45 protein-coding genes, 4 tRNA genes and 1 pseudogene (1 of these 50 running past the window's edge) are annotated in these 57,671 nt (G+C 47.0%); 36 read left to right on the forward strand and 14 right to left on the reverse strand.

All coding sequences use genetic code 11. The annotated features are described in order from the left end of the window. Window positions 1–397 precede the first annotated feature (397 nt). Window positions 398–3,304 (reverse strand): RNA polymerase-associated protein RapA, encoded by a 2,907-nt coding sequence (gene rapA, locus SHEWPOL2_RS05725; RefSeq protein WP_037414061.1) that lies wholly within the window; start codon window positions 3,302–3,304, stop codon window positions 398–400. A gap of 390 nt (window positions 3,305–3,694) precedes the next feature. On the opposite strand from rapA, the gene SHEWPOL2_RS05730 reads away from it, so the two are divergent. From SHEWPOL2_RS05730 to SHEWPOL2_RS05740, 3 genes are all read left to right on the forward strand, one after another. Continuing rightward, the gene (locus SHEWPOL2_RS05730) at window positions 3,695–5,089 is read left to right on the forward strand and encodes a PhoH family protein (RefSeq protein ID WP_037426948.1); all 1,395 of its coding nucleotides are present in this window, start codon (window positions 3,695–3,697) and stop codon (window positions 5,087–5,089) included. A gap of 219 nt (window positions 5,090–5,308) precedes the next feature. Beyond that, on the forward strand, window positions 5,309–9,019 hold the full coding sequence (locus SHEWPOL2_RS05735; protein WP_037414057.1) for a response regulator: 3,711 nt from the start codon (window positions 5,309–5,311) through the stop codon (window positions 9,017–9,019). An 80-nt stretch (window positions 9,020–9,099) separates the two neighbouring features. Continuing rightward, entirely contained in the window at window positions 9,100–11,502 is a 2,403-nt protein-coding gene (locus tag SHEWPOL2_RS05740) for a zinc-dependent metalloprotease (RefSeq protein ID WP_037426950.1), read from the forward strand. Between the two features lie 45 nt (window positions 11,503–11,547). On the opposite strand, the gene SHEWPOL2_RS05745 is transcribed toward SHEWPOL2_RS05740, so the two are convergent. Then, window positions 11,548–13,356, reverse strand: coding sequence for a protein kinase (locus tag SHEWPOL2_RS05745; RefSeq protein WP_037426953.1), 1,809 nt, complete (start codon window positions 13,354–13,356; stop codon window positions 11,548–11,550). A 241-nt stretch (window positions 13,357–13,597) separates the two neighbouring features. Between SHEWPOL2_RS05745 and SHEWPOL2_RS05750 the strand changes: the two genes are divergently transcribed. Then, window positions 13,598–13,936 carry a hypothetical protein gene (locus tag SHEWPOL2_RS05750; RefSeq protein WP_037414054.1) on the forward strand — a complete coding sequence of 113 codons (339 nt, stop codon included), beginning with the start codon at window positions 13,598–13,600 and terminating at the stop codon, window positions 13,934–13,936. Window positions 13,937–14,043: 107 nt separating this feature from the next. Beyond that, window positions 14,044–14,701, forward strand: a pseudogene (locus SHEWPOL2_RS05755) (thiopurine S-methyltransferase). Between the two features lie 194 nt (window positions 14,702–14,895). Here the strand turns inward: SHEWPOL2_RS05755 and SHEWPOL2_RS05760 are convergent. After that, on the reverse strand, window positions 14,896–15,087 hold the full coding sequence (locus SHEWPOL2_RS05760; RefSeq protein WP_037414050.1) for a bacterioferritin-associated ferredoxin: 192 nt from the start codon (window positions 15,085–15,087) through the stop codon (window positions 14,896–14,898). A gap of 243 nt (window positions 15,088–15,330) precedes the next feature. Here SHEWPOL2_RS05760 and SHEWPOL2_RS05765 point away from each other — a divergent pair, with 243 nt between their 5' ends. After that, window positions 15,331–16,905, forward strand: a complete 1,575-nt coding sequence (locus tag SHEWPOL2_RS05765) for a PAS domain-containing methyl-accepting chemotaxis protein (RefSeq protein WP_037426956.1) — start codon at window positions 15,331–15,333, stop codon at window positions 16,903–16,905. Window positions 16,906–16,989: 84 nt separating this feature from the next. On the opposite strand, the gene SHEWPOL2_RS05770 is transcribed toward SHEWPOL2_RS05765, so the two are convergent. Then, entirely contained in the window at window positions 16,990–17,922 is a 933-nt protein-coding gene (locus tag SHEWPOL2_RS05770; RefSeq protein WP_037426958.1) for a D-2-hydroxyacid dehydrogenase, read from the reverse strand. Window positions 17,923–18,010: 88 nt separating this feature from the next. Here SHEWPOL2_RS05770 and SHEWPOL2_RS05775 point away from each other — a divergent pair, with 88 nt between their 5' ends. Then, window positions 18,011–18,346, forward strand: a complete 336-nt coding sequence (locus tag SHEWPOL2_RS05775; RefSeq protein WP_037414115.1) for a DUF3392 domain-containing protein — start codon at window positions 18,011–18,013, stop codon at window positions 18,344–18,346. Window positions 18,347–18,369: 23 nt separating this feature from the next. On the opposite strand, the gene SHEWPOL2_RS05780 is transcribed toward SHEWPOL2_RS05775, so the two are convergent. The 5 genes from SHEWPOL2_RS05780 to rsgA all read right to left on the reverse strand — a co-directional run bounded on the left by SHEWPOL2_RS05780 (window position 18,370) and on the right by rsgA (window position 25,308). Further along, entirely contained in the window at window positions 18,370–19,092 is a 723-nt protein-coding gene (locus SHEWPOL2_RS05780) for a glycerophosphodiester phosphodiesterase (RefSeq protein WP_037426961.1), read from the reverse strand. 13 nt (window positions 19,093–19,105) lie between these two features. After that, entirely contained in the window at window positions 19,106–22,309 is a 3,204-nt protein-coding gene (locus SHEWPOL2_RS05785) for a mechanosensitive ion channel domain-containing protein (protein ID WP_037427038.1), read from the reverse strand. 68 nt (window positions 22,310–22,377) lie between these two features. Further along, complete coding sequence (locus SHEWPOL2_RS05790; protein WP_037426963.1) at window positions 22,378–23,262, reverse strand: DMT family transporter; 885 nt, start codon at window positions 23,260–23,262, stop codon at window positions 22,378–22,380. 14 nt (window positions 23,263–23,276) lie between these two features. Then, entirely contained in the window at window positions 23,277–24,155 is an 879-nt protein-coding gene (gene asd, locus SHEWPOL2_RS05795) for an archaetidylserine decarboxylase (protein WP_037426966.1), read from the reverse strand. Between the two features lie 88 nt (window positions 24,156–24,243). Beyond that, entirely contained in the window at window positions 24,244–25,308 is a 1,065-nt protein-coding gene (rsgA, locus tag SHEWPOL2_RS05800) for a small ribosomal subunit biogenesis GTPase RsgA (RefSeq protein WP_037426969.1), read from the reverse strand. A gap of 112 nt (window positions 25,309–25,420) precedes the next feature. Here rsgA and orn point away from each other — a divergent pair, with 112 nt between their 5' ends. The 28 genes from orn to SHEWPOL2_RS05940 all read left to right on the forward strand — a co-directional run bounded on the left by orn (window position 25,421) and on the right by SHEWPOL2_RS05940 (window position 52,845). Next, window positions 25,421–25,966, forward strand: coding sequence for an oligoribonuclease (gene orn / locus SHEWPOL2_RS05805; protein ID WP_037426972.1), 546 nt, complete (start codon window positions 25,421–25,423; stop codon window positions 25,964–25,966). 189 nt (window positions 25,967–26,155) lie between these two features. After that, window positions 26,156–26,231: transfer RNA gene (locus SHEWPOL2_RS05810), tRNA-Gly, on the forward strand. A gap of 44 nt (window positions 26,232–26,275) precedes the next feature. After that, window positions 26,276–26,351, forward strand: a tRNA-Gly gene (locus SHEWPOL2_RS05815). Window positions 26,352–26,473: 122 nt separating this feature from the next. Beyond that, window positions 26,474–26,549, forward strand: a tRNA-Gly gene (locus SHEWPOL2_RS05820). Between the two features lie 32 nt (window positions 26,550–26,581). After that, window positions 26,582–26,657 (forward strand) — tRNA-Gly (locus SHEWPOL2_RS05825). Window positions 26,658–27,216: 559 nt separating this feature from the next. Further along, window positions 27,217–27,672 (forward strand): hypothetical protein, encoded by a 456-nt coding sequence (locus tag SHEWPOL2_RS05830; RefSeq protein ID WP_037426974.1) that lies wholly within the window; start codon window positions 27,217–27,219, stop codon window positions 27,670–27,672. Between the two features lie 260 nt (window positions 27,673–27,932). After that, window positions 27,933–29,432 (forward strand): bifunctional ADP-dependent NAD(P)H-hydrate dehydratase/NAD(P)H-hydrate epimerase, encoded by a 1,500-nt coding sequence (locus tag SHEWPOL2_RS05835; protein ID WP_037426978.1) that lies wholly within the window; start codon window positions 27,933–27,935, stop codon window positions 29,430–29,432. 80 nt (window positions 29,433–29,512) lie between these two features. Further along, a complete protein-coding gene (tsaE, locus tag SHEWPOL2_RS05840; RefSeq protein ID WP_037414194.1) occupies window positions 29,513–29,977 on the forward strand; it encodes a tRNA (adenosine(37)-N6)-threonylcarbamoyltransferase complex ATPase subunit type 1 TsaE in 465 nt (154 codons plus the stop codon). Window positions 29,978–29,985: 8 nt separating this feature from the next. After that, window positions 29,986–31,377: an N-acetylmuramoyl-L-alanine amidase gene (locus SHEWPOL2_RS05845; RefSeq protein WP_037426981.1), complete on the forward strand. Its 1,392-nt coding sequence runs from the start codon at window positions 29,986–29,988 to the stop codon at window positions 31,375–31,377. Between the two features lie 14 nt (window positions 31,378–31,391). Further along, window positions 31,392–33,302: a DNA mismatch repair endonuclease MutL gene (mutL, locus tag SHEWPOL2_RS05850; protein WP_037426983.1), complete on the forward strand. Its 1,911-nt coding sequence runs from the start codon at window positions 31,392–31,394 to the stop codon at window positions 33,300–33,302. Window positions 33,303–33,329: 27 nt separating this feature from the next. Next, window positions 33,330–34,220 (forward strand): tRNA (adenosine(37)-N6)-dimethylallyltransferase MiaA, encoded by an 891-nt coding sequence (miaA, locus tag SHEWPOL2_RS05855; protein WP_037426985.1) that lies wholly within the window; start codon window positions 33,330–33,332, stop codon window positions 34,218–34,220. Window positions 34,221–34,312: 92 nt separating this feature from the next. After that, entirely contained in the window at window positions 34,313–34,585 is a 273-nt protein-coding gene (gene hfq, locus SHEWPOL2_RS05860) for an RNA chaperone Hfq (RefSeq protein ID WP_011070934.1), read from the forward strand. Window positions 34,586–34,611: 26 nt separating this feature from the next. After that, a complete protein-coding gene (gene hflX / locus SHEWPOL2_RS05865; RefSeq protein ID WP_037426988.1) occupies window positions 34,612–35,919 on the forward strand; it encodes a ribosome rescue GTPase HflX in 1,308 nt (435 codons plus the stop codon). 36 nt (window positions 35,920–35,955) lie between these two features. Continuing rightward, a complete protein-coding gene (gene hflK / locus SHEWPOL2_RS05870) occupies window positions 35,956–37,101 on the forward strand; it encodes an FtsH protease activity modulator HflK (protein WP_037426991.1) in 1,146 nt (381 codons plus the stop codon). 3 nt (window positions 37,102–37,104) lie between these two features. Continuing rightward, complete coding sequence (gene hflC, locus SHEWPOL2_RS05875; protein ID WP_037414182.1) at window positions 37,105–37,998, forward strand: protease modulator HflC; 894 nt, start codon at window positions 37,105–37,107, stop codon at window positions 37,996–37,998. 371 nt (window positions 37,999–38,369) lie between these two features. After that, window positions 38,370–38,960 (forward strand): ubiquinol-cytochrome c reductase iron-sulfur subunit, encoded by a 591-nt coding sequence (gene petA / locus SHEWPOL2_RS05880; RefSeq protein WP_037414180.1) that lies wholly within the window; start codon window positions 38,370–38,372, stop codon window positions 38,958–38,960. Then, on the forward strand, window positions 38,960–40,174 hold the full coding sequence (locus tag SHEWPOL2_RS05885; protein WP_011715793.1) for a cytochrome bc complex cytochrome b subunit: 1,215 nt from the start codon (window positions 38,960–38,962) through the stop codon (window positions 40,172–40,174). The genes petA and SHEWPOL2_RS05885 overlap by 1 nt, the downstream gene beginning before the upstream one ends. Continuing rightward, window positions 40,174–40,872, forward strand: a complete 699-nt coding sequence (locus tag SHEWPOL2_RS05890; protein ID WP_037426994.1) for a cytochrome c1 — start codon at window positions 40,174–40,176, stop codon at window positions 40,870–40,872. The genes SHEWPOL2_RS05885 and SHEWPOL2_RS05890 overlap by 1 nt, the downstream gene beginning before the upstream one ends. 96 nt (window positions 40,873–40,968) lie before the next feature. Next, the gene (gene sspA / locus SHEWPOL2_RS05895; RefSeq protein WP_037414175.1) at window positions 40,969–41,598 is read left to right on the forward strand and encodes a stringent starvation protein SspA; all 630 of its coding nucleotides are present in this window, start codon (window positions 40,969–40,971) and stop codon (window positions 41,596–41,598) included. Continuing rightward, window positions 41,598–42,035: a ClpXP protease specificity-enhancing factor gene (locus tag SHEWPOL2_RS05900; protein ID WP_037414173.1), complete on the forward strand. Its 438-nt coding sequence runs from the start codon at window positions 41,598–41,600 to the stop codon at window positions 42,033–42,035. Before sspA ends, SHEWPOL2_RS05900 begins: the two co-directional genes overlap by 1 nt. A gap of 154 nt (window positions 42,036–42,189) precedes the next feature. Then, window positions 42,190–42,765 (forward strand): aminodeoxychorismate/anthranilate synthase component II, encoded by a 576-nt coding sequence (locus SHEWPOL2_RS05905; RefSeq protein WP_037426997.1) that lies wholly within the window; start codon window positions 42,190–42,192, stop codon window positions 42,763–42,765. A gap of 175 nt (window positions 42,766–42,940) precedes the next feature. Then, window positions 42,941–45,421, forward strand: coding sequence for a prolyl oligopeptidase family serine peptidase (locus SHEWPOL2_RS05910; protein WP_037427000.1), 2,481 nt, complete (start codon window positions 42,941–42,943; stop codon window positions 45,419–45,421). 199 nt (window positions 45,422–45,620) lie between these two features. Continuing rightward, on the forward strand, window positions 45,621–46,766 hold the full coding sequence (locus tag SHEWPOL2_RS05915; RefSeq protein WP_037427001.1) for an HDOD domain-containing protein: 1,146 nt from the start codon (window positions 45,621–45,623) through the stop codon (window positions 46,764–46,766). Between the two features lie 55 nt (window positions 46,767–46,821). Then, window positions 46,822–47,733: an alpha/beta hydrolase gene (locus SHEWPOL2_RS05920; protein ID WP_037427002.1), complete on the forward strand. Its 912-nt coding sequence runs from the start codon at window positions 46,822–46,824 to the stop codon at window positions 47,731–47,733. Window positions 47,734–48,041: 308 nt separating this feature from the next. Further along, window positions 48,042–49,259: an aspartate aminotransferase family protein gene (locus SHEWPOL2_RS05925; protein ID WP_037414164.1), complete on the forward strand. Its 1,218-nt coding sequence runs from the start codon at window positions 48,042–48,044 to the stop codon at window positions 49,257–49,259. 125 nt (window positions 49,260–49,384) lie between these two features. Then, window positions 49,385–50,404, forward strand: coding sequence for an arginine N-succinyltransferase (gene astA, locus SHEWPOL2_RS05930; RefSeq protein ID WP_037414161.1), 1,020 nt, complete (start codon window positions 49,385–49,387; stop codon window positions 50,402–50,404). Window positions 50,405–50,413: 9 nt separating this feature from the next. Further along, window positions 50,414–51,877: a succinylglutamate-semialdehyde dehydrogenase gene (gene astD, locus SHEWPOL2_RS05935; RefSeq protein WP_037427004.1), complete on the forward strand. Its 1,464-nt coding sequence runs from the start codon at window positions 50,414–50,416 to the stop codon at window positions 51,875–51,877. A 164-nt stretch (window positions 51,878–52,041) separates the two neighbouring features. Continuing rightward, window positions 52,042–52,845, forward strand: a complete 804-nt coding sequence (locus SHEWPOL2_RS05940; RefSeq protein ID WP_037427007.1) for a DUF1338 domain-containing protein — start codon at window positions 52,042–52,044, stop codon at window positions 52,843–52,845. A gap of 144 nt (window positions 52,846–52,989) precedes the next feature. Here the strand turns inward: SHEWPOL2_RS05940 and SHEWPOL2_RS05945 are convergent, their stop codons facing one another. The 4 genes from SHEWPOL2_RS05945 to crp all read right to left on the reverse strand — a co-directional run bounded on the left by SHEWPOL2_RS05945 (window position 52,990) and on the right by crp (window position 56,035). Then, window positions 52,990–54,318, reverse strand: a complete 1,329-nt coding sequence (locus SHEWPOL2_RS05945) for an ATP-binding protein (RefSeq protein ID WP_037427010.1) — start codon at window positions 54,316–54,318, stop codon at window positions 52,990–52,992. Continuing rightward, the gene (locus SHEWPOL2_RS05950; RefSeq protein WP_037414152.1) at window positions 54,315–54,989 is read right to left on the reverse strand and encodes a response regulator transcription factor; all 675 of its coding nucleotides are present in this window, start codon (window positions 54,987–54,989) and stop codon (window positions 54,315–54,317) included. Before SHEWPOL2_RS05950 ends, SHEWPOL2_RS05945 begins: the two co-directional genes overlap by 4 nt. Next, a complete protein-coding gene (locus SHEWPOL2_RS05955) occupies window positions 54,970–55,317 on the reverse strand; it encodes a hypothetical protein (protein WP_037414150.1) in 348 nt (115 codons plus the stop codon). The genes SHEWPOL2_RS05950 and SHEWPOL2_RS05955 overlap by 20 nt, the downstream gene beginning before the upstream one ends. 82 nt (window positions 55,318–55,399) lie before the next feature. After that, the gene (gene crp, locus SHEWPOL2_RS05960) at window positions 55,400–56,035 is read right to left on the reverse strand and encodes a cAMP-activated global transcriptional regulator CRP (protein ID WP_011070954.1); all 636 of its coding nucleotides are present in this window, start codon (window positions 56,033–56,035) and stop codon (window positions 55,400–55,402) included. Between the two features lie 419 nt (window positions 56,036–56,454). Here crp and SHEWPOL2_RS05965 point away from each other — a divergent pair, with 419 nt between their 5' ends. Continuing rightward, the gene (locus SHEWPOL2_RS05965; protein WP_037427013.1) at window positions 56,455–57,234 is read left to right on the forward strand and encodes a tetratricopeptide repeat protein; all 780 of its coding nucleotides are present in this window, start codon (window positions 56,455–56,457) and stop codon (window positions 57,232–57,234) included. A gap of 86 nt (window positions 57,235–57,320) precedes the next feature. Here SHEWPOL2_RS05965 and thpR read toward each other — a convergent pair whose 3' ends face one another. Beyond that, window positions 57,321–57,671 carry the 3' portion of an RNA 2',3'-cyclic phosphodiesterase gene (thpR, locus tag SHEWPOL2_RS05970; RefSeq protein WP_037427016.1) on the reverse strand. The gene runs 207 nt beyond the window's last position, so the window shows 351 of its 558 coding nt (coding positions 208–558); its start codon lies off the right edge, out of view — the gene reads right to left on this strand; the stop codon is at window positions 57,321–57,323.

The raw sequence follows: 57,671 nt of genomic DNA on the forward strand, positions 1-57,671 counted from the left end.
CTGCTCGCTCTTTTAGCGGGCGTCGGTTTGTTGGGATTAGACTGAGCGGCTTCGGCGCTAGGCTCGGGAGTTTGGTTACTGGGATCGGCGGCGAGTAAGCTCGCACTGGCGAGAGCTAAGGTGAGGCTCAATACCGAGGGAATGATACGCGCCATAGAATTGATAACCACCTGTGTAGTCTTATAAATTCAATTAGCTAGAGTATAACCTTAAGCTGCGTAGCAGAAGCAATTTTTGCTTAAGGTCGTGACGGCGACCGCGCAGTGCGGCGCCTGGACAGGCTTATGCGAAAAAAATGTTTATACAACAGAGAAAATAATAACGCCCAGCAATTGGCTGGGCGTTTGTGTTTTAGCTTAAGCGAGCCGGATCAGGCTCAGTTTAATGCCAATCAAGATTAAACATGGCTAACTAGCACCATACGAATCGCATCAAGCTGCAACTGACTCGCATCGAGGTAAGTGGTCAGCTCCCGCATTTGGTTGCGTAGGTATTCTAATTCTTCCTCACGGATATTGGGGTTGACCGCTTTGAGGGACTCTAAACGTTCGAGTTCGCCTGTGAGTTGGCTGGTCATCTTCTCGCGCGCTTGAGCCACTAACTCATTGACGGCCACTTGGGCATACTCTTCGCCTTTAGCAAATAACGGATGCAGAATTGGCTGTGATGCAGTGACTAACTTGCTACCAATATGACGGTTTACCGCGCTTAACTGTTTGTCAAAACTGGTGTAATCGACCTTGGCTGACAGATCGTTGCCATTTTTATCCAGCAGAATACGGATAGGCGTAGGCGGTAGATAACGATAGAGCTGGCTCGATTTAGGCGCCGAGGCATCTGCCATATAAATCAGTTCTAAAAACAGAGTGCCCGCAGGTAATGCCTTGTTTTTTAATATCGCAACACTTGTAGTACCGGTATCCGAGCTGGTGATCAAGTCGAGGCCGGTTTGCACCAGTGGATGCTCTTGGGTGATCAAGGCAATATCATCACGGGAGAGTGCAGTATCACGGTCGAAGGTGACGGTAACGCCATCCTCATGCAGGCCGGGATAAGTCGGGAACATCATATGTTCGCTTGGACGCAGGATAATCGAGTTTTCGCCTTTATCTTCCTGGTCGACACCGATAATGTCCCACAAGCGGATCACTGAGCCAATAAGTTTAGTATCTTGATCGCTTTGGGCTAAACGCTCGACAATCGCCTTGGCTTTATCGCCACCATGGGAGTTGATTTCCAGCAGTTTATCACGGCCTTGCTCCATGGCGTGTTTCAGTTCTTTGTAACGGCTTTGGGTGTGATTGAGCAGATTGGTCAGCTCGTCTTCATCACCGCCTACAAGAACATTTAACAATTCTTCGGCAAATTCACTGAAAAGTATATGGCCGCCAGGGCAGGTAAGCTCGAAGGCATTTAGACCTTGGTGATACCATTGGAGTAAACGCTCCTGCGCCGTATCTTGCAGATAAGGCAAGTGAATTTGGATATCGTTCTTTTGACCAATACGGTCTAAACGGCCGATACGTTGCTCTAATAAATCTGGGTTTAATGGCAGATCGAACAACACTAAGTGGCTGGCAAACTGGAAGTTACGACCCTCTGAGCCGATTTCTGAACAGATTAATGCTTGAGCGCCGCCTTCTTCTTGAGCAAAGTAAGCACCCGCTTTATCGCGCTCGATGATCGACATACCTTCGTGGAACACTGTGGCTTGAATGCCTTCACGGGTACGCAGGGCTTCTTCTAGGCTCAGGGCGGTATCGGCGCCACTGGCGATAATCAGCACTTTCTTGCTGCGGTGCGACTTTAAGAACTCGATTAACCAATCCACGCGAGGATCGAACTTCCACCAACTGGCGCTGTTGTCTTCAAATTCTTGATAGAGTTTTTCAGGGCTTAAGGCTTGTGCCGCTTTCGCTTCTAAGGTTTTACGACCGCCCATCATCTCATTCACGCGTGCAGCGGTAAGATACTGCTCAGGCATCGCATGGGGATAGGCGTTGAAAATACGTTTCGGAAAACCTTTTACCGAGGCGCGGCTGTTGCGGTAAAGTACGCGGCCAGTGCCGTGGCGATCAAGCAGTTCTTGCAGTAATTCGCTGCGGGCAGCTTGTTGTAACTCACTGTCGATGCCTTCGGCTTGAATTAACCGAATGCTCGGCGCTATGTCTTTTTCGCTGAGTAATTCGGTTAAGCTGTTGATAGCGGTATCGGATAATTTGCTTTCGCCCGCTAAAGCTTCGGCGGCGATGGCGACATCTTTGTAGCTGTTTTCTTCAGCAAGGAAGGCGTCGTAGTCATAGAAACGATCTGGGTCGAGTAGGCGCAAGCGCGCAAAATGGCTCTCGTGACCGAGTTGATCCGGTGTTGCGGTCAGTAATAATACGCCCGGTACGACTTCGCTTAAGGCTTCAACCACTTGGTAGGCGCGGCTTGGGGCGTCTTCTGTCCACTCTAAATGGTGCGCTTCATCAACCACTAACAGATCCCAATCGGCATCGAGTGCTTGGTCGAGACGTTTCTTTTTACGCAGTAATTCGAGTGAACAAATCACTAACTGTTCGGTATAGAAAGGGTTGTCATGGTCGGCAAAGGCTTCAACGCAACGGTCTTCATCAAACACGGAGAAGCGCAAGTTAAAGCGGCGCAGCATTTCCACTAACCACTGATGGCGCAGGGTATCCGGCACAATAATCAATACTCGTTCGGCACGGCCTGTCAGCAGTTGTTGGTGGATAATTAACCCTGCTTCGATGGTTTTACCTAAACCCACTTCGTCGGCCAGTAACACCCGCGGCGCATAACGGCGACCCACTTCATGGGCGATCCACATTTGATGGGGGATAAGACCGACGCGTGGCCCTTGTAAGCCGAGTAAATCAGAGGTCGCCAGTTGATTGCGCAGTAACTGGCATTGGTAACGAATGCCGAAACGATCGAGGCGGTCAATCTGACCCGCAAACAGGCGATCCTGCGGTTTGTTAAAACGAATGTTGTGGTTTAACAGGGTCTCACGCAGGCTGGTTTTCTCACCTGTTTCGCTGTGGATTCCGTGGTAGACGACGAGGCCGTCTTTTTCGGTGAGTTCTTCGACCGAGAGACTCCAGCCTTCATGGCTTTCAACCGTATCGCCAGGGTTGTATATGACGCGGGTCAGCGGGGCTTCGTTACGCGAGAACATACGGTTCTCACCAGTCGCAGGGAATAACACTGTGACCATGCGGCCTTCAACTTGTACGACTGTTCCTAAACCAAGCTCTGACTCGGTATCACTTATCCAACGTTGTCCTAAGGCAAACGGCATCTTAAATTCTCATCTCTGGGCGGACTCTAACAAAGGGCGCGTATGTTATATCAATACTAGGGATATTTGAATCGCCCTCTCAACCGTTAGAGACTAATTCTCCACACAGCAGATTACAAATTGAACAGTGAAGAAAATTCTCTGTTGCAGCTCGAGGTTTTGTCATGCTTCTGTCATATCGAGGGACCTACACTGCTTTCGAGTCTCTGATGATTTGGTTGGCATTCATTGAGAATGGTGCCAATATTAGTGTAAGCCGCTAGCTATCTTTATTCGGTAGAGGCTTGAACTTAAAGATCATTCTTAACCTAACGCCAATCAGCAAAGGAGCCATATCCACTCACTGGGAACGAGATATAACATAAAATAATCGAGCACTCTGGAGGCGCCATGGAACAAGACGACAGAAAGTTGTTTGTACTGGATACCAATGTGTTACTACATGAACCTTTGGCGATCTATTCGTTTAAAGAGCACGATGTAGTCATTCCGATGACTGTGCTAGAAGAGCTAGACCAGATTAAAGATCGAAAGAGTGATGTGAGTCGCGATGCGAGAGTTGCCATTCGGGCATTGGAAGATACCCTCGGCGGCGATACAACACCTGAACAAATTATTAATGGCGTCCCTTTGCCAAGTCGAGAAGGGCATGCCGATGCAATAGGCTCACTTTCTATTTTCCCTGACCATCTTGTCGATTTTACCTTAGGTGCCCTGCCGGGGGATGGCAACGATAACCGCATTATCAATACCGCACTACATCTACAAAATCTTCACCATCCACGTACTGTGGTACTCGTCACTAAAGATATCAATATGCGTCTTAAGGCCAAGGGCGCGGGTATTCAATTGGTTGAGGATTATCGAACCGACCAGCTGATCGATGATATTCGTTTTCTCAGCAAGGGCTTTTATCAGTTCGAAGGTAATTTTTGGGAGCATTTAAACAAAGTGTCCACCGAGCGCCACGGTCGGCATACGATTCATGAAGTCCCGCTGAAAGATTTAGACAACGAACCTTTCTACATTAACCAGTATCTGATTGATACCGAATCTGATTTTTGTGGCCGCGTCACCGAGCGTAGCGATACCCATCTGCATATTTTAGATCTGGGCCGCGAGCGCTTAAAAAACCTCGAGGCGTGGGGCGTTAAACCTAAGAATGTTTATCAAGGCATGGCGCTGCAAGCCTTGCTCGATCCCGATATCGATCTGGTGATCTTAACGGGGCCAGCGGGTTGCGGTAAAACCTTACTGGCAATGGCGGCTGCGCTTGAGTTGGTAGTGGAGCGCAATCGCTACGATAAGGTAATTGTGACTCGTAATACGCCAGAAATTGCCGAATCGATAGGTTTTTTACCCGGCACCGAAGAAGAAAAGATGATGCCATGGCTCGCGGCCATTACCGATACCTTAGAAGTGCTGCACAAGAATGATGTCAATCCGACCGGCAGTTTGAACTACATCATGGAGAAGGCGAATATCCAATTTAAGTCGATCAACTTTATGCGCGGCCGCTCGATCCAAAACTCCATTGTGCTTTTGGATGAATGTCAAAACTTAACGGCGTCGCAGATCAAAACCATGATCACTCGGATGGGAGAAGGTACAAAATTGATTTGTTGCGGTAACTTAGCGCAGATCGATTCGAATTATCTCACCGCAGTGACCTCGGGTTTAACCTACATAGTGGAACGTTTTAAAGACTTTGAAGGCAGTGCAAACTTATACCTGAATGGCGTGGTGCGTTCACGCTTAGCTGAATACGCTGAAGAACATCTCTAACCATTAACTAAATTGTTACAAAAGGTCTCACTTGTGAGACCTTTATTTTTAGCCATTTCTATGATTTTTCAGTTAGCTAATCATAGACTTTGCCAGTCTTAATATGGCAATTATTTGATGTGACTCGGGGTTTCTTCCTGCTAATATAAGGACCCATAAATGAACTCCGTAACTTTTGCCACCGATGGCTAAATCAAGTGCTGCAATCAAGGGTAGTGGATGAAATCGAGTGAGCCGGATCTCCAGCTAAAATCGCCGATCCAAAAGAATTATAACCGTGCCGTTTTTTATACTTATATCGGTGTAATTGTCCTGTCGTTGCTGACGGCGTGGATGTTTTTCGATCGCCAGAAAAGCCAGCAGATGGATCAGCGTGAAGAGCAGGTTGAACGCCATGTATTGCAAATTGACTTACTACTGGAGTCTAGCATTCGTGCGGTGAAGAGCTTGCGGGATGTGGCTGTGGATCACCTACGTTTAGGTGAGTTAGTGCGTAAGGATCGCTTACCGCAGTACGGCAAATTTAACGAAAGTGGTCAGTATTTTACCTTAGAGCCTAATTACGCCAAAGGTGGCAAGCCATTCACTAATATGGGGCGGATCACGGGCGCGGGTTCCCTCGATGGTCGCAGTGATAAGTTCTACCAAGAGCTGGAAATGCTGTTCGAGTTATCGCTGTCTTTCCCTGTGGCCAAAGAAGCCGCACCCAAAGCCTCGGCAATTTATTATCTATCGCGCCAGCGGATGATGTCATACTTCCCTTGGACCAATGATGATCAACGTTTTAGAGACGAGTTGCTCAATAAAAAACAATTCCAATACGCGACGCCAGCGATGAACCCGCAACGCAGCGTGTTTTGGAGTGAGGCCTACGTCGACTCCACAGGTAAAGGCTTATTGACCACCTTAGGTGTGCCCGTTTATCTCGACGATGAGTTTATGGGTTCGATAAACCTCGATATGACCTTAGCCTCATTGGCGCGGCAAATTCGGGTGTACTTCAAAATGCCGGGGACGGTGATCCTGCTCGATCAGCAGAATAATATTTTATCCCACAGTGATTTTGATGGCTCTGATATCAATCGGGTGTATCACATCAGCCAGCGCATTCCTTCTGAGCTGCATTCGTTGCCTGAGTCTGAATTATTCGACGCCCACGAAGGCATTATTCGTAACGGTTACTATATCCACTCGGTTGCGCTGCATAATGCGCCTTGGCGCTTGTTATATCTGCAAAATGAAGACGACCTGTTCCAAGATTCGGTCGAAAAACTGCAACTGACCTTTATCCTTGTGGTCATCGCTCTGTCGGTGCTGGTGACCATAGTACACTGGCAAACGCGCCGCTCTTTTGTGAGCCCTGCATCGCGGCTGTTATCCCACTTAGAGGGCTGCTCCCAAGAACCGCGTAAACCACCGGAAAAAATCACCCCTGGTTGGGAGCCTTGGTTCCTATTGGTCAGCCGCATTTTTGAGGAAAACAAGCAATACACTCACCATCTGGCCGAGCAAAATAAACGACTCGATAAACTGGTCGCGCGTCGTACTGAGCGGTTAAAAGATGCTACCGAGCGCCGCGAACGTGAATATGCGTTATTGCGGTCCTTACTCGACTCCATCCCAGAAGCCATTGTCTTTAAAGATAAAGAGGGCAATTACCTCGGCTGTAACAAGGCCGCCGAGCGGATGTTGGGTTACACCGAAAGCGAGATGATCGGTCTGTCGTCGGAGGATTTAACCTCGCCAGAGATGGGCATTCGTATTCGTGCCGAGGATGAGCAGATCCTAAAAGATCGCACGCCGCTGCGTTATCAAGAGAAGGTCGAGTTAGCGGGTAAACCTGTGTTGCTCGACACCCTGAAACTGCCTTTCTATAACCGTCGTGGTGAGCTGCAAGGCTTAATTGCCGTGTGGCGCGATGTGACGCGTGAGTACGAGTCCGCCGAACAGTTACGTCTGTCGGAAGAGCGTTACCACTTAGCGATGGATGCGGTAGAGGACGGTCTATGGGACTGGTATTTGGATTCGGAGCATATTATTTGCAACCCATCCTATTATTCGATGCTGGGGTATAAACCCAATGAATTCCCTGCGTTATTGTCGGCGATTGATCAACTGACGCATCCCGACGATAGAATTCGCGTCGAAGAATATCGTAATCAGTATCTGCAAAACCCGGTCGATGCTTATGAAATCGAGTTTCGGATTTTAGGTAAAAATGGCAGTTATCACTGGGTGCTTTCCCGTGGACGGGTAGTGGAATTTACCGCCGATGGTCAGCCTAAGCGTATGGTCGGTACCCATAAGGACATCACGCGCCATAAGAGTAACGAAGTGGCGCTGTTGGAGGCGAAGCAGGACGCGGAATTGGCCAACCTGTACAAGAGTGAATTTTTGGCGAATATGAGCCATGAAATCCGCACGCCAATGAACGCTATTATCGGTATGTTGCAGTTGGCGCAGCGCACCTCGCTGACGGCGCAGCAGAAGGATTACCTCGAAAAAGCCGGTTTCTCGGCGCAGTCGTTACTGCGGATTATTAACGATATTCTCGACTTCTCTAAGATTGAGGCGGGTAAGTTAGAGTTGGAGCGGGTGCCGTTTCCGCTGGATAAAGTGCTCGATCATGCCCTCGATCTCAACGCGCTTAAGGCGCAGGAACAAGGCGTTGAATTATTGCTGTATGCGCCAGTGACGGCAGGGCTCATTCTTAAGGGCGATCCACTGCGTCTAGGCCAAGTGCTGATCAATTTGTTGTCTAACGCGGTGAAGTTTACCCAATCCGGCGAGATTGAACTGGGATGTGAAGATGTCGGCGAGCGCGATCACCGGATTACCTTAAAATTCTGGGTGCGGGATACCGGTATTGGGATCAGTAAAGATCAGCAGGAAAAGTTATTCGATGCCTTTGCCCAAGCCGATGGTTCGACGACCCGTAAATACGGCGGCACAGGCTTAGGTTTATCGATCAGTAAGCATTTGGTCTCCATGATGGGTGGCAAGATGCAAGTACAGAGTGAGTTAGGCGTCGGCAGTACCTTTAGTTTTACCATCAGCTTTGAGATTGCTGAAGAGGCCAAGGTTGAGCCCTTAGTTGTGCCTGAAAAACTCAATAATTTACGCACACTTGTGGTGGATGATAACCCAACGGCGCTGCAAATTTACTCAGCGTTGATGCGCGATTTCCACTTTGAGGTGGATACTGCCGCGAGCGGCGCCGAGGCGCTGTATAAGTTGTCGCGAGATCCTATCGATTTATTGTTGCTCGACTGGATGATGCCAGAAATGGATGGCAGTGATGTGATTAGCGCCATCGATACCATGGTGGCCGAAGGTCGGATCGCGAAACGGCCAATCATTATTATGATGACGGCCTATGCGGCTGAACCTTTGCAACTTGAAGTCGATAGTGCCAATGTGTTTGCTGTGTTGCAAAAGCCCTTTAAGGCCTCGAGCCTGTTCGATGAGATTATTGCCGCCTTTGCCGACGAGCCAAGGCTCAATGTCGCACAGCCTATTGCTGAAGTGGCTGTCGAAGAAGGTGAGCACACAGGTTTAGTGCTCTTGGTTGAAGATAACTTTATCAACCAACAGGTTGCGACAGAGCTGTTAAAGAGTGCGGGTTACGAAGTCGTCGTTGCAGGAAATGGCCAAATTGCGTTGGATATTATCGACTCGCGCCCCTTCGATGCGGTATTAATGGATATTCAAATGCCAGTAATGGATGGTTTAACGGCGGCGCGGGCACTGCGTGAACGTTACAGCGCTGATGCCTTACCGATTATCGCCATGACAGCCCATGCGATGTCTGGTGATCGGGAAAAGAGTCTCGCCGCAGGGATGAATGCCCATATTACTAAGCCTATCGTGCTATCCGAATTATTTGAAACCTTAACCCATTGGATTAAGCACAAACATAATCACCATTAATTGTTCGCCCGGGGCCAGTGATGGCCCCGCGTGGTTAGTTTCATAGCGTGACCACGTAGACAGCCAGTTCAGGAGGAAAGATGAAACCCCATAGCCTAGCCCTCGCCATCCTGCTCTTAGGTTTGCCAGCCCTTAGCGTTGCCGCTACTCTGCCGAGCACTAAAATTGTTAAACAAAGCCAAGTAGCCAAGGGATTTCTCAATTTTTACTATGAACCGAGCGAAGGGGAGTTATACCTTGAGGTGAGTCGCCTCAATCAGCCCTTTCTCTTGGTGACTAGCTTACCTGAAGGGGTTGGCTCTAACGATATCGGCTTAGATCGTGGCCAGTTAGGTCAAACCCGCATGGTGCAGTTTGAACGTCAAGGTCCCTACATCCAGCTTAAGCAACTGAACACCCAGTATCGCGCCAATACCCAAGATGCCGCCGAAAAACGAGCAGTAGAGGAAGCCTTTGCCGATTCGGTATTGTGGCAGGGAAAATTGCTCGAAGGTAAGCCGGATATGGTGGCGATCAGTGAGCTAGTGCTTAATGATCTGCACGGTGTCTCACATGTGCTGCAACAGACGGGACAGGGCAATTATCATCTCGATTTAACCCGCTCGGCGATTTTGCCCGCAGGAGTTAAATCCTTTGAAAACAATAGCGATGTAGATGTGCAATTGACCTTTAAGGGCGATGTTGCTGGCGAGCAAGTCGCTAAGGTCACGCCCGATGGCACCTTTATGTCAGTACGGATGCGTTATTCTTTTGTTGAATTGCCAGGCGAAGGCTATCAAGTTCGCGCCTATCATCCGATGAGCGGCTATCTATCCGATGAGTACCGTGACTATGCGACGGATTTTTCTGAGCCTCTGGTGCAGCGGTTTATTTTGCGCCACCGCCTGCAGAAGGTGAACCCAGGCCCAGCGCCGAGCCAAGTGGTAAAGCCCATCACCTATTACCTCGACCCTGGCGTGCCTGAGCCTATTCGCTCGGCACTGCTCGATGGCGCACGCTGGTGGGAAACGGCCTTCACCCAAGCGGGATTTATCAACGGTTTTAAAGTTGAATTATTGCCGCCCGATGCCGATCCGCAGGATATCCGTTACAACATGATCCAGTGGGTCCACCGTGCGACGCGGGGCTGGTCTTATGGTGCAGCGCTCACCGATCCGCGTACTGGCGAAATCATCAAAGGCCAAGTGACCTTAGGGAGCTTGCGGGTACGCCAAGATTATTTGATTGCCAAAGGATTAACCGCAGGGTGGCAGGATAGAGCGGCGGCAGAGAAGGCCGCTAATGAGCTGGCTTTAGCGCGTATTCGGCAACTTGCTGCCCATGAGGTCGGTCATACCTTAGGGTTAGATCATAACTTTGCCGCCTCAACCAATCAGGATGCCTCTGTGATGGATTACCCCCATCCCAAGCTCCAGCTGAAAGGCAATGATATTGATATTTCAGCACCTTATGGCGTTGGTGTCGGGCCGTGGGATAACTTTGCCATCGCCTACGGTTATAGCGATGAAGGCGATGTGACTGCCCAGTTGACGCTGCAGAATCAGTTGTTGGCCGAGGTCGCGCGTAAGGGACTGCGTTACATCGGTGAAGCCGACTCACGCCAAAAGGATGCCAGTCACGCCTATGCAAGTTTGTGGGACAGTGGTGATGATCCAATCGCTCAACTATTGGAGCTAAATCGCATTCGTGCCAAGGCGATTGAAGGTTTCAGTCGAGCGGCCTTATTGCCTGGCGAGCCGCTTGGTGAATTGGTCGATGCTTTTGTACCTATCTATTTACTCAATCGTTACCAAATCGAGGCTGTCGCAAAATTTATTGGCGGCACCGACTATCACTATTTGTCTATCGGTGAGGGCGGTCGCTGGAGCTATATTGCACCGCCATTACAATTGTCGGGTCTCGATGCGTTGTTAAGCACCTTAGATGCAGCCAGTCTAACGGTCCCACAAACATTGTTAGACACTTTAGTCCCTAAAGCGGGTAATTATCAGCCAACGCGGGAGTCGTTTGAATCGGGGCTTGGGGTGGCGAGCGATCCCCTTGGCATGGCAGAAGTGTCTGCTCGCCACACTGTAAGCTTACTGCTCATGCCAAAACGCTTAAATCGTGTGAGCCAAGCGGCGATGGCCGATAATGAGCAACTCTCGGTTGAGACCCTACTGAATAAGTTGTTTGCCGCGACGTTATATCAGGAAGATAAGCTTGGCTTAGTTGAAGGTGTGTGGATGCGCGTTAATGCGGTGGTGATCGATGAACTCTTGTCGACCTACCATGATCCGCAAACTGCGCCAGAGGTTAAGGCTGCGCTCTTTGAACGTGCTCAATTTGTGATAAAGCAGCTCAAAGCCAAAGCTAACCGAGCCAATGCTAAAGTGGCTGCCCACTATAACGGTTTGGAGCAGGGCCTTAGTGCGGGGCTCTTGGATGCTAATAAAAAGCTTATCCCTAAGCCCTTAACTTTACCGCCAGGCTCGCCTATCTAGTCTTGGTTTGGCTATCAGCATAATAGGCGCTAGCGAATAGAATCGTTAAGCGCCTATTTCTTTTGGATTTTTAGGATAAAAATACTCGGGCTTACGTTCAATATGGGTAAAGCGACGGGTATTTTTATAGGGCAGTTTCATAAAGCCGGAAACGCCATGACCTTGAATTTTACCGACATAATGCAAAATGCGGTCGAGGCTGGCGCGAAACGCCGCCTGTTTACGCGGGTTGAGCAACTTTAAGTAGCTGTGGATCTTTAAGTGGTTCGGTAGGGCTTCAAAAATAATGCAACCCGTATGGTGGATTTGGTTGATGCGTGCCAATTCCTCCATAATTTCGTTCGGTAGTTCAAGGTTTTCATCCGGATCCTTACCATCTTCAAAGTAAGAATGCAGCCGCGATTTATCCTCGAGGGTTGGCACATCGCCCACTTCAAAGGGCAGTTGTAAATCGGCACTGGCGACAAAAGGTTCGTGAATGTTTTCACGCTCGATATGCAGCGTATCCCTGGCGTTAAAAAAGCAGGCCTTAAAGACGCCGATCCGTTTAATTCCCCGTGCGAGGGTCACCATATTATTAACGGCGATGATGAGCGCGCTTTTTTGTTTGGCATCGTAAATGGCAAGATTAGAATCAATAAACACGCCGGTTTCTTGCCAATGAATCGCTAGTCCGCCCACGATCGGATATTGGCCTAGACGACCCACGGCGGCGATAAAGCCTTTTTCGGTGTCGCCCATGCCAGCTAAGAAGTTGCGATAGTATTTTTCGAGTTGAATATCGTCCATCTTGGCGATGGGATCGTAAGCATTATGTTCTTTTAAGAATGATTTACGCGAACTGTAACTGACGGTTTCGACATCTTTTTCACGGGATTGGACCCAGACGGGGATGTCCCCCATCAGCTCAGCTTTTGGCAATTCAGGTAAGTGCAATCTATGGCTGTGGCGCATGCTTTTGAGAAAATAATCTCCCGCTAGATTGCGCTGCACGGCATCACTACTGAGCATGCCTTCCAAGGTGCGTGCTAATTCCATCGGTAAGCCAATGCTGGTGGGCGGGATAACCTGCGCACCGAACCGACTGGCTTGTCCTGAGGCTAAAGCATATAACGTTGCTGCGACGCCTTGCTCGTCAAAGCGTGGGCTGGAGAGTGCGCCGTTTAGCTGTTCTTCGCCAATAAAATACACATCTCCCATGCGGGCATTAGTGTGTTGCTGATCGCTCGACATCAGTGTCATCACATTGTCTTCGACGGCCTTGTTATGTTCATCCCGTTGCGCAAACACGGCGGAGCCCCAGTCGATTAAGGATAAGTGTTGGCTTTCAATATCATAGACAAGGTTTGAAGGCTTAATATCGCCATGTACTAAGGGTTTGCCAGTGCGCAGATAGTAGAGAATATCGGCGAGTTGGCGGGCGATACTCATTACCATTGCGGGAGGCAGAGCGCCTAAGCGGCGGCAAAGTTGCTCCAAATCTTCACCTTTAGCCCGCTCCATCACTAAAATCCCTTGTTTGCCGACCCGCTCAAATTTGATCGTCCCCGGAATGTTGGGGTGTTTGAGCAAGGACAGCATAAAGGCTTCTTCCTCTAAGCGGTCTTGAATATGCTGCGGCAGATTAATTCTTGAGAATTTAAATACATGGGCTTCGTCGGCCTGATTAATTCCCGCAAACACAAAGCCATAAGCCCCCTTACCGATAAACTCAATGTCTCGATAACCCAACTTACTTAACTGTTGTTTACATAAACGGATCCATGCCTTGTGCTTGCGGGCATCGTTAGCCTTGAGCAAATAAATCGATTGCTCTTCGGAAATGTAAAAATGTTGTAGTTGGGGTGTTTGCAATGCGAGGCTCCTTGTTTGGGTTATTTAAACAGCAAGCGGGTATGTTAAGCAAATAGGAGCGGAGATTTATTTTAAGAGGATAAAATGCGCACTGTTTGCGGCTCACCTATCCCATCATTTCGTCGCTGACTTTGATTTATATCAAGTTAAATCGTATAGAGTCTAGGTAATCTTAAGCACATTGGATTGGGATATATTTTTGTTAAATTTCCCGTGGACAAAGTGGATTTAAGGAGGGCATATGCCCGCCCCAGATAAGGCTTTATTGATCGAGTTATTAGAGTTTCCGCGTAAGCGAATTTTACAGTCAATGGAAGTGACTCATTGTCCACATGCGGTATTTTTTAATGATAGCGATGAGCAGTGTCTAACATGCCACCAAGGCATGGAGTGTATCTGGATGAACCAGAATGATGAGCTGGTGGCCGTCGAACAAAAATCCATCTCCGAGCTTAAGCAACAATTGCTTATTGCCGTCGACTTTATTGATTCTTCACTCAGCCCACACCATCTTTCCCGTCGCCAATGCCAATGTGATAACTGTGCTTGGTTACGCCGGGTGCAAGAAGCATTGTCTTAATCATTAACTATTTCCATCGCTATGATTAACTTGCCGTATTTGAGATTTTGCATCCACTCGTAAATGCCATTAGAGTAAGGATAACTTTAGCCTTTTGAGATATACCTATGGAACCTGGTTTTTGGCACGAGAAGTGGCAGCAACAACAGATTGGTTTTCATCAACAAGACGTTAATCCTTTCCTCGTCACGTATTGGCATCAATTGGCGCTTCCCGCCGATGCCAAGGTTTTTGTTCCCCTGTGTGGTAAGTACTTTGGATATGTGTTTTTTAGCCGAGCAGGGGCATCAAGTGATTGGTTGTGAGTTGAATGAACTCGCTGTGCAACAGTTTTTTAGCGATAACCAATTGCCAATGCAGCAAAGTGCAGAAGGCGAACATCAGCATTACCAAACCGAACAGATAAGTTTGTATCAAGGCGATATCTTCACCTTACATCAGTCTATTACGGCGCAAGTGAGTGGTTTTTATGATCGCGCGGCCTTGATTGCCTGGCCTGAGAGTATGCGGGCGCAATATGCCAAGCAATTAGCGCAGTTATTGCCTTCGGGCAGTGTTGGTTTATTGGTGACCTTAGACTACCCGCAGGACGCTTTAAGTGGGCCACCTTTTGCGGTGTCGCCAACTTGGGTAGAAACACATTTAAGTGACGATTTTGAAATCCAGCTCTTGGATTGTCAGGACGTGCTTGCGGACAACCCGAGGTTTGTTAAGAAAGAAGTCCCTTGGTTGAATGAAGCTGCGTATTTATTAAAACGCCGATAAACAGAGTGCATCCCATTGAGCGACAAGCATTTGTGCTGTTGACTGAGTGGGATGTCCCATTAAGGGGATGTGCGGCAATATCTGTTTTTAAGCTTGATATTGTGCAATATCTCAAAACGATGTGGATGTTAGCGATTAGGAATAGCAGTGAGCACAAAAATGATGTTTTGCTTAAAGGGGTTGAAGATTCTAAGTTAAGCGACTTCGTAGTAATTAGGTTCGATTTCGAGTTGGTTTTGGATGATTTGTACGGCCATTCTTGCGCATTTGCCGCATTGATCGGCAACGCCTAAACGCTTTTTAACGTCAGCAAGACTTGTATCGCCTTGGCTTACTGCGTTTTTGATCTGAGTATCTGTGATGGCGTGACAAAGACAAACGTACATTTTTGGAACTCCAACATAAGTTGGGCTAATTCTAAATGAAAACGCTTATCAAATGCAATATTGTTGGTGGTCTTGTTTTCTCAATTTTCTATTTTGTTACCTTTAGCACATTTTTTGAGCTAATCTCAAAGAGCGTGAATCAAGGCTGAGTGTTTAGATCAAAATGGATGATTGAATTGGTATCAGGGAAGGATAGCTCATGGATGACTGAATAATAAATTCATAATAGATCCAAGGGTTATCATGAGAAAAAATTTGCCTGTAACACAACGTGAATATGACTATCCAGCGGATTGGATTTTACTGTCAACCACAGACACTCAGAGTCATATAACCTACGCCAATCAATCCTTTTGCACTGTAGCGGGATATACCCTCAATGAGATGTTGGGGCAACCCCACAATATGGTGCGTCACCCCGATATGCCCCCTCAAGCGTTTGAAGACCTCTGGAAAACCATTCGTAAAGGTGAGCCTTGGAAAGGCATTGTTAAAAACCGCTGCGCCAATGGTGACCATTATTGGGTTGATGCTTATGTATCTCCCATTGTTATTAATGGCCAGGTGGCGGAGTTTCAGTCGGTACGGACTAAACCCAGCCGCGAACAGATCAACAGAGCAGAGGCGGCCTACGCCGAGTTAAATAAAAGCGGCCATGTTAACGCGTTAAAACGAATCTTGGATATGCCAACTAAGTTGGCGCTTTTAGTGTTTGCGGCTTTGTTGCCCATGCTGTATTTGGCGCTGCAAGTGGGAGTGGTGGGATTTATGGCGCTAGCCATCAGTGCCTTAGTGCTGTTTATTGGCGGTAATTTGATTTTAGGTCGGTATCGGACTTTGGTCGCTAAGGCGAAGAAAATCTACGATAACCCTTTAATGGCATATATCTACACTGGACAATCCGATGATGTTGGCGCGATAGAGCTTGCACTGCAAATGCAAAACTCTGAGTTAAAATCTGTGCTAGGTCGTGCCCGTGATTCCTGCGATAAGGTGACTCAAGAAGCCAAAGTATCAGCGGCAAAAGGCGAAGAAATTCAAAATACAAGCCAGTCACAGCTTTCTGAGATCGAGCAAGTAGCAACTGCAATGCAGCAAATGACAGCGACCCTTGGTGATATGTCTTCTAACTGTGCCGATGCGGCGAGCGCTTCACAGATGGCATCAGAGCAAACAATCAACGGCGATAAAACTGTGCTGAGTACGATTCAATCTATTCAGGCCATGGCGCAACAGTTGCACGAAACCTCGAAAGTTATCAGCGAATTAGAAGGGCATAGTAAAGATATTGGTAGGGTGCTGGATGTCATTCAAAGCATTGCAGAGCAAACAAACCTATTGGCATTAAATGCCGCCATTGAAGCTGCGCGGGCAGGGGAGCAAGGACGTGGTTTTGCGGTTGTTGCCGATGAGGTGCGGGCGTTAGCGAAACGTACCCATGATGCAACAAAGGAAATCCACAGTATGATTAATCTGTTGCAGCAGGGGACAAATAAAGCTGTGCAAAGTATGCATGAAGGGGTTGAAGCTGCCTCCGAATGTATTACCACAGCGGATTTAGCGGGTGCGGCGCTGCGTACCATACGTGAGGCCATAGTGACCATTACCGATATGAATCACCATATTGCTAGTGCGGTGGAAGAGCAATCGAGTGTGGCAAATGAGATGAACCGAAGCGTGGTTAATGTGTCACAGTTTACCCATTCCAGCCACCAACTCGGCTGTGAAATGGTTGACCTCAATGATGAAGTGATTAGCGAAATGGATTCCCATACCGTGTTGGTTGGGCAGTTTTTAAAACGCAGTTTTAAAGTTTAGTCCCGTCGCTATCCAAGCGTTTGTATCAAAAGGCAATCAATCTTTGATTGCCTTTTCTTTTCTGCCATAGGGATTGAGCCTCGATTAATAGCCCTGAGTAAAATTGACCTGATTTTGCAGAGGCTCTGCTGCTATATAGCGGCGATAGTTATCGCTAAAAATACCGACGATTTGCTCAGGTTGACTCGGCGCTGAGATATGGGGCGTGATAATGACGTTTGGCCTCTCCCAAATCGGATGCGTTGCAGGGAGTGGCTCCTGCATGAACACATCGAGAATGGCTTGCTGCGCAGGTTGGGCAATCAGCTGGGCATTGAGGGCATCGAGATCGAGTACATCACCGCGGCCAACATTTACCAAAATAGCATCGGCTTTGAGCTTAGCAATCATTGACTCATTCAGAAGCTGGCGCGTTTCTGGTGTACTTGGCAGTAAGTTAGTGACCACATCGCTGTGGCTTAAGCATTGTGCGAGCTGTGAGAGCGGCAAAATTACATCAAAGCCTTCGACCTCACGGCCGCTGCGGTTTATCCCAGTAACATGCATGCCGAACTGTTTAGCCGTCTTGGCAACATGCTGGGCGATGGAACCTGTGCCTAAGAGTAATAATCGCATCCCTTGTAAACTGGTGCGCGTAGCACTTTGTACTTGCCAAATTTTTTGCCGCTGTTGCGCTTGGTAGAAATGGTGTCCTCGCACGTGGGCGAGCAGATAACCGAATAGATATTCGCTCATTAAGGGGCCGAAAATCCCTTTGATGTTGGTGAGTTGATAATCCTTTCTTGCCCTTGGCCCCATCAGGGCATCAATGCCCGCAAAACTGGATTGCAACCATTTTAGCTCTTTGGCATGGGGCACTAGCGGTGCGGCAAGCTTAGGTTCGGCAAGCCAGATATCGGCCTGTGCAATATTCGCAGGATTATCATCAAGCAACTCAAGGTCGGGCAACTGCTGCGCCTCAATGAGCTGGCGATATTGTTCATTCGCCTTAGTGAGTAAGAGTAACTTGTGCCCCATGTCGTCTCCCTTTATGCTTGGTTGTCTTTATTTTTCAATATGCTGCTGTCTTGTTTTAATTTTTGCAGCGCTATTTAGGTTGAGTCTTATGTTTGATCAGTTAGTCGCCATTATTGGCCATTTAGGAAATATGTTGCGTCCTTGGTCCTTCGATATCGCCACGGCCATGGTGGTGTGTTTGATTTTAGTGTTTTCAGCCGATATGAATCGCATCATCAGACGGCATTTAGTTGGTCACTCTTTTATCCTGCGAACCTTGGTTTTTATCATTGTGAATGCCTTTGGTTATGGCCTATTGATCGTTAAAGCTACGCCTTGGGTGGCAAGGCAAATCGTTGCCATGCCATCCCATTGGATGTTTTTGCTGATCGTCGCCATGTTTATTTTTATCGGCTATTGGGCACAGCGAAATAGCCAAGCTTAAGGCGTTAAGTCCGTGAAATGCGGTTATTCGAAATAACCGCGATAGTCTGTATTGGTCGGGTGTGCTAGCGCCTGCATCGCACGATCGGGGTAATTGCTGAAGATGCCATCGACACCAAGTTGCTTAAGTGCATGAATATCATCGCTGTGATCGACGGTGTAAACATAAATCTTAGCACCTCTTTGGTGGGCGTCATCCACTAGAGCTTGGCTGATAAAACTCACATCTAAATGCAAAGAATATGCGTTTAGCTCGCTTACGACCGCTGCGCCATCGAGGGGAATACTGGCGAGCAAGGGCGCCACTAATGCCTGTGGCAGAGCCTGTTTAACTTGCTGTAAATAAGGATGATTAAAGGAGGAAATCAGTAATTGCTCGGTACTGAACCCTAGCTCGGTGATGGCTTTTGGATAAAGTTCGAGGAGTGGCGTTACTGTATTTACGCCTTTAAGTTCAATGTTTACTGTGGCGCGACCTGCGACCAGTTCGAGCACTTGCCAAAGTGTGGGAATGGGTTCGCCTTTAACTGTGACTTGCTCTAGGTAGTCCCTACTTACTAAATGGATAATGCCTTGGCCTGAGCTTTTATTGTCGAGCCTGCGGTCATGAAATACGACTAACTCACCTTCGACATTGTGCACATCCAACTCAATGGCTTTGGTGCCTAATTCAATCGCTTTGGCCATGGCGGCTAAGGTATTTTCCGCCACATAACCGCTGGCACCACGGTGAGCAAAAATAAGCATGTGATTTTTCCTATTAACTGCGGATTATGCCGACCTGATCGCGAGTTTGGCCATTTTTAATATGGATTTCCATTTGCGGATAGGCGAGTTCCAAGTTGTTTTCTTTAAGCTTACGGGTAATACGTTTGTGCAGATCGTGGCGTAGTGGCCAGCGTGCCGACATATCTTTTGCATAGGCTCGTACTTCATAGTCTTGAGTATGTTTACCAAAGCCAGCAAACCACACTTCTGGCTCTGGATTCGGCAACGCATCTTCGCATTCCTGAACAGCTTGATAAAGCGTGGCTTCCACTTTTGCTGGATCCGAATCGCGGGCAACCGACACATAAACAATGACACGGGTAATAGGATCCGACAGCGACCAGTTAATCAATTGCTCGGTAATAAAAGCCTTGTTAGGAATGATAATTTCCTTTCTGTCCCAATCGATAATGGTGGTGGCACGGATCTGGATTTTACTCACAGTCCCGGTGAGATCGCGGATTGTCACCGTATCGCCAATACGCACTGGCTTTTCGAACAGAATAATCAGGCCCGAGATAAAGTTGGCAAAAATCTCCTGCAAACCAAAACCTAGACCCAGTGACAAGGCGGCAATCAACCATTGCAGTTTTGACCATTCCATCCCGAGATTCGAAAAACCAATCAACAGGCCTAAAAACACCACTAAGTAACGACTTACTGTGGTGATGGCAAAGCCAGTACCGGGTGTTAAATCGAGCCGCTGTAGGATCATCAGCTCAAGCAAACCGGGTAAATTGGTCGCAATCATCAGCGAGAAGCCAACGATGATTAAGCCGAATAACAGCGATTTCATGGTGATGGGGAGCTGCTGCTCGACACCATTGACGCTGGTATTGGTGGTCCAGAGGGTGATGCCATCCAAGAAGGAAAACAGCGCCGTATGGGTTTGCGTCCACAGGCCAATCAAGCTGGCTAAAAACGCCAGTAGCAATAAGGAACGCACCAATCCAAGGGACTGACTCGAAATGGTTTCGAGGTCGACTACGGGTTCTTCGTAGGTATCTAAGCCATCATTGGAGCTATGGTGTGTTTCGCCCTTTTCCCGTTGGGCTAAACGCTCAGCCCGTTTCGCTTTCGCGCGGTCGAAGGCAATGCGGCGGCGCTCAATCAACATCCAACGTTTAATTAATTGATAGAGCAGTAAAAAGCTTAATCCCAATATGATCGATAGCTGTAATTGCAACAGCATTTGGAATGCGGTGAAGTAGTAGCCCCTAAAGGCGAGCCCAGCGCTCAGCAGGGGAACAGCGATCAACAATGCCCAGAGCAATTTTTGGATCAGCCGTTTGTTCTTCCCCTCTTTTTGAGCAACGCTATTTTGCCGGCTTAATAGCAAAATATCCTTGTATAACAAGAATAACACCACACAAAAACAGATAAATGCGCCGCGGCCAATGCTGTTGCGGATAAGCGAGGCATCGAGTATTTCGGTAAAGCCCATAATGCCAAGCAAGGGACTGGCGACAAATACAAAGTGTTTGAGCCTGAGCTGGCCTGCCTGAATCAGTTTTGAGGGGCGTTTGAAGTGGCCTACCAATACGCCTTTATCTAGAGCAAGAATAAAAATCAATCGATACAATAGGTAAACCAATCCTATTGCTAAAATCCCCATGCCGACCGCTTGCACAAAGTTACGGTCTGATTGATAGAAAATCCATCCTGCTGCCACTATGGGTAGCGGTTTGATGAGGGCATAACCTAGGCTAAGGACTAAGGATTTGAAGGTATAAATAAATTTATCCTGAGTCACATTACCTACATAGGTTGCATAGTTGCCGAGTAATCGATTGAATTTAGGTTTTATTAAATCTTGAACCACTAAACAGAGCACTAGCAGAATGATCCACCATGACCAATAGTCGTTTTGCTCCTGCCAAGCTTTGCTCAGTTGTCCCCATTGTGCCTGTTGGATTAGCCATAGGGCGCTACGTTGAATATCGGTGAGCCAGAGCTTGTTAATGCTCGCGGCATTAGGTACCCAAAATAGATGTTCGTTTAGGGTGTTTTTTAGCGTCAGGTGCTGTTGGCTAAGCTGCTGATAATTCACTTTAAGCTTGCCTAGTTCACTCAAATACTGGTCATAACTCTGCATTAGCTGAGTCAGCAATGCTTGTTGTGAGCGCAGCAGCTTAATCTGCCCCTCATTATAGAGATTGGCTTGTTCGAGTTCTTGTTCGTTGAGCGCCTGCTGTTGCTCTAGGTGATATCTGTCGAGACGCGCATCGGCGATAAGAGTTTGTAGTTTTTCATGGTTTGGCGGCTTAGGCAGCGATTGCAACATCTGCAAAAAGCGTTCGCCAAAGGCGGAGTTCATTTTGACCCAAGTAATTTGCTCTTGGATATTAGCAAGTTGCTTGGCTTGAGATTGATATTGGAGCTCAGCCTGTTCTTGCTGCTCTACCACGTTATTGATTTGCAAGGTTAAGGTTTGCAGTTTTTGGCCGTAGATCTGATTGGTATCGGCGATATTGCGTGTAATCGGATCGATGACTTTAGTGGTATCAACTAAATTCTTGGCCAGCGTGGCATCGGTTTGTTGTTGGCGCTGCTTGTTGATCGCCTTATTGATAGTTTCGATAAAGGCTTCTTGCTGGCTCAATTGCTGGCGAACTAACTGTAACTGTAGCTGGGTAAGTTCGATACGCTTTTGGCTACTGGCAAGCTCGGCCTCATGGGTGGCAAGGCTCTGTTCGAAGAAAATCCGCTGTATTTGTTGTAATTCACCCGCTGGCGTATCGATAGGCGCCAATTCCGTTTTTTTATTTTGCAGCACATTTTGTCTTGCATTGGCAATGACGGAAGGCAGTAGATTATGGCGCTGTAGTAGTTCGTTGACTTGATTGCCGAGAGCCGCCTCACTCTCTTTTAACTCAGATAGGCGTAAATAGGCCATCGAGGCTTGCTGGTTAAGATCTGTGGCTTTATCCAGCTTTAATGGCTTAGTGGCCTCTTTTAAGCCCTGATCGATGACCTTTTTATTTTTTTCAAAATCCAGCTGCGCCTGCTGAAAACTGCTCGCATTGGCCGCCAGTCTGTCAATGTTGTTTTTAAGCTCAACAATTTGATCGTCAATGCTAATATTTTGTTGCTGATTTTGGTTGTTTAGGCCAAGACGCTTGTCCAATTGCAAGGGCGAATTGGCATGGAGAGAAAAAGACAAAAAAGCAATAACGAACAATAAAATACGTGGCATATAGGCAAAAGCAATTAGAGGCGAAAGACGCACTCATCTTAGCCAACTTGGGCCAAGATTGGTATGTTTCAAATGTTCTTTTTTTGCCGTTGTGACTGGTGGGATTGATGGGTTTCAAAGATGGCGGTGGCGACTATGATGGTTCCGCCTATCAAAGTATTTACATTCAGTGCTTCACCTAAAATCAGCAAAGCCAACATGGCCCCATAAAAGGGTTGAAGGCAGGAGACTAGTCCTACTGTTTTAGCACTTAATTGGCGCAATGCCGAGGTGAACAGCGCATGGGGCGCGGCAGTAAACACGACCCCTAGCAGCACAATCAAGCCCCAGGTCTCGAGGGAGATGCTTTGCAGATCTGTTTGATGCCAAGGCATAAGAAACACCGCCGCCACTAAGGTTTGATAAAACATGGCGTGGGGGCCACTATATTGGGAAAAATAGCGTTTTTGCAGTAGGTTACGGGCGGTAAATAACATTGCCGACAGAATACCGATCGCAATTCCTAGAGTCGTGTCGTTACCAAGATTGGCTTCGGGGATCAGCAGTACAACACCTATCAGCACGAAAATGCCGCTGATAATATCCATCAGCTTGATTTTATTGCCCGTTAATAATGGCTCGGCAATCACCGTCATCACCGGATAGGTGAAGAAGGCGATCATGCCGATGGCGACCGATGAGAGTTGCATCGCGGCAAAGTAGGTGACCCAGTGCAGGCTGACTATCACACCTAAGCCGATAGCAACCAGATAATCCTGTTTGCTGGCAAGGCTTAAGTATTTACCGCGGAATTTGATGAGCAATGCCAACACTAACGCCGCGACGACACATCTTAGGAAGGTAATATCGAGTGCGCTTAAGGGGATTAACTTTGAAAACAACGCTGTGCCGCCAAACATCAGCACAGCTAAGTGTAATTCGATTAATCCCGAAGGTTTACTGGTCTGGCTCAATTGGGTCGCCGTAGTTAGTCGGCTGACGCCTGGTTTTTCAGATTAGCAAAGGCTTGACCCATACGCGTCACGGCTTCGGGTTCAACGCCTTCGGCGAAGGTGTCGATAGCATCTTTGGCAAGCAGCATGACGACGGTACTGCCAAGCTTGAAGCGACCCATTTCTTCGCCTTTCTCTAAGGTAATCGCGTCAGGGCCTACCGTTGGATATTCCCAAGTGAATACTTGCTTACCGGTTGGCGGCGTAATAGTGCCTGCCCAAACGGTTTCGATGCTCGCCACAATAGTTGCGCCTACTAATACCATAGCCAGTGGGCCAAGCTCGGTTTCAAAAATTGCCACTACACGTTCGTTGCGAGCAAATAGGCCTGGCACATGGCGCGCCGTTAGCGGGTTAACGGAAAACAGCTCACCTGGCACATAGGTCATCTTCGACAGGGTGCCTTTAATCGGCATATGGATGCGGTGATAATCCTTAGGAGCCAGATAAATTGTCGCAAAATCACCACCTTCGAAGCGTTTGGCATCTTCGGCTTGGTCGCCAAGCAAAGTGAGTGAAGAATAGTGATGGCCTTTAGCTTGGAAAATACGCCCATCCTTGATGGGACCAAGTTGGCTGACGGCGCCATCAACGGGGTGCACCATGATGTTGGCCGCAGTATTAATTGGGCGAATACCAGGCTTAAGTGCACGGGTAAAAAAGTCGTTGAAGCTTTTATAAGCCTCAGGTTCGCTCTGAGCCGCTTCGCTCATATCGATTTTATATTGCTTGATAAACCATTTAATCGCGGCAGTCGTTAATGCGCCAGCTTCGGAAGCGGCAAGTTTACCGACTAAGCGAGATAACAGGTGCTTTGGCAGCATGTACTGCAGCGCAATTTTAACTTTATCCAATTTGTGTTCCTTTCCTTTATGTTGCTCAACTTAGGTTGAGACTTGTTTTGCGTTAATTCTATTCGTTGTGATGGCTTTGTTGTACTCGTTATTCATCGCTTTGGGCGCGAAATTGCCGAGCGTGACGCTGCTCATCAAGGCTTGCGATAATACGATGGTAGTTATTAAAGCGATCTTCACTAATCTTACCCGCTTCGACTGCGGCTTTTAAGGCGCAGCCTGGGTCATCGCCGTGTTTACAATCGCGGAATTTACAGCCACCTAAAAAGTCACGAAATTCGATAAAGCACCAACCGACACGTTGGGCGGGTAAGTGCCAGAGGGCAAATTCGCGCACGCCGGGGGAGTCGATTAAATCACCACCACTCGGTAAATGTAGCAACTTAGCTGTGGTCGTGGTGTGTTGTCCAAGCCCAGAGTTGTCGGAGACATCGCCTACCAGTAGCTCGGCTTCGGGCAGTAAGGCGTTGACCAGAGAGGATTTACCCACACCAGACTGGCCAGCAAATACGCTCACTTTATCTTTCAGCAGGGCTTTAATGGTATCTAAGCCTTCGCCTAACTTACTGCTGACCTTATATACTGGATATCCAATGGCTTCGTAGCGCTTTAAGGCAGCTTCGATGGCGGGTGCTTCTTCCGGCGTTAACAGATCAATTTTGTTCAAAATGATGATCGGCGGAATATCCGTGTCTTCGGCTGCCACTAAATAGCGGTCAATAATCTGGGTGGTAAAGCTAGGTAATACGGAAGACACAATCAAAATTTGGTCGATATTCGAGGCGATAATTTTCACGCCATCGTATAAATCGGGGCGCGAGAGGGAAGAGCGTCTTGGATGCACTGCTTCCACAATGCCAGCTATACCACTATTTGCTTGGCTTTCAATAGCTAAGCGTACAATCACTTTATCGCCAGTCACTAAACTGCTAATGGTGCGGCGAATGTTGCAGCGCACAATCAGGCCATCTTCGGTTTCAATATCGGCATGTTGACCAAAGCGGGAGATCACGGTTCCGCTCTGTTCTGGGCCGAGTGAGCTATCCTGTAACTCAGGCGCATTTTTATCACCATTGTCACGATTGAGGCGTTTCTCGTGATTGGCGCGCATACGGCGTAATTGGCCTTGGCTTAGGGGTTTCTTTTTACTCACTGGTTTGTCTTCGTCAATTAGGTGATATTTTGTGTTTGAAAAAAGCAGTATGATACACGCTCTTGAATAAAAAAGCCTGAATTTAGGCTAACTGACATGATAAGGCGCAATTATGGCGGCAGACGCAAATAATCTCATTTGGATCGATCTCGAAATGACTGGGTTAGAACCCGATGTCGATAGGGTCATTGAAATTGCTACCTTAGTAACAGACCAAGAACTCAATATTATCGGTCAGGGGCCAGTGATTGCTATTCATCAATCGGATGAAGTACTGGCGGCCATGGATGATTGGAACCAAAAACATCACGGTGAATCGGGCCTCATCGATAGAGTGCGTGCCAGCCAAGTGAACGAAGCGCAGGCTGTTGCACAAACCATCGCATTTTTAGAGCAATACGTGCCTAAGGGTGTCTCGCCTATGTGTGGTAACAGCGTGGGTCAGGACCGTCGCTTCTTAAATCGTTATATGCGTGAATTGGAGGACTACTTCCATTATCGCAATCTAGACGTAAGCACGGTTAAGGAGCTAGTGAAGCGTTGGAGCCCTGAAACTATGGCAGGTTTCAAAAAGCAAAACACTCATCAAGCGCTGCAAGATATCCAAGAGTCGATCGCTGAATTACAGTATTACCGCAGCAAAGTATTTAAAATTTGACCGATCAGCAGATAAATCTGCAAGAAGGGGTTGCAGCCGCATAAATTTTTCATATAATGCGGCCTCAACTTTTTGATGCGGGCATGATTGTCTCGTCAAATAAGTAAAGGCGACATTAGCTCAGTTGATAAAGGTTAGGAGACGATACCTTTGTGAATGTTGAAGGCAAATGTGGCAGCGATACAAAATGCGACATTAGCTCAGTTGGTAGAGCGATACCTTGCCAAGGTATAGGTCATCGGTTCGAACCCGATATGTCGCTCCAAATTACAAATTTAGTGATTTACCAAGTCATTAAATGCAGGATATGCGACATTAGCTCAGTTGGTAGAGCGATACCTTGCCAAGGTATAGGTCATCGGTTCGAACCCGATATGTCGCTCCAAATACAAATTTAGTGATTCACCAAGTCATTAAATACAAAATTATGCGACATTAGCTCAGTTGATAAAGGTTGATAGACGATACCTTTGTCGATGTTGAAGGCGAATGTGAAGCACTAATTATGCGACATTAGCTCAGTTGGTAGAGCGATACCTTGCCAAGGTATAGGTCATCGGTTCGAACCCGATATGTCGCTCCAATTTCAGACGGTTACAGTCTTAAAATGTAAATGCGACATTAGCTCAGTTGGTAGAGCGATACCTTGCCAAGGTATAGGTCATCGGTTCGAACCCGATATGTCGCTCCAATTTTCTAAATCTCCCCATAATCAAGTACTCAATTAGCATTAGCTCAGTTGTGCTTTTGATATTGCGATACCTTTCTTTTCAAGGTATAGGTCATCGGTTCGAACCTGATATGTCGTTCCAATTTTTCTCGTTAGTCTCCCCATAAAATCTTCATCATTTCAAACTAAGTTATCGCAACTGACATAGCGCTATTTTACTTTTCTGTACACTTAACATGTCTGTTCCGTTGTTGATTATTCCAAGCATTTTTGAGCACGTTCATCGCTGCAATTTATTAACCTTTGTTTTCGTGGTTATTTTTAATACTAATGTGGTTAAGTGTTGCAGGATTTACCTGCCCTGCGGCTGTTGTCGATGATGTTTTCTATTTTGTAAAAAATAAAACAGCAAGGTTAATGCGTGATCTGCACCTTGTTTCTTCAAGATTTCCTAAATTAGATGGCGTTGCGAAAGTTAAATTATGACCTTGTTCAAATATTCGTAACGCTTTTACTTACATAATGAATCCAGACAAAGTTAATAGCGCCAAGTAGTTGGCTTAACACTGGAGTGCATTATATGCGTATTCAACAATTACGTGATTTACTTGAGTATGTGGCGAACTGCCGCTTAGATATGGCGCAACTCTATGGCCGACTGAACAATCATGCTGACTCCGCTCGAGTAAAGATGATGCTGGAGTATTTTGAATCTCATCAAAAGCATGTCGCTGAAAAATTGCGTGATTATATGGATGAGGCGCCAGCGAGGGTTCTCGATACTTGGTATAAAGACTTTGTGTTTGAAGATTTTACTAAGCGTTGCCAAGATACCATGTTACCCGCCAATATGAACGAAGATGATGTGTTGAATTTACATCTCGACTTGGAAAATCGTCTGATTGGCTTATTGGAAAAAACCGTCAACTCAACCACTGCTGAAGATGCGCGTGCGGCATTAGAAGGCTTAATTCGAGTTGAGAAAACTCAACAGCAACGATTAGTTCACAGCACTATCCGGATGGACGATATTTAACCTATCGATACCTCATCTGTGTTCGTGTAAACACCGAAAGCCAGCTAAATGCTGGCTTTGTTGTTTTTGGATGATAAGTGTTGTCCATATTCACTGCTTTTTGCATGGCATCTGATTTACGTCATAACTTTTCTCGAAGCTTTTTGCTACTTTCTTGATCTCATTAGTTGATTTGACCATTAACTGTTTAGTGTTCATCCATAGCGATGGTCGATTAGATGAGTCACCCTTTTGTTATTTTGTCGCGCAGGAGATCCTCTATGGCACAAGATTTATCGAGTTTACCCACAGCGCTTTATACGCAAGAGCAGGTGCGAGCGGCGGAACTGCTCGCAGTTTCAGAAGGGGAAGCTACGTTGTATCAATTAGTTGAACGTGCTGGATGCGCAGCGTTTAACTATTTAACAGAGCAGATAGCATGCCAGCCTAAGTTTGGGGCTATGCCATTATTGGTACTCGCAGGTAATGGTAATAACGGTGCCGATGCCCTCGTTTGTGCTCGTCTAGCTCTAGAGGCAGGACATAAGGTTCACGTTTTTTTACTAAAGACCAAGGGTACGCCAGAATTTGAACAAGCGCTTTCTGCTTACCTTAATCAAGGTGGGATAGTCGATTCTCCTAATATTGATGCGATCTTACAGGCGTCAATCCTTATCGACGGATTGCTGGGGACTGGCGTTCAGGGCGCGGTGCGAGAACAGGTTGCTGCGCTTATCCATGCCATTAATCAGAGTAATGCTTGGGTGCTTAGTTTGGATCTCCCCTCGGGGATCTTGGCCGATACCGGTGTTGTCGCTCAAGTCGCAGTGATGGCGGATGCGACTTTATGCTTTGGCGGTTTAAAACAAGGCCTACTCACCAGTAAGGCAAGACATCACTGCGGTCATCTTGCTTTTGCCGATCTGGGATTAACTCCCTTTTTTAATGGTGAAAGCGCGACTCGAGTGGGTGGTGAAATCCTAAAAAGCTATTTTGCCGCCAGAGCAAGGGATAGCCACAAAGGTCAATCGGGTAAAGTGACCCTGATTGGTGGTGACTTTGGCATGGCTGGGGCGATTCGGCTTGCCAGTGAAGCTTGTTTGCGTGCGGGGGCTGGATTAGTCACAGTGATCAGTCGGCCTGAGCACCAACTTACGGTAAATGTATCTCGACCTGAGTTAATGTTTTGGGGTTGTGAGCTAGTCGATATGGAGGTGTATCTGCGCCTTGGTTGGGCACAGGTGGTTGTGCTTGGCCCGGGGTTAGGTAAACACGATTGGGGTTATAACTTGTTTAAAGCCGCGGGGTTAAGCGATAAACCCTGTGTACTCGATGCCGACGCCCTGAATCTGCTCAGTCAAGAACCGCGCAGGCAAACTAACTGGGTACTCACGCCCCATCCGGGAGAGGCCGCACGACTGTTGGGATGCAGTGTCGCTGATATTGAGCATGATCGATTCGCAGCCGTGCGTGCTTTGCAGCAAAAATACGGTGGAGTAGTCCTGCTTAAAGGGGCTGGAACCATTATTTTTGATGGAAAACAGATGGTCGTGGCGCCAGTTGGTAATCCTGGTCTTGCGAGTGGTGGGTGCGGTGATGTGTTATCTGGTATTATAGGCGCCCTTATGGCTCAAGGTATGGATAACATGCAGGCGACAGTCGTTGGCGTTGTCGTTCATGGTTGTGCGGCGGACCTTGCTGCGGTTCAAGGTGAACGGGGCATGTTAGCCAGCGATTTGATGCCTTTTATTCGCCAATTAGTAAATAGTGATTTACTCTAGGCGCTGTAAAATTTAAGCGCGGGTGGACTGCCGCGCTTAAATTGCCTCCTTAATCGATAACGGCAGTGATATAAGCGGACATGACAGAGACAGAGTTAACCTTTCAATTACATAATGAAGACGAGACTATTGCGGTTGGGCAAAAATTGGCTCGCCATATTCAAGCGCCTTTGACTCTGTATTTAACGGGGGATTTGGGGGCGGGTAAAACCACTCTGAGCCGCGGTTTGATTCAAGGATTAGGACATAAAGGTGCAGTCAAAAGCCCAACTTACACTTTAGTTGAACCTTATGAGCTCGACGGTGTCGAAGTTTATCATTTTGATTTGTATCGTTTAAACGATCCCGAAGAGTTAGAGTTTATGGGGATCCGTGATTACTTTACCCAGAGCAGCCTCTGTATCGTAGAATGGCCTGACAAAGGTGAAGGGTTGTTACCCGATGCTGATATCCACCTACATTTAAAATATTTTAACCAAGGACGTGAAATCCATATTCGAGCCTTAACCGAATCAGGTAAAACGCTATTAGCCGCGATAAAATAAAAACAAAGATGACTAAAAATAAGTATTACTTTCAAAGAATTATTCTTTTTTTATGCGCGTTTTTTGCTGTTGCAGCCCACGCGGCCAACCAGCTCGAAGGTGTGCGTATTTGGGCCGCACCCGAGTCGACACGAATTGTGTTCGATTTGAGTGAGGTGCCCAATTACAGTTATTTTTCCCTCGATGGTCCTCATCGTTTAGTGGTCGAACTAAAAAAGGCATCAACTAAACTGAGCCTGAAAAATATCGATAACAACAGTAAGTTAGTCAAAGGCATACGAGTCAGCAAATCTCCGACGAAAGGCGATTTACGTCTGGTTATTGATTTGGTTAAACCCTTAAATGCGAACTTATTTTCGTTACCCGTGACGGCCCCTTATGGTAATCGGCTTGTGGTTGACCTAGAGGATAAAACTGTGACGGCTTCGCCGTCAGTCACGAGTTCAACTTCAGTTAAAAAATCCGTTAATCAAAGTGTGCCATCTTCCCGCGATATTGTTATCGCGATTGATGCAGGGCATGGTGGTGATGATCCCGGCTCGATTGGACCATCCGGTCTCTATGAGAAAAAAGTCGTGTTCGAAATTGCAAAACGGTTATCGAGCAAAATTAACGACACACCTGGAATGCGTGCAGTGATGATCCGCACTGGTGATTACTTTGTGAATTTGAATAAACGCTCTGAACTTGCTCGTAACAGTAAGGCAGATTTGCTGATCTCTATTCATGCGGATGCTTTTACATCACCCAATCCACGAGGTGCATCTGTGTGGGTATTGTCGATGCGCCGTGCAAACAGTGAAATTGGTCGTTGGTTAGAACAAAAAGAGAAACACTCAGAGTTGCTGGGAGGCGCAGGGGAAATTATTCAAAATACTGATAATGAACAGTATCTTGCTATGACCTTACTCGACATGTCTATGAACAGCTCTATGGCCATTGGTCACTCGGTTGCTGGGGATATTTTAAAAGATTTAGGTGCAGTGACGGAGCTGCATAAGAATCGTCCTGAATCAGCCAGTTTTGCAGTGTTAAAGTCTCCTGATATTCCGTCAATCTTGGTGGAAACGGGCTTTATCTCGAATCCGAAAGAAGAGCGTTTGCTGAGCAGCAACCGTCATCAAGAGAGTATTGCCACTGCGATTTACAAGGGCGTTAATCGTTATTTCCAAAACAACCCACCGGCTGATACCTTATTGGCCAAGCGCAATCATGGAAGTTCAACGGCGCCATCAAGTACTCAATCTGCGGGAAATATTAAGCATAAGGTGAGTCGGGGGGAGTCGCTTTCTGCTATTGCCCAGCGCTATAAAGTCCCGATGGCTAGCATTATACGTGCTAATGGCATGAAGACTGATGTGGTACAGCTTGGGCAGACACTTGTGATTCCTGAGAGTTAAATAGGATGAAGTCTATGGGGATCCAGATCCTTCCACCGCAATTGGCGAACCAAATCGCCGCTGGCGAAGTTGTCGAAAGACCGGCCTCAGTGGTGAAAGAACTCGTTGAGAACAGCTTAGATGCTGGCGCAACCCGTATCGATATCGAAATCGATAAGGGCGGCAGTAAGCTGATTAAGATCCGTGACAATGGTTCGGGGATCCCAAAGGATGAATTAGCCTTGGCGTTGTCGCGCCATGCCACCTCGAAACTGCATTCCCTCGACGATCTTGAAGCTATCCTCAGCTTTGGCTTTCGCGGTGAGGCTTTAGCAAGTATCAGCTCCGTCTCCCGTTTAACCTTAACGTCGCGCACTGCTGAGCAAACCGAAGCGTGGCAAGCTTACGCTGAAGGCGTCGATATGGCTGTTAAAGTCATGCCTGCGGCGCATCCGGTGGGTTCAACCATTGAAGTCGTTGATCTATTTTTTAATACTCCGGCGCGTCGACGCTTTTTAAAAAGTGACAAAACCGAATTTACTCATATTGATGAATGGTTAAAGCGAATTGCTTTGGTGCGGGGGGATATCCATTTTACCCTGACACACAATGGTAAAACCGTGCGCAATTATCGCCCGGCGATGAATGAGTCACAATATTTACAACGACTGACCCAGGTTGCGGGCCGGCCGTTTGCCGATCAAGCACTTAGAATCGAATGTCAACACGATGATTTACGTTTAAGTGGTTATCTGCAATCGCCTTGGTCAACCGTGCAGACCGATACTCATTACTTTTATGTGAATGGCCGTCTAGTGCGCGATCGTTTAGTTAATCATGCGGTACGTCAAGCATTTGCACAAAAGGCCGAAGTAGAACAACCCGGCTATGTGCTGATGCTGGATATTGATCCTCATCAGGTGGATGTGAACGTGCATCCAGCAAAACATGAAGTGCGGTTCCATCAAAGCCGTTATGTGCATGATTATATTTTGCAGGCACTGCAATCGGCGTTAGAAGAAGCCGGAGAGCTTAGTTTTGAACGTCCTTTCGAGCTGGGTTCGCCCCAAGTGGAGGATGATGTTTCAGAACCCAAGTCTGAACATACTGCCTTCGAGCTGCAATCTCCGAAAGCTAACTTAGCTTGGACTAATACTCCTCAACCTGAAAATTATCGAGGGAGTCAAGTCGATACGCCTGTTGGTGAGTCTCGTGCTCGAGATATTGCCACCGTTCGGGCGGGGACTATGGTGCAGAGCAATGCCTATGGAAGCATGGCGGTACCTAGGGAGTCACGCAGTAGTTCGGCTGGAGAAAGCCGTGCAAGAGCTGAGCTGCCTTCTAAGACAGCGATTGCCAGTTATGGTGCATTACTGCAGACCCCATCTTACAGCGTACAGGACAAGGCTTATCAAGCTGTTTTACCTATGCCATTGATACTCGATGGACAATTTTGGGTATTTAGTGATGGGCCAAAATTAAGTTTATTACGTATTGAGTCTGCAGCATTAGCAGTCCGTAGCCATGAGATTGAAATAAAACTGGCTATAGGGTTGATTGGGCAGCCTTTATTGATGCCAGTATCGGTCGCCGCTGATCCTGATTGGGCAGCGTTACTCGAAGAGCATGCAACACTTATCCGTCAACTTGGTTTAGAGCTAACAATTCGTTACCAGCAGTTGATTATTAAAAAAGTGCCCCCATATCTGAGGGACTGTCAGTTAGCGAAGATCATTCCTGAGTGGTTACAATCGTTACGTTTTGAAGCGCCAGCACCCAATGCATTAGCGTTATGGCTGGCAGAGCAAAGCCTAACTGGATTTATCTCGGCACCCGATATTTGGGCCGCTTATTGTCAGTTAACGGAAGATAAAAGGCAGAAAATTGCCAGTAAAGCAGTATCCTTACCTTGGCAATCGTGGCTAGAAGAGCAAGCAATTGAATAAAGAATTACAGCCTAAAGGGTTTTTTTGATGGGGCCAACGGCGTCAGGAAAAACGGCTTTAGCTCTCGAATTAGCCGAAAAGCATAATTGCGAAATTATCTCGGTTGATTCAGCATTAATCTATCGCGGCATGGATATCGGCAGTGCTAAGCCCTCTGCCGAGGAATTAGCACGAGGTCCGCATCGGCTGATTGATATTCGCGATCCGAGTGAAAGTTATTCGGCTGCCGATTTTAGAGCCGATGCGCTGCGCGAGATTGAACAAATTATCAGCATGGGCAAGACCCCTTTATTAGTGGGCGGAACCATGATGTATTTTAAGGCTCTATTAGAGGGATTATCGCCGCTACCCAGTGCTGATGAGGCTATTCGCGCCGATATTCAAGCTGAGGCGGATACAAATGGATGGGAAGCGCTGCACGAGCAATTGAGGGAGATAGATCCCGTCTCTGCAGAAAGAATTCATCCTAATGATCCACAAAGGCTTTCAAGAGCGTTAGAAGTCTATAGAATAAGCGGTAAGAGTTTGACTGAGTTAACAATGACCAAGTCGGCTCCTTTACCCTATGATGTGGTGCAATTTGCCATTGCACCGCGAGAGCGTAAAGTGTTGCATGCGTTAATCGGGCAGCGTTTTCGCATAATGTTAGAGCAAGGCTTTATTGATGAAGTCGTCCAGCTTAAAGCGAGAGGTGACTTGCATTTAGATTTACCCTCAATGCGTTGCGTGGGATATCGACAATGTTGGCAATATCTCGATGGTGAATTTGACTATGATACTATGGTCGAAAAAGCCGTTGCCGCTACTAGGCAATTAGCTAAGCGTCAATTAACATGGTTGCGTAGTTGGCCAGAGTTGAATTGGCTGGAAAGTGGTGCTGAGGGGAATTTAGTTACACTTATGCGTCAATGCCGCTAGCTTATTAGCCCTTGCTGTATAATACTAAAACTAAACAAAAAACTTCACTGATATCGATTTATTTTTATATAAATTAAAAAGGAAATAATAAAATGGCTAAGGGGCAATCTTTACAAGACCCATTTTTGAACGCACTACGCCGCGAGCGCGTTCCTGTATCTATTTACTTGGTTAACGGCATTAAACTCCAAGGACAGGTAGAGTCGTTTGATCAGTTTGTCATTCTGTTGAAAAACACAGTAAGCCAAATGGTTTACAAACACGCTATTTCTACTGTGGTTCCTGCTCGTCCATTTAACGTTGCTGGCCATCAAAATGCCCAGGGCGGTTATGGCGCGCAAGACGATATGCCAAGTGGCGAATAATAAAGTTTAGTTAAGGAGTTTGCTTCTTGTTTGATCGTTATGAGGCGGGAGAAACAGCGGTTCTTGTCCATATCGACTTTTTCGATGAGGAACGCCGAGAAGACTTAGTGGAGTTACAGCTATTAGTCGAATCAGCTGGAGCACGCTCAGTCGGGGTCATTACTGGAAGTCGACGCTCACCAGACCGTAAGTTTTTTATTGGTTCTGGTAAAGCCGAGGAGTTAGCCGCCTTAGTGGCAGCCACCGAGGCTAATGTGGTTATTTTCAATCACGCCTTGAGTCCAGCTCAGGAGCGAAATCTTGAACAGGTATGTCAGTGCCGAGTATTGGACAGGACATCACTGATCTTAGATATTTTCGCCCAAAGAGCTCGGACTCATGAAGGTAAGCTACAGGTGGAGCTAGCGCAATTGCGCCACATGTCGACTCGCCTAGTGCGTGGTTGGACTCACCTTGAGCGCCAAAAGGGTGGTATTGGTTTACGTGGCCCAGGGGAAACCCAGCTCGAAACAGATAGGCGCTTGCTTCGGGGGCGCATTAAAAATATCAACAAACGCTTAGAGCGTGTTGATAAACAACGTGAGCAGAGTCGCCGCGCCCGTAAGCGTAGTGACATGCCAACCGTCTCATTAGTGGGTTATACCAACGCGGGCAAGTCGACGCTGTTTAATGCCTTAACCTCATCTGATGTTTATGCAGCTGACCAGCTATTTGCGACTCTTGACCCTACATTGAGAAAGTTAGATCTACCCGACGGTGCCGTAATTTTAGCGGACACTGTAGGTTTTATTCGTCATTTGCCACATGATCTCGTTGCTGCATTTAAAGCAACATTACAAGAGACGCGTCAAGCAGATTTGTTACTGCATATTGTTGATTGTGCAGATGAAAATATGGCGGATAATTTTGAGCAAGTGCAATCAGTGCTTAAAGATATCGATGCTGATAAAGTGATGCAATTGATTGTTTGCAATAAAATTGACTTGCTTGAAGATGTTACGCCGCGTATCGAATATGATGAACGCGGTAAGCCTGTACGAGTCTGGGTTTCGGCACAAAAGCGTTTGGGGTTTGATCTGCTCTTGAAGGCGATCACTGAGTTAATTGGTGAAGTTATTCATGAGTTTACACTTAAGATTCCGGCAACAGCTGGACATTATCTTGGCCAGTTTTATCGACTGGATGCGATACAGCAGAAAGAGTACGACGATCTGGGGAACTGTATTTTGTCTGTTCGTTTATCGGATGCCGATTGGCGCCGATTAGCTAAACAGAGTCAGGGTGAGTTAGAAACCTTTATCTACGATGCGTCGATAGAAAAGGCTGTTTGTTAATAATCTAATTTATTTCATCCACTTATGGAGTGCTAAATGGCTTGGAACGAGCCCGGTAACAAGGGTAATGATCCTTGGGGAAATAAAGGTGGTAACGACAAAGGACCACCGGACCTTGATGAGGTTTTTCGTAATCTTTCAAAACGCTTTGGCGGCAAAGGTAATGGCTCTTCTGGCCAAAACTTTAGTTCCTTTAGCTTAATCATCATTCTTGCCATCGCTTTTGTTGTTTGGGGACTTTCGGGTTTGTACACCATTAAAGAAGCCGAGCGGGGCGTAGCGTTGCGTTTTGGTCAACATAATGGTGAGGTGGGACCGGGTCTTCACTGGAAACCAACGTTTATCGATGAAATTTATCCTGTTGACGTGCAATCAGTTCGCTCTGTGCCATCATCTGGCAGCATGCTAACTTCTGATGAAAACGTCGTGAAGGTTGAGCTAGACGTGCAATATCGTATTTCTGATGCGTATGCCTATCTTTTTAGTGCGGTAGACGCCAATGCCAGTTTACGTGAAGCCACTGACAGTGCGCTGCGCTATGTCATTGGTCACAACAAGATGGACGATATTCTGACCACAGGCCGTGATGCTATTCGTCGCGATACTTGGAAAGAATTAGAACGCATTCTTGAGCCGTACAAGTTGGGCTTGGCTATTGTTGACGTTAACTTCTTGCCAGCGCGTCCGCCTGAAGAAGTGAAAGATGCATTCGACGATGCCATTTCAGCGCAAGAAGACGAACAACGCTTTATTCGTGAGGCTGAAGCCTATGCCCGTGAGATTGAACCGAAAGCACGTGGTGAAGTCGAGCGCATGGCGCAACAAGCTAATGCTTATAAAGAACGTGAAATTTTAGAGGCGCGCGGTAAAGTGGCTCGTTTCGAGTTGCTCTTACCTGAATACCAAGCTGCACCTGAAGTGACCCGTAAGCGTTTGTATCTCGATGCAATGCAACAGGTGATGACTGACACTAACAAAGTCATTATCGATGCTAAAAACAACGGCAATTTAATGTATCTGCCACTAGACAAGTTAATCAAAGAGAAGCCTGCGACTATGCCAGACGTTGAGCCTAAACCTCAACAGAATGTCAATTCTTCATCTATTTCAACGACACGCATTGGTGAGCCTTTGAGTGAACGCCCATCTCGCGAGGAACGTGCTCGCCAGGGGAGGGAGTAATTCATGGGTAGATTAAGTATTGTTCTGATCGCCGTTATATTAGGCATTGGTTTGTCATCTGTGATGGTGGTTAACGAAGGCGAACGTGCGATTGTGGCGCGCTTTGGCGAAATCGTTAAAGATAAAGTTGATGGCAAACAAGTAACACGTGTTTTCGGCCCAGGTTTACACTTTAAAGTGCCTGTGATCGATAAAGTGAAGTTGCTTGATGCGCGTATCCAAACTTTAGATGGCGCTGCAGATCGTTTCGTCACCTCTGAGAAAAAAGACTTAATGGTCGACTCCTATGTGAAGTGGCGTATTTTTGATTTCGAAAAATACTACCTCTCTACTAATGGAGGGATTAAATCGAATGCTGAGACCTTGCTGCAACGTAAGATCAACAACGATTTACGTACCGAGTTTGGTCGTCGTACGATCAAAGAGATCGTTTCTGGGCAGCGTGATGAGTTACAAAATAACGCGTTAGCGAATGCTGCTGAGAGTGCTAAAGATTTAGGTATTGAAGTTGTTGACGTGCGTGTTAAGCAGATCAACCTACCCGCAAACGTGAGTAACAGTATTTACCAACGTATGCGCGCTGAGCGTCAAGCTGTGGCTAAAGAGCACCGTGCTCAAGGTAAAGAGCAATCTGAAATTATTCGCGCTACGATTGATGCCAATGTTACAGTTAAAATTGCGGAAGCTGAGCGTAAAGCCTTAACCATTCGTGGTGAAGGTGATGCATTAGCTGCAAAAATTTATTCGGATGCTTATAACAAAGATCCTGAATTTTTTAGCTTTTTGCGTAGTTTAGATGCTTATCGTGCGAGCTTCTCCGGAAGTTCAGACGTTATGGTGTTAGAGCCAGATAGCGAATTCTTCAAATACATGAAGAGTAGTGCTACTAAGAAATAAGCGATGCTAAATCGTTCAGAATGGGCCCCAATCACTAGGGCCCATTTTTTTTATCCTAAATGAAAACAGTAAGTGACAAAGTGAGCGCTAAAAATACATTAGCAATGCATTGTTTATGCCTATCACACAGTCAATATGCTCAAAAAACAGTTCAAAACGATTAAAATTGCTTAACAGCTGTACTTTTTTTGCCCTTTTTTTAAAAAACTCGCAATCTCCCTAACTTACTTGCGTGTTTTCACTATGATCTGCTTCTAATTTTTAGCTATAATGAGCCCCGCTTCAAACTTCGATTTTTGCCCATGGTGATAACTAAGAGGCAAAAAGTCTTTGAAATATAAAAATTCCAACACCCTCTGGGAGATAAGTGGATGAGCAATGCGCCAGTCGATACCGGACGTCGCAGATTCCTGACAGCCGCAACCGCCGTAGTAGGTGGTGCTGGTGCCGTCGCTGTAGCGGTTCCTTTCATCAAGTCATGGAATCCGAGTGCCAAAGCGAAAGCTGCAGGTGCACCGGTCGAAGTAAATATCAGTAAAGTAGAGCCAGGTCAGCTGATCCGTGTTGAATGGCGAGGAAAACCTGTATGGGTTGTTCGTCGCACTGAAGCTGTGATCAATGAACTGCCAACACACGACGATAAGTTAAGAGATCCAGCGTCTGCTGAAATGCAGCAGCCTGAATATGCAACAAATCCTCTGCGCTCAATCAAGCCAGAGTATTTTATTGCTGTCGGTATTTGTACCCACCTAGGATGTTCACCCACTTATTTGCCAGATTCATTTGCTGAGCAAGTTCAAGGTGTGACTTCTGGTTTCTTCTGCCCATGTCATGGTTCTAAGTTCGATATGGCGGGCCGCGTGTTCCAAGGCGTTCCAGCTCCATTGAACCTAGTTATCCCTCCACATCAATATGTTGATGATGGCACTGTTATCATCGGTGTAGATAAAGGAGTGGCGTAATGGTTAAGAATTTAATTAATTGGATTGATGCTCGGATCCCAATGACGGCGACGTATAATCGCCATGTGGGTCAGTATGCTACGCCAACTAACTTTAACTTTTGGTACTTTTTTGGTTCGCTAGCGATGTTGGTATTGGTTAACCAATTACTGACGGGTATCTGGTTAACGATGAACTATGTACCCACAGCAGAAGGTGCTTTCGCCTCTGTTGAATACATCATGCGTGACGTAGAGTACGGCTGGTTATTGCGTTATATGCACTCAACGGGTGCGTCTGCGTTCTTTGTGGTGATCTACTTACATATGTTCCGTGGTCTGATTTACGGTTCATATCAAAAGCCTAGAGAACTGCTGTGGCTATTCGGTATGTTGATTTTCCTCGTGCTGATGGCTGAAGCCTTTATGGGTTACTTGCTGCCATGGGGACAAATGTCTTACTGGGGTGCGCAGGTAATTATTTCTCTGTTCGGTGCTATCCCTGTTATCGGTGATGACTTAACTCTATGGATCCGTGGTGACTACGTGATCTCTGGCGCCACACTGAACCGTTTCTTTGCTCTGCACGTTATCGCACTGCCATTAGTGTTAGTGGTTTTAGTGTTCTTACACTTAATCGCTCTGCACGAAGTGGGTTCAAACAACCCAGACGGTATCGAAATCAAGAAGAACAAAGACGAGAATGGCTGGCCGGTCGATGGTATTCCATTCCACCCATACTACACAGTTAAAGACATTATGGGTGTTGCGGGCTTCCTGATCGTGTTCTGTTACGTGCTGTTCTTCATCCCAGAAGGCGGCGGTTACTTCCTTGAAAAGCCAAACTTTGAAGCGGCTAACCCAATGAAGACACCTGAGCATATTGCGCCTGTATGGTACTTCACTCCGTTCTACGCCATCTTACGTGCTGTTCCCGATAAATTGGGTGGTGTGGTAATGATGGGTCTGTCGATTGCAGTACTGTTCGTATTGCCTTGGTTAGACCGTTGTAAAGTGAAGTCAATTCGCTACCGTAGCACGCTGCACAAGTTGAACATCGCTCAGTTCGCTGTATCGTTCATCGTCTTAGGTTACTTAGGCGCTGTACCTGCAACACCAGAGCTGACTATTGTTGCACGTATCTTCACTGTGACGTATTTCGGCTACTTCTTATTACTGTGGTTATACAGCAAAAATGAGAAAACTAAGCCTGTTCCAGCGAGGTTGACACACTAATGAAAAAATTACTGATTGCATTAGTTACATTGATCCCGACGCTGGCGATGGCCGCGAGTGGACACAATGTACATTTAGAAAAAGCCAATGTTGATCTGCATGATAAGGCTTCTTTAGAGCGTGGTCTGGACATGTTCCAACACTATTGCTCTGGTTGTCATAGCACTCAGTATCAACGCTATGAACGTGTGGCGAATGATCTCGGTATTTCTGCCGATGATATGCGTAGCAAGTACATGTTTACCGATGCCAAAATCGGTGAGCTGATGCAAAACGCAATTCCACATAAAGATGCGGCTAAGTGGTTCGGTGCAACACCACCAGACTTAACCTTAGTCGCACGTGTTCGTGGCGAAGATTGGGTGTATTCATACCTCAAAGGCTTCTACAAAGATCCAAGCCGCCCATTTGGCGTAAACAACACTGTATTCCCTTCTGTGGGTATGCCACATGTTCTTGAAGAACTGCAAGGCACGCCTGTTAAGCAAGAAGATGGTACAATTGTGGTTTCTGGTGGTAAGTTAAATGCTGAAGAGTATGACCAAGCGGTACGTGATATCACTGGTTTCTTAGTTTATTCAGCTGAACCTGTTAAGTTAGAGCGTCAAGCTTTAGGTTGGTGGGTGCTCGGATTCCTGTTTATATTCTTTATTGTGGCCTACCTCTTGAAGAAAGAGTATTGGAAAGATGTACACTAGGCACCAATAACGGGTAAAATATAGTATCCGCATAGTGTAAACGGGGGGCTTTGCCCCTCGTTTACTTTTGTTTTATTTCGACTCTGGAGGGTATCAATGGCTGTTGCTGCCAACAAACGCTCTGTCATGACACTGTTTTCAGGTGCTGATGATCTTTATAGCCATCAAGTCCGTATCGTGTTAGCTGAGAAAGGGGTTACTGTTGATGTTTTACAGGTCGACCCTAATGAAATGCCAGAGGATTTACTCGAAGTAAATCCTTATAACTCAGTACCTACTTTATTAGACCGTGAGCTCGTACTCTATGAGTCACGTATCATTATGGAATACTTGGATGAGCGTTTCCCTCATCCACCTTTGATGCCTGTTTACCCTGTATCTCGTGGTCAAAGCCGCTTGATGATGCATCGTATCGATACTGATTGGTACTCACTCGTCGCACGTATTCGTAAAGGTGACCGCGCAGAGGCTGCTCGTAAAGAGCTGACTGAAAGTTTACTGTCAATCGCGCCAGTATTTGCTGAAATGCCTTACTTTATGAGTGAAGAATTTGGTTTAGCGGATTGTTACCTCGGCCCATTATTATGGCGTTTGCCTGTATTGGGTATTGAGTTAGACAGCCGCGTAGCAAAAGACATCAAAGCTTACATGACACGTATTTTTGAGCGTGAATCTTTTAAAGCTTCGTTGACTGAAGCTGAACGCGAAATGCGCATGGGTATGTAATGAAAGCGTTGACTCCAAATCGTCCTTATTTACTCAGGGCTTACTACGATTGGTTGATGGATAACCAATTAACACCTCACGTTGTGGTTGATGCCTTTGTCAAGGGCACTCAAGTACCGCAGCAATATGTGAAGGATGGCCAGATTGTATTAAATATCGCGGCTGGTGCAGTGGGCAATTTGCAAATTGGTAATGAATTTGTGGAGTTCAATGCGCGTTTTGGTGGTGTACCTCAGCAGGTATTATTGCCAATGGCTTCGATTGTGGCCATTTACGCTCGTGAAAATGGCGCAGGGACTGTCTTCGATATTGAAGATGCGTACTTAGTCGAAGAGGAAGCCGAATCGGCCTTGTCTATCATTGAGACAAAAGACAAGCCAACCGAACCAACGGATGAACCGCCTAAGCGTCGTAGCCATTTAACCTTAGTCAAATAAGTTACTTGTGCTCTGATCTATACTATGGAAAGCCAGTCAATTGACTGGCTTTTTGTTTTTTAATGCTTAATCCCAAGCTAGTGCTGTGGTAGCATTTGCGCCGCATTTCAGCCGTGGAGTGCATCGACTTCCCATTTGAGCCAATGGATTTTCTATGTTGCTAATGATCGACAATTACGACTCTTTTACCTTTAACTTAGTGCAGTATTTTCAGCAGTTAGGGCAAGAGATCGTGGTTAAACGCAATGATGAAATCAGCTTAGCGGAAATCGAGGTGTTATCGCCGAGTCATTTAGTCATCTCTCCTGGCCCTTGCTCACCCAACGAAGCGGGGATTTCCTTGGCAGCAATTGAGCATTTTGCTACTCGTTTACCGATCCTTGGCGTGTGCTTAGGACATCAAGCCATGGCGCAGGTGTTTGGGGCCAAAGTCGTGCGAGCACAGCGGGTGATGCACGGTAAAGTTAGCGAGATTACCCATACTGGTGAGCGCCTGTTTAAAGGGTTAAATCAGCCATTAACGGTAACTCGCTACCATTCCTTACTGGTTGATACCATACCTGACGGTTTTGTGCTGGATGCTTGGTTTGATGACCCGAACCATGGACGCGAAATTATGGCGATGAGTCATAAAGAGTTGCCGCTCTTTGGTGTGCAATTTCACCCCGAGTCGATTCTCACCGAGCAAGGGCATGAATTGTTGGCAAATTTCTTATCTCAATCGGCTTAGGTTGAATCCAAAAAATCGATTTTGCTCTACTCTTTGTTACAAGATTTCTCCTTCATTTAAGCAAATATGTCGCTCAAGTGTGATATAACTGCCGCAAAACGATGCCTGCTCACGTACTCATGGAGTTAGCTCCAAAGTGTAACTAGGGCTGCGATAACAATAAAAGGAAGGACAAATGAACAGCGTAATGCGAAATTTGGGTTTAAGTGCGTTAGCCGTTGCGGTATTGACGAGTTGCGCCGCCACCTCAACCGAAACGGCAACTCCCACGACCACACCACAGGCTTATCAAGTCCCTTTAGCTCAGCCTCCCCAAGTTTCACAACCGCTTACGCTGAATCAAATTATGGCGAACCCCGATTGGATGGGGATTTTCGCTAAGGAAGCCTACTGGAGCGATGACAGTCAGAGCGTTTTCTTTGCGCGCCAACCCAGTGCATCGCCATTACGGAATTATTATCAGCAGGGCATTAATGACAGCCGCGCCGTTGAACTGGCCATCGATAAGCTACATGCGGCTGATCAACAGTTTGGTGTGTTCGATAGCACTAAAGCTAACAAGGCGTATCTCTACCAAGGCAATATTTTTGTTAAGCATTTAAGCTCTGGCAAAATCACCCAGCTTACCCGCCAGCGCACTGCCATCAGTGGCCTGCGTTACCTTAACAATGGCGATATCGCCTATTGGCAAGGGGATAATGTTTTCCAAATCCATCAAGACAGTGGATTAGTGGAGCAGTTGGCTGAAATCAAAATGGCGAAAGCGCCTGAAGGTGTGAAAGAACCCAGCAGCTACTTAGCCAAGCAGCAGCACAGACTCATTCAATATGTGGCGTTGCAGCAGGAAAATGCCAAAGCCAAAGAACAGTTTAAGAACGAGCTGCAAAAGAGCGATCCGACCCTCGCCGCTAACACTTGGTATCTAGGTGATGCCGAGGTGGTGTCTGAGCTAAGTCTGTCGCCAGACGGTCGCTATCTGTTTGTAGCCCTAACCGATAAAAATTACACCGGCAGCAGTGAACACGACATCATGCCAAACTACCTCGGTAGCGAAGGCTATATCGACCCTGTGCCCGTGCGTGCCCGTGTCGCGGAAGATAATCCACCAGGACAGCGCTTTGTGGTGTTAGACCTCAATGAGCATAAACAGATCGATGTAACTATCGAAGGCTTAACCGGCTTCGATGAAGACGTTTTAGCTAAGGTTAAGAGTGAAAACGCTAAAGCAAAAGGTGAGTCATATCAAAGTACTAAGGCTCCACGTAAAATCCAGCTGATGCAGGATTGGGGCTGGACTCAAAGCGCGATTCAATGGCATGAGTCTGAGAACAAATTGGCGGTGATGGTCGAAGCGACCGATAACAAAGATCGCTGGATTGCCAGTGTCGATCTGGCAAAAGGCAAGTTTATCACCGAGCATCGCTTGCATGATGATGCTTGGGTGAACTACGACTATAACCAATTTGGCTGGTTACCCGGTACGGACAGTCTGTACTATCTCTCTGAAGAAACAGGTTATTCCCAGCTTTATATCAAGGCGAACGGTGAACAGCCCCGCGCTTTGACCCAAGGTAAGTTTGTGGTGAGTGATATTACCCTATCGCCCGATGCAAACTACATCTACTACAAAGCTAACCAAAGCCACCCTGGTATTTACAATGTTCACCGTGTGAATATCGCCTCGGGCAAAAACGAGCAATTAACTCAGTGGGACGGTAATTTAGATTACAGCTTAAGCCCCGATGGCACTAAGTTGCTGCTGAATGCGTCTCGCCGTACAGAGCCGAATGAGCTTTATATTCAGCCTATTGGCGGTGAGTTAAAACAGCTCACGTCATACACCAGCGATGCCTTTAAGCAATATCCGTGGCAAGCACCCGAAGTGGTTGCAGTTCCTTCAAACCATGGCGCTGGCCAAGTGTATGCGCGGGTTTATTTGCCGCAGGGATACGACAAATCCCGCGCCGAGAAATATCCTGCCGTTGTCTTTAACCATGGCGCAGGTTACTTACAAAATGCCGATTATGGCTTTAGTGGTTACTTCCGTGAGTTTATGTTCCACAACCTACTGACTCAACAAGGTTATGTGGTGATGGACATGGATTACCGTGGTTCTAAAGGCTATGGTCGCGACTGGCGCACGGCAATTTATCGCAATATGGGGCATCCTGAAGTCGAAGATTTAAAAGATGGCGTGACTTGGATGGGCCAAAATGCCAACGTGGATATTAAGCGCGTCGGTACCTATGGCGGTTCTTACGGCGGTTTCTTAACCTTTATGTCCTTGTTTACTGAGCCGGAATTATTCCAAGCAGGCGCGGCACTGCGCCCTGTGGCGGATTGGGCACATTACAACGCGCCATACACCTCCAATATTTTAAACACGCCGGATGTTGACCCTATCGCCTATGAGCGTAGCTCGCCCATTGAACATGCCCAAGGCTTGACTAAGCCATTACTGATCATGAGTGGCGTGATGGATGATAACGTGTTCTTCCAAGATAGCGTGCGCATGGTGCAGCACCTTATCGAGCTGGAAAAACCGATGTTTGAAACGGCTATTTATCCGGTTGAGCCCCACGGTTTCCGTCAGCCATCGAGCTGGTTAGACGAATATCGCCGTATTTACAAACTCTTTGAACAAGAGCTTAAGTAAATCTCGCGAAAGTATTAAGGCCTCAATATGAGGCCTTTTTGTTGCGTGGATTTCGGCGCGAGTGAATCTAATCAAGGTTGTAAAATAGTCACTTGTTTGCTTATTGCCAAGAGGTAACCTATATGCTGAAATTGCAATGTTTTTAATGATTTTAGCGTATGCGCGCCACTTAGCACGGGCGAGATAGGAAAGGTAAACTGTGGCGATATCGGTAGCGGGCGGCGTCAGACCTGGCAAAATTTTAGAGATAGAACATAGGCTCTATCAGCAACTTATTCTCGGTAAACAAAAAGCCAGTCCTACTCTATTGGATGATTTAGACCAAGAGCTTGAGGCTGATGCTAATAAACTCGATGTCGAGCGAGAGGCGATTCTGTCGCGGCTACTCAAACAAATTCAGGCCCGCGAAGTCTTTGAGGCCATCTCAAATCAACTCACCGAAACAGTCAATAATGCCATTGAGCATCAACTGGCATCCCCAGAGTTAGTGCTGGCTAAGTCGGAGATTAACGAGTCACAGATCCTGTTGCTCGAGCTGTTGCTGGCCAAAAACCTAGATGCGACGCGGTTAAGACCTTTAATCAGTAATTTGAGCTGGTTATGCCGCGATTTAACCAATATGGTCAATAGCCCGGCATTTCGGGCACGGCGTCCACAAAGTTCCGACGTACGCGTCACCGATATCAAATTAGTAATGAATTACATTGGCATCGAAAATCTGCGTACCATTATTCCTTATTTTTGCCTGCGTAATTGGCTGCCCAGTGGCAACGCTAAGTTACTCTGGACCACCCGCAAGTTGTGGCGCTATAGCATTGTCAGCGGAATAGCAGCGAATGCGTTAGCGCAGCTTCATAATACTGACTCAGCCTTAGTTTATAGTGGTGCATTAATGAATCAGTTAGGCACCTCGGTTGTGCTTAGCTTGAGTGCGCGTTTATTTGATAAAACTTGGGGCAATTGGATCCGTGAGGCCAGCTCGAGTCGCGATAAAGAAGTATATGATGCGGTGATTGCCACTGAGTTTCCGGCCAAGGCAGTATTTGAGCAAGTGCTGGCTCACGGGCACAAACTCAATTGGCAGCTATTAGAGTTACTGAAATTTGAGCATAGCCCCTTAACCCTGTTGTTAAAGGAACTAGACCAAACCTTAACTTACCGCGAACTCTCGATGCCGGCCGCATTAGTGGCACGGGCGAATTGTTATGCTAAGGTGCTGTTGCTTGAAGAGATGCGCCAAATCGAGCCGCAGGAAAAACGCTTAATGTTCGATTATTACGAGCTCAGCGAGCAGGAAGTGCTGCGCCTAAAAGCACAGAATTATCGGAAGTTGGATCTGCTGTAATCTGCACGCCGTTCCCATCGGTGTCCAATTGCGGCACTGATGTGGAGGACGGAAAATGCCAAGCTGGCAAGCTTCTGTATTAAATACTATTTTATCCTATGTGGCACGGCCATCGATCAGCCGAGGTAAAGCCAAACTTCCCCTAAGCCAAGTACGGCAACGTTTATTAGAGCTGGATAAGCGCTGGTTGCCATGGCCTGAAAAGCTTGTTACTGCCTCAATTCCTTTACAACATTCCACACTACTGCATTATGTGCTGCTCGATGACACGCCGCGTTTGGGCAATCTATTTTACATTCGTGGCGGCGGATTCTGTTTTAAAACTCCCCATGCCCACGCAAGATTGGTGGCCGATATCAGCGAACGTTGTCGCCTCGATACGTTTATCCCGGATTATCGTTTAGCGCCGGAACATCCGTATCCTGCACCCTGTGACGATGTACTCGAGGCATACCTGCACTTAATTGAGTTGAAAGGGAGCGATAACCTAGTGCTGATGGGCGATTCTGCCGGCGGTAATTTAGCCTTAAGTCTGTTGCTCGAACTTAAAAAGCGGCATCTGCCCATGCCTAAAGCCTGTGTGTTGTTGTCACCCGCGCTGGATTTAGCGATTACCGGCGATACCGAGCTGATTTTAGGCGCGGATGACCCGTTCTTTACCATTGAGTCGCTATTGCGGCTGCGCGGGGCGTATCTTGCTGGGGCGAATCCTATGTCAGAACGGGTTTCACCTTTGCAGGGGAACTTGGCTGACCTGCCACCACTCTTAGTGATTGCCGGTACGCGTGAGCTGCTTTTACAGGACTCAGAACGACTGGTTATGCAAGTTAAGGCTAGTGGTGGCGCGGTAGAATCGCGTTTTTATCACAACATGCCCCATGTTTTTCCCCTGTTCCATCTGTTGCCCGAAGCGCTTGAGGCGAGGGAACAAATTGCGGATTTTGTGCTTTCACAGCTGATTCGTTAAAATTGTGTAGTTATTCATATTCGGTGAATAGCTAGCAAAAATAGGGGGAAATAACTTTTTTTCTGACTAAATATGCTAAATGCCTCTGGCGTAAACGCTTGTATAGTTCTTAAACTGCAATCTTTATGCACTTTGGCCTTAAGCATGGTGAATGTTGTTTGTGAAAAACTGGTATTTTGATCACAATTTCGCTAATAATGGCTATTAATAGACACAAGCATACCCTGTATCACTAACTCAAGATAAAGATACGTTGGGGACTCAGACGGCTCCCGATGCCGTTACATTTAAACAAAGGATGAAGAAGAATGAGCGTTGATATGAAGTTGAATCGTGCCCAGTTTGATGCGGTTATGGTGCCTAACTATGCGCCTGCTGCCGTGATCCCAGTACGTGGCGAAGGCAGCCGTGTATGGGATCAAGAGGGTAACGAATTTATCGATTTTGCTGGCGGTATCGCGGTAAATTGCTTAGGTCACTGTCATCCTGCCTTAGTGAATGCCTTAAAAACCCAAGGTGAAAAATTATGGCACCTGTCTAACGTAATGACCAACGAGCCTGCACTCGAGCTGGCCACTAAGTTAGTTAATAGCACATTTGCTGAGCGTGTCTATTTTGCCAACTCTGGCGCCGAAGCCAACGAAGCGGCACTGAAATTAGCCCGTCGTTATGCTTTAGAAAAATACGGCGTAGAGAAAGATGAAATCATCGCCTTCGATAAAGCCTTCCACGGCCGTACTTTCTTCACCGTGAGCGTTGGTGGTCAAGCGGCCTATTCCGATGGTTTTGGTCCAAAACCGCAAAGCATTACCCACTTACCTTATAACGATGTTGCGGCATTAGAAGCGGCCGTATCGGATAAAACCTGCGCCATCATGCTAGAGCCACTGCAAGGCGAGGGCGGTATTATTAATGCTGATCCTGCGTTCCTCAAAGCGGTGCGTGAACTGGCAAATAAACACAATGCACTGGTGATTTTCGACGAAGTACAAACCGGTGTTGGTCGTACAGGCGAACTTTATGCTTACATGGGCACCGACATAGTGCCGGATATTCTGACCACGGCTAAAGCACTTGGCGGTGGTTTCCCTATTGCAGCTATGCTGACTACCGCGGAAATTGCTGAGCACCTAAAAGTGGGGACTCACGGTTCAACCTATGGTGGTAATCCATTAGCTTGTGCTATCGGCAACGCGGTATTAGATGTGGTTAACACGCCAGAAGTGTTGAATGGTGTGAAACATCGCGAGCAATTATTACGCGATGGCTTGAACAAAATTAATGAAAAATATCACGTTTTCTCTGAAGTTCGCGGTAAAGGCTTACTGTTAGGGGCGGTTCTTAATGAACAATATCAAGGTCGTTCACGTGACTTTTTAGTGGCATCTGTTGCTGAAGGCTTAATGAGCCTGATGGCGGGGGCCAACGTAGTTCGTTTTGCACCTTCACTGGTGATCCCTGAGGCAGATATTGCAGAAGGTCTGGCACGTTTTGAACGTGCCGTGGCGAGCATCGCCGCTGCCTAAGGACCAAAGGAGTGCTGAATTTTATTCGCACTCCTTTTTTGTCAGGGAATTCTTGCAGATATCATTCCTGTCTTTTGAAGATAGGCGCATTGGTGCACTGCAAGCTTAAGTGAGGAGACACTAAGATGTTAATCATACGTCCTATTCGGGCTGGCGACTTTGAATCTCTATACCAAATTGCCGAAGAGTCTGGTCATGGTTTTACCTCATTGCCAGTCAATGCCGATTTGCTTCGGCATAAAATTGCCCGTGCTGAAGCCTCTTTTGCCAAAGTTGTCGATAAGCCCTTTGATGAAGGTTACTTAATGGTGCTCGAGGATACCGCGACCCGTGAAGTGGTCGGCACCTGCGCGATTGAAGCCGCAGTCGGTATGGAAGATGCCTTCTACCATTATCGCCTCGGAACTGAGGTGTACCATTCTGAGCAAATTGAAGTTCGCAACGAGGTGGAAACCTTAACCCTTTGTCACGATTACACCGGCGCCGCTGAGCTTTGTACCCTGTTTTTACGGGAGCCTTATCGTAAGGGGAATAATGGCCGCATGTTATCCCGCAGCCGTTTTCTGTTTTTGGCGCAGCATGCCAAACGCTTTGGCGAAACTGTGATTGCTGAAATGCGTGGTGTGAGTGATGCAGATGGTCATTCTCCCTTCTATGGTTGGTTGCAAAAAAACTTTTTAGGCATTGATTTTATTCAAGCTGACTACCTGTCTGGCTTAGGTAAAAAAGCCTTTATGGCGGAGATGATGCCCCGTAACCCTGTGTATGTTTGCCTGCTGCCAGAAGAAGCGCAAAAAGTGATCGGCGAAGTACACACTAATACGCGTCCGGCCCTAAGCTTGCTGCAGGCCGAAGGTTTTAGATGCCGCGGTTATGTGGATATTTTCGATGGTGGCCCAACGGTCGAGTGCCGTTTAACCGATATTCGTGCTGTGCGTGAAAGCCGTCTACTGACGGTCGAAATTGGTGATATGCCAGAATCCGATAAGCAATTTATTATCTCTAACACTCAATTAGCCAATTACAGAGCGACCGCAGCTTATCTCTGCGTTGATGATAAAGCTGAGCAGGTGGTAATTAGCCCAGAACTCGCCGAAGGTTTGTTACTCGCAAAAGGCGATCAAATCCGTATTTTGGCAATGTAGGAATAGCAAATGACACATTTTATTAAAGGCCAGTGGCACGCTGGCAAGGGTCATGATGTGACCTCTAGCAACCCAGCAAATGGCGAAATTATTTGGCGCGGCCAAACGGCGACAGCCGATCAAGTCAACGCTGCCGTCGATGCCGCCCGTGAAGCTCAGTTCGATTGGTTTATGTTAGGTTTTGATGCGCGTCTAAAGATAGTTGAAGCTTATCGTAGCCAACTCGAAGCGAACAAAGCCGAATTAGCCGAAACGATCGCTCAGGAAACCGGTAAACCCCAGTGGGAAACGGCGACAGAAGTTGCTGCCATGATTGGTAAGATTGGCCTGTCGGCAACGGCTTATAACAAGCGCACCGGCACTGAAGCCAATGACACGCCAGCAGGGCGCGCCGTGCTACGCCATAAGCCTCACGGTGTTGTTGCTGTGTTTGGGCCCTATAACTTCCCTGGGCATTTACCCAATGGTCATATAGTGCCAGCATTGCTTGCGGGCAATACCGTGGTGTTTAAGCCCTCTGAATTGACGCCTAAAGTGGCCGAGTTAATGGTCTCTCTCTGGGAAAAAGCGGGTCTGCCCGCGGGTGTAATCAACTTAGTCCAAGGTGAAGTCGATACGGGTAAAGCGCTGGCGTCACACCCACAGCTCGACGGGCTGTTCTTTACTGGCAGTTCTCGCACCGGTCACCTGTTACACCAGCAATATGCGGGTCATCCAGGTAAGATCCTCGCCTTAGAAATGGGCGGTAATAACCCGCTGATTATTAAAGGCGTGGCCGATATCAAAGCCGCTGTGCACGATATTCTGCAATCGGCTTATATTTCGTCTGGCCAACGTTGCACCTGCGCCCGCAGGCTCTATGTTGAGCAAGGCGAGCAGGGCGATGCCTTAGTAGCCAAGCTGGTTGAAGCGGTGAAGCAGATTAAAGTCGGTCCTTGGAACGCGCAGCCACAGCCATTTATGGGCTCAATGATTTCCGAAGGCGCAGCGAAAGGTATGGTCGCGGCGCAGGCTAACTTGCAGAACTTAGGCGGTGTGTCACTGGTTGAACTGACGCACCTGCAAGCTGGAACAGGCTTAGTCTCACCCGGGCTTATCGATGTGACTGCGGTAAGCGAGTTACCCGATGAGGAATACTTTGGACCATTGCTGCAATTAGTGCGCTACAGTGATTTTGACCAAGCGATTAAGCTGGCTAACCAAACCCGTTATGGCTTATCCGCAGGCATCTTGGCCGATAGCCGTGAGGATTATGAGTATTTCCTCGCCCGCATTCGTGCGGGGATTGTGAACTGGAACAAGCAGATCACTGGTGCTTCGGGTGCTGCGCCCTTTGGTGGCGTAGGTGCTTCGGGTAACCACAGGGCGAGTGCATTTTATGCTGCCGACTACTGTGCTTATCCCGTTGCCTCCGTTGAGGCTGATGCGGTGAGCTTACCCGCAAGCTTAAGCCCAGGGTTAAGTTTAGAGTGACATCATTGAGGAAGAACCTAGGTTCTTCCTTTTTCATCACAAGCAGTAACGTTACTTGGGCTGCTACTGAGCGCTGTTGTGCAGCAAGTGGCTAGGGTCGTTACATTGAGTGCGAGCGGCAAAACAATACTCACTATAGTCGCAGCACAATAAAAGGAGTTTTTATGCACACAGATATCAATGCGTTATTTGCCGCCCTCTGGCAAGACTATATTCAAATGACCCCATCTGCGGCCAAGGTGCACGAGCTACTTGGACACGGCAAGCCGATTATCAACGACCATATCGCCCTGCGTACTTTTAATATCGCTAAGGTGAATTTAGCCGTATTAGCAGAGCACTTTACCTCTTTAGGTTATGTGGCCTGCGGTGACTATAAGTTTGAACAGAAAAAACTGGTAGCAAAGCATTTTGAGCACCCAGATGCGACTCAACCTAAGGTGTTTATTTCTGAGCTATTGGTGGAAGAGTTTAGCCCATCACTGCAAAGCACTATCCAAGGCTTGATTGCCCAAGTGGATGAGCAAGCGACGAAAGCGGATAACTTTATCTATTCGGGTCGTCATTGGACGCTGGATGCTAAAACCTACGAGACGCTGCTCGAAGAGAGTGAATATGCGGCTTGGGTCGCAGCCTTTGGCTACCGCGCCAATCATTTTACAGTCTCTATCAACCACCTTGAGGGCTTCGAGACATTAGAATCTGTGAATGAGGCGCTTAAGCAAGCGGGCTTTGTGCTCAATAGCTCAGGTGGCGAAATCAAAGGTTCACCAGAGGTGTTACTGGAGCAATCATCGACTATGGCCGATAAAATCGCTGTGGCATTTAGCGATGCAACGGTTGAGATCCCAAGCTGCTTTTATGAGTTTGCCCTGCGTTATCCAAAGGCGAATGGTGAGCTGTATACGGGATTCGTGGCCGCATCAGCCGATAAGATTTTTGAGAGCACCAACGCGAAAAAAGCCTAATGAATTAGGTTGTTGCTGACTTAATCTCAAACAAAAACGCCATCAATTGATGGCGTTTTTTATGGGTGGCACTTAGAGCAAATAGCTAGGACAACAATAGTTAGCTCAACACATGTTCGCTAAGCACGCTTAGCTAAGCACTCGTTAGCCAAAGACTAGTTCAATACTGAGGCCAGATAAGTGGCTGCTGTGTTTAAACTTAAGTTCAATGCCATATTGCTCGGCAATTTCTTTCACTATCGATAACCCTAGGCCATGACCCATGACGGATTCATCAAGGCGCGTGCCCCTTTGGGTGAGTTTATCGAGTTCGTCGTCAGCAACACCTGGGCCATCATCATCGATGCTAAGGCAGAGTTTGTTTTGCGCCTTCCACAGTTTTACCGTGACTTGGCTACCCGCCCATTTAAAGGCGTTATCGAGCAGATTCCCTAAGAGCTCCATACCATCTTCCCTATGAATAGGCAGGCGTTGGATACTAGGATCGAGCTCAAAGTCGCAGTTGATGTTTTTGCTTCTGTGCACTTTGTTAAGGGTATTGGCGAGGCTGTGAAGATCCCTCGGCACCACTAACTGGGCGGCAGGTAACATATCACCGGTGATCCGCGCCGCCGCAAGCTTACGCTCGACCATTTTATGGATAGCGTCGAGTTGCTGTTGCAACGCCATGGCGGTATCGGGATCTTTTAGCCCCAAGGCTTCTACCTGTTGCTGCATCACTGCCAGTGGGGTTTTGAGCCCATGGCTTAAGTTGCCTAAGTTATTGCGGCTACGTTCTATTTGCTTGGCGGTGTATTCCAATAACTCGTTGTAGGTCTTCGCCAGCGGTTGCACTTCGGGCGGAATGTTATTCAGCTCTAAGGCGTTAATCTCGCCTTCTTGTAGGCGTGACAGTGCATGTTGGATCTGTTTAACGGGTTTAAAGGATTGGCGCAGGATCAGGAATATACCCGCGATCATGGCCACTAACATGGCGAGGTTAACCCCAAGCTTAGTGCCGTAGACTTCACTAAATACCCGCCGACCAATACTCAAATCTTGTGCGACAGTAAGCGTAGCGGTCACATTGGCACTGCTGGAATTTAATCCAAGAGATAACAACTGCATATCATTATTTTTAGGTCCCTTTGCCTGCCAGACACGGGTCTGGTTTGGCGCTAAAGGTTCGATATCGAGCTGCATATCCCACAGGGAGCGGGAGCGGATCACTTCATTGGGCAGGTTTAGCTGGAAATAACGCCCCGAATAGGCGGGGCGGTAGAAGCTCGACAGTTGGCTCTGATCGATGTGGATTTCCCCATTATTGAAATGGGTTGCCAGCATAATGTGTTCTAAATCTTCTTCTAAGCGATTGATAATCGAGTCGTGAAACGCTTGGCGCAGCATGGACTCAAATAATACGAGTCCAACCACTGTGCCTAATACCAATAAGCCCGTTAACCATAAACTGAGCTTAGTGCGAATCGAGATCATGCAGTCACGCCGTGGAAGATATAACCTTGGCCGCGGCGGGTTTCTATCGCAGTTTTACCGAGTTTTTTGCGCAGATGAGTCACGTAAACTTCAACCACATTACTCTCTTTCTCGTCGTCAAACTGATAGAGCTTGTCCGTCAGTTGAGCCTTAGATAACAGCTTCTTAGGTGACATGAGGAAGATTTTTAACAGCCTGAATTCCATGGCAGTCAATTCATATAAATGCTCGCCAACGCTGACGGTTTGTTCGGCTTCATCTAAGGTGACGCCGCCATAGCTAAGTTGCTTGCTGGAATTATTTAAACGGCCATGGGCGCGATGAATAAGCGCTTGGATACGCGCTAATAACTCCTGTGCGTGGAAGGGTTTTCCTAAATAATCATCGGCACCGGCATTGAAACCTTCGACCTTTTCATGCCATTGGCTGCGGGCGGTTAACATAATAACAGGAGTGCTAATGCCTTGATTACGCCAGCCTTCGAGTAATTCCAGCCCATTGCCATCGGGGAGACCAATATCTAAGATCACGCAATCGTATTGGGTTTCTTTAACGAGGTAATCGGCTTCAACCGCTTTGTCAGTAATATCGGTAACGTAGCCAGCCTGTTTGAGTTGTTTCTCCAGTTCGGAGACCAACATCGGATTATCTTCAACGAGTAGCAGTTTCATGTTTTCGACATTCGCTCGGTAGTGCGGTGGAGTGTTCAAGTTGACCGTTGGTGGCATCAATACTCAGATTCACTATTTGGCCGCGTTGAACTTTGATTTGCAAATCATAGCGCCATTTATGATCTTCTTGATAGAGATGTGCGTCAATTAGTTCACCTTGGCAGAATTGATTGACCACGGCAAGGGTGCCATTGAGTGATAGAATTTGCCCAGAGTTGACTAAAGCCTTGGCTTGATAATGTTCTAATTCAATCGGTTCGGCGTTAATTATTGTTGGATGCACCAGCGTAAACAGACTGAAAAAACAGATAAATAACAGCCGTTTCATTTATGCTCCCCAATAAAAAATGGCCTAGATTTTATGCTAGGCCACTTTAATGAAACAGGCTTAAATCAAGCTGAAGTCTAACTTAACGGGTGCCATATACCACAATGGTTTTACCGTGTGCTTGAATGAGATTTTGTTCTTCAAGCATCTTTAAGATACGACCCACAGTTTCGCGGGAACAACCAACGATCTGACCAATTTCTTGGCGAGTGATCTTAATTTGCATGCCGTCTGGGTGAGTCATGGCATCAGGTTGTTTTGCTAAATGCAACAATGTTTGGGCAATACGGCCTGCCACATCGAGGAATGCTAAATTACCGACTTTCTGGCTAGTGCTCTGTAGGCGGTATGCCATTTGAGCCGAAAGCTTCATCAGAATTTCGGGGTTAACTTGGATTAATTGCTTGAACTTCTTGTAAGAGATTTCAGCAATTTCACATGCTTGTTTTGCACGAACCCAAGCAGTACGTTCAGCTTGTTCTTCGAACAATCCTAACTCACCGATAAAGTCGCCTTGATTAAGATAAGATAGGATCATTTCCTTACCTTCTTCATCTTTAATCAATACCGCAACAGAACCTTTTACGATGTAATAAAGGGTATCTGAGTCTTCACCAGCATGGATCAAGGTGCTTTTAGCGGGATACTTATGAATGTGACAGTGTGATAAAAACCATTCCAAAGTTGGGTCCGGTTTTGGCTTACCAATCAGAGCCATGTCGATGTTCCTCGATTGATTAAAACGAAAGTAAGAATATTCTAAATAAGCATTTTACGTCAATTACACCCATAAAAACTTGATACACCTCTTAGTTTAGAATGAGTGAATAAATGCAATTAACCAACTAAAATTAGAGCTTATTTTGCTACTTTAGTGATATTAGTCAACTAAATCGGTGCCAAACTCACTGGATTCACTTAACTCTGTAGAGTTAATCACATCTTATAAACGCTTTTAAGGGTTTTTGTGAAGAAAATAACCTCAATATCGACGAATAAATAGGGTAAGTAGAATTATTGAGAGGCTTTGTGGTTATTTCGATTTAATATCCGTTCGATTCTGCCGATTTAGGCTCGACTTATGGGAATAATTCAGGCTAACTTGAAGACGCGGTTGTTTTTTGAAAGAGGTACAACGTGAAATACAGACAATGGGTTTTAGGCGCTGGATTGACTCTATCCCTAGGGATGAGTGCTGCCGCGCACGCATTTTCTATTCCACAGCCAGCTAGTGAAGTTGCGGCGAGTAAATTTGTGCATATTCAAGTTCAGGCGGAGCAGGGCGATGCCGACGCACAATTTTTACTAGGACTCATGTTTCTCTCTGGACGTTATGTACAGCAAGAAGTGCCAACCGGATTACATTGGATGACCCTTGCCGCTGAGCAGCAACACGAAAAGGCGCAGCAAACCTTAGCAGATCTCTCCTTTGAAGGGCAGTTAGTGAAGCGTGACTTAGCCGTGGCCGAACGTTGGTATAAGGACATGGGCGAGCGCGGTAATCGCTGGGCGCAGTTCCGTTTAGGCTTTATTTATGCCTCGGGTGGCGATGGCATTGCGCGTAACTGCGGTAAAGCTGTAGAGCAATTTACCCGCGTTGGGGATGATATTGCCCTTGGCAATGTGGCGTGGATTTTAGCGACTTGCCCCGAAGCCGAATATCGCGACGGTAATAAAGCGCTCGAGTTATCTCTTAAGCTGCTTAAAGTGAACGAGAACGACCCCACCAACCTCGATAACTTAGCGGCTGCCTATGCCGAAGTCGGTGATTTTGGTGCCGCGGTATCGACCCAACAAAAAGCGATAGCCGCTTTAAAGATGACGGCTGAAGCTACTAAGACCGACGAATTTAAGCAGCGTTTACATAGCTATGAGCAGAAACGCGCCTACCGTGAGACACTGCGTTTGCTCGATTAAACCCGTTAGTGTTTTATTATCTGTATCAGCCCGGGCTATGCTCGGGCTGATTGTTTCTGGCGTTTTATTTATTGGGCGGATTCAGGCTATTCGAGCGGCCAAGAATGTAAGATGTGATATTCCACCCCACGATTACCGCTTGACGAAAGGTACAAATGAAGCTGTTCGGGAGCGAGCGTTAGTTCAGTTATCGGTGTATTCGCTAGATCTTTGAGGAGAAGTTCGTTATCAAAGGTGCTCAAAGACTTGGCTTTTCTAAACAAGCTGATATGCGGCCGAAATGGATGTTCGCTCTGATGCAATTGCAACTGCTGCGCTAAATCTTGCGCCTGCGATGCCATTAACGCCAACGCAGGGCTAACCCTATCTCCCTTTAAACAACATACCTGTGCCTTGGGCCAAACGGCGAGCTTATCCAGTTGTACAGTAAATCGTGG

The organism is Shewanella sp. POL2 (genome assembly GCF_000282755.1).
Classification (GTDB): Bacteria; Pseudomonadota; Gammaproteobacteria; order Enterobacterales; family Shewanellaceae; genus Shewanella; species Shewanella xiamenensis.

Coding starts and splice junctions, on each gene's coding strand:
- astD (WP_037427004.1), top strand. CDS start 50,414: ATGACACATTTTATTAAAGGCCAGTGGCACGCTGGCAAGGGTCATGAT.
- SHEWPOL2_RS05750 (WP_037414054.1), top strand. CDS start 13,598: ATGCCCGCCCCAGATAAGGCTTTATTGATCGAGTTATTAGAGTTTCCG.
- SHEWPOL2_RS05890 (WP_037426994.1), top strand. CDS start 40,174: ATGAAAAAATTACTGATTGCATTAGTTACATTGATCCCGACGCTGGCG.
- hflK (WP_037426991.1), top strand. CDS start 35,956: ATGGCTTGGAACGAGCCCGGTAACAAGGGTAATGATCCTTGGGGAAAT.
- SHEWPOL2_RS05920 (WP_037427002.1), top strand. CDS start 46,822: ATGCCAAGCTGGCAAGCTTCTGTATTAAATACTATTTTATCCTATGTG.
- SHEWPOL2_RS05735 (WP_037414057.1), top strand. CDS start 5,309: ATGAAATCGAGTGAGCCGGATCTCCAGCTAAAATCGCCGATCCAAAAG.
- mutL (WP_037426983.1), top strand. CDS start 31,392: ATGGGGATCCAGATCCTTCCACCGCAATTGGCGAACCAAATCGCCGCT.
- SHEWPOL2_RS05925 (WP_037414164.1), top strand. CDS start 48,042: ATGAGCGTTGATATGAAGTTGAATCGTGCCCAGTTTGATGCGGTTATG.
- SHEWPOL2_RS05835 (WP_037426978.1), top strand. CDS start 27,933: ATGGCACAAGATTTATCGAGTTTACCCACAGCGCTTTATACGCAAGAG.
- SHEWPOL2_RS05785 (WP_037427038.1), bottom strand. CDS start 22,309: ATGCCACGTATTTTATTGTTCGTTATTGCTTTTTTGTCTTTTTCTCTC.
- hflC (WP_037414182.1), top strand. CDS start 37,105: ATGGGTAGATTAAGTATTGTTCTGATCGCCGTTATATTAGGCATTGGT.
- SHEWPOL2_RS05900 (WP_037414173.1), top strand. CDS start 41,598: ATGAAAGCGTTGACTCCAAATCGTCCTTATTTACTCAGGGCTTACTAC.
- sspA (WP_037414175.1), top strand. CDS start 40,969: ATGGCTGTTGCTGCCAACAAACGCTCTGTCATGACACTGTTTTCAGGT.
- SHEWPOL2_RS05945 (WP_037427010.1), bottom strand. CDS start 54,318: ATGATCTCGATTCGCACTAAGCTCAGTTTATGGTTAACGGGCTTATTG.
- SHEWPOL2_RS05885 (WP_011715793.1), top strand. CDS start 38,960: ATGGTTAAGAATTTAATTAATTGGATTGATGCTCGGATCCCAATGACG.
- SHEWPOL2_RS05740 (WP_037426950.1), top strand. CDS start 9,100: ATGAAACCCCATAGCCTAGCCCTCGCCATCCTGCTCTTAGGTTTGCCA.
- tsaE (WP_037414194.1), top strand. CDS start 29,513: ATGACAGAGACAGAGTTAACCTTTCAATTACATAATGAAGACGAGACT.
- astA (WP_037414161.1), top strand. CDS start 49,385: ATGTTAATCATACGTCCTATTCGGGCTGGCGACTTTGAATCTCTATAC.
- SHEWPOL2_RS05905 (WP_037426997.1), top strand. CDS start 42,190: ATGTTGCTAATGATCGACAATTACGACTCTTTTACCTTTAACTTAGTG.
- SHEWPOL2_RS05830 (WP_037426974.1), top strand. CDS start 27,217: ATGCGTATTCAACAATTACGTGATTTACTTGAGTATGTGGCGAACTGC.
- SHEWPOL2_RS05845 (WP_037426981.1), top strand. CDS start 29,986: ATGACTAAAAATAAGTATTACTTTCAAAGAATTATTCTTTTTTTATGC.
- SHEWPOL2_RS05775 (WP_037414115.1), top strand. CDS start 18,011: ATGTTTGATCAGTTAGTCGCCATTATTGGCCATTTAGGAAATATGTTG.
- miaA (WP_037426985.1), top strand. CDS start 33,330: ATGGGGCCAACGGCGTCAGGAAAAACGGCTTTAGCTCTCGAATTAGCC.
- SHEWPOL2_RS05770 (WP_037426958.1), bottom strand. CDS start 17,922: ATGGGGCACAAGTTACTCTTACTCACTAAGGCGAATGAACAATATCGC.
- rapA (WP_037414061.1), bottom strand. CDS start 3,304: ATGCCGTTTGCCTTAGGACAACGTTGGATAAGTGATACCGAGTCAGAG.
- SHEWPOL2_RS05950 (WP_037414152.1), bottom strand. CDS start 54,989: ATGAAACTGCTACTCGTTGAAGATAATCCGATGTTGGTCTCCGAACTG.
- SHEWPOL2_RS05730 (WP_037426948.1), top strand. CDS start 3,695: ATGGAACAAGACGACAGAAAGTTGTTTGTACTGGATACCAATGTGTTA.
- SHEWPOL2_RS05955 (WP_037414150.1), bottom strand. CDS start 55,317: ATGAAACGGCTGTTATTTATCTGTTTTTTCAGTCTGTTTACGCTGGTG.
- SHEWPOL2_RS05780 (WP_037426961.1), bottom strand. CDS start 19,092: ATGCTTATTTTTGCTCACCGTGGTGCCAGCGGTTATGTGGCGGAAAAT.
- SHEWPOL2_RS05940 (WP_037427007.1), top strand. CDS start 52,042: ATGCACACAGATATCAATGCGTTATTTGCCGCCCTCTGGCAAGACTAT.
- crp (WP_011070954.1), bottom strand. CDS start 56,035: ATGGCTCTGATTGGTAAGCCAAAACCGGACCCAACTTTGGAATGGTTT.
- SHEWPOL2_RS05760 (WP_037414050.1), bottom strand. CDS start 15,087: ATGTACGTTTGTCTTTGTCACGCCATCACAGATACTCAGATCAAAAAC.
- hfq (WP_011070934.1), top strand. CDS start 34,313: ATGGCTAAGGGGCAATCTTTACAAGACCCATTTTTGAACGCACTACGC.
- SHEWPOL2_RS05765 (WP_037426956.1), top strand. CDS start 15,331: ATGAGAAAAAATTTGCCTGTAACACAACGTGAATATGACTATCCAGCG.
- petA (WP_037414180.1), top strand. CDS start 38,370: ATGAGCAATGCGCCAGTCGATACCGGACGTCGCAGATTCCTGACAGCC.
- SHEWPOL2_RS05910 (WP_037427000.1), top strand. CDS start 42,941: ATGAACAGCGTAATGCGAAATTTGGGTTTAAGTGCGTTAGCCGTTGCG.
- orn (WP_037426972.1), top strand. CDS start 25,421: ATGGCGGCAGACGCAAATAATCTCATTTGGATCGATCTCGAAATGACT.